Raw genomic sequence first — 56,115 nt, forward strand, 5'->3', positions numbered from 1 at the left:
CTGCCCTTGCCCGTTGCCTTCGGGGCTGTTGCGATGCAGTAATGCCGTGACCACGCCGAAGGCGCCGGTGATGCCGGCGACGCCGTCGGCCAGACCGAACGGGGGCAGCGTCGGCGGGCCGACCTCCTCACCGGTCTGGTGTGCGAATCCGCTCATCGCCTCCGCGAGGGTGCCGAAGGCGCGGCGTTTGGCGTAGGGTCCGTCCTGCCCGAAGCCCGTGACCCGCAACGTGATCAAGCCCGGATTGAGCACCATCAGCCGGTGGGGTCCGAGGTCCCACTTCTCCAGCACTCCGGGTCGGAAGTTCTCCACGAGCACATCGGCATCGACGACCAGATCCCGCAGGATCTGCTGACCCTCGGGGGTGCCGAGGTCGAGGGTGATGCACTTCTTGTTGCGCGAAATGACTTTCCACCACAGTCCGTGGCCGTCCTTGTTCGCCCCGTGGGATCGGGCGGGGTCACCCGACGGGTGCTCGATCTTGATCACGTCGGCGCCGAAGTCGCCGAGGAGCATCGCGGTGATCGGAGCGGCGTACACGGTACTGATGTCGAGAACTCGGATCCCATGCAGGGGACCGCGGTTCGCGTCCCCTGACGAACTCGAGGTCGGGGTGTCATCGTGTGAATTCACGCTCATGGGCAGTCCTCGGCATTGTCGAGAGGCGATGGAGACGGAAAGGTAGTGGCGCCGGTGTGAAAGCCGGGCGGCACCTTCCCGTGTGCGGACTCCAATCTGTCACCCGTCCGAGTGAAGTACAATCGCACATATCTTGACTCCCTTTAATTTCTCCTAAAGGCAGGTGGCCGACGTGCTCGATACGACACGGATGTTCACGCTGTGCGAGGTCGCGAAGCACGGCTCCATCACCGCGGCTGCCGCGGCGCTGGGATACACCACGTCGGCGGTATCACAACAGATCGCCAAGCTCGAGAAGGAGGCCGGGCAACCGCTGCTGGAACGGCACGCCCGCGGCATCATGCTCACCGACGCGGGCCGCTCGGTCGTCAAACACACCGAACGGATCCTCGTCGAACTCGAGGCGACAGACGCCGAGCTCGCGGAGATCCGCGGACTGCGCGCTGGAATGCTGGCAATAGGCACCTTCCCCACCGCAGGATCCACGCTGCTGCCGTTGGTGGTCAAGGAATTCAAGACCCACCACCCCGGCATCGACCTGCGCGTTCTCAGTGGACGATTCGCGCAGCTGGTCGAATCGCTTCGCCGCAGGGAGACGGAGCTGTCCCTGCTGTGGGACTACGAGTGGAACCGGGTCGACGATCCACTGCTGACGTACCACCACCTGATGAACGACCCGACCCTGCTGCTGGTGTCGGAAAAACACCGCCTCGCCGACCGGGAGTCGATCCGAATCACCGAACTCCGGGACGAGTCTTGGGTAGTGCGCGCCGACGATCACCCCGTTGCCCACACCCTCGAACGACTCTGCCAGCAAGGCGGATTCACGCCCCGGACAAGCTTCCTCGCCCACGACTACGGGGAGGTTCAGGCGATGGTGGGGGTCGAGCTGGGGGTGGCCATCGCGCCGCGGCTCGCGGTCCTCAATCCCCGCCCCGACGTCCGGTCCATCCCGCTCGCCACCCGTTCTCCGCAGCGCCGCATCCTGGTCGCGCACCTGACCGAGCGGCGGCTGAGTCCGGCCGCCCAGGAGGCCATCACGCAGTGCATGGCGGCAGCGCGGCGCCTCGAAGAAGGGTTCGCCGACGTGTAGGCGCACGGCGAGAGGGTGATCGTCGGCTATGCGGGGCAGATGGCGAAGGCGTCGGCGAGATGTGCGATCTTCTCGGCCCTGCCGAGCCGCGGCAGGTCGCTGCCGTCCCGGATGACCCGGCCGCGGGCGTCGAAGTCGGCGAGAAATTCGCGAGCCCAGATGACGTCGGACGGTGCCGGGCTGATGGCCTCGTTGATGACCGGCAGCTGCCCGGTGTCCAGGCACAGTTTTCCGGTCAGACCGAGGGATACCGCGACCGCGGACTGCTCGCGCAGAGCGGTGTGGCTGTTGCCGACGGTGGGTCCGTCGATCGGTCCCGGGAGGTGCCCGATCCGGCTCGCGACGACCAGCCGCGATCGCGGATAGGCCATCGCGAGATCGTCCGCGCTGGTGCCGGTGTCGCGGCGATAGTCGCCGCTTCCGAAGGCGAGCCGGAAGGCGCCGCGGGCGCGGGCGATGGCGGGTGCTTCCTCGATGCCCACGGCCGATTCGACGAGGGCGAGGACCGGGGCGGTGCCGCCCAGTCGATCGAAGGTGTCGGTGACGTGGTCGGCCGCTTCGGTCTTGGCGAGCATGATCCCGGCCAGGCCGGGTAGTCCCGCGAGGCGGTCGACGTCGTCCGACCAGTAGGGGTGGTGTGATCATTGATCCGGACCCATGCCGAATGGTCCTCCAGCCACGTCGCGACGCTCTCACGGGCGTGCGGTTTCCGTTTCGGGTCGACGGCGTCCTCGATGTCGAGGACGATCTGGTCCGCGGGAGATCGGTGGGCCTGCTCGAAGGTGTCGACGCGGGTTCCGTTCACCAGCAGCCACGAACGGGCGATCGCGGCGAGGTGCTGTGGCCGGGTCACCGTGCGGATCCCGCCAGCACGGCGGCCGGGGAGGCGACGAACAGTTCGGCGGCCGCGATGCGCCGTGCCGCGCGGTGTAGTGAGACCGCCTCGATCACTCCGTCGGGGGAGGTGGTGAGGTCGATGTCGAGGACGCCGGCGGCCGTTCCCAGTCGCAGCGATCCGGGCCACCGCACCCGGGCGTTGTCGGCCACCACTCCCCCTCGCACGGTGGCGGCCGCGGCGACGGCGACGGCGGATGTCAGGCCGATCGCCGGATGCGGGGCGAGCATGGAGAGCATGCGGACCGAGACGTCGTAGTCCTCGGCGGCGATGTCGATGCCCCCGCTGGTGCGATAGTCCCTCGGTGGGCCGATCACACCGACCTTCGGAATGGCGTGCGAGATCGGGTCACCGGGCTTGCTCAGTCCCATCCGCAGCGACGATTCGCGCCGCAACGCGACGAGATCGGAGAGGTGGTCGGCGATCACCGAATTGTCCTCCGCGCCGCTCAGGCCCAGATCGGCGGCGTCGAACAACGCGGCCGGCGCCCCGGCGGCCACCATCGTGCCCCGGTACCGGCGATCACCGAGCGTGATCGAATCGGACACCGACCCGGTGGGCAGCAGAGCGGTACCGGAGGCGAGGCCGGTGAAGGTCAGGGCGACCGGAACGCCGAGCGCACTGGTCCCCGGCACGGCGGCATCCCCCTCGGTGGGGATCACCCCGCCCGGGGTCGCGATCTCGGCGGTGAGGATCGCACCGGTGTTGGTGTTCCGCATCCGCACGATCGTCGTCGCACTGTCGACCGCGACGAGCCCGGACTGCAGTGCATACAGCCCTATTCCGGTGGCGCAGTTTCCGCAGTTGCTGCCCCACTCGACCCGGCGGTCACCGATCGCCACCTGCGCGAACAGGTACTCGACGTCGATGCCCGGCTCGGCGGATCGGCGCACGATCGCGGCCTTGGACGTCGTCGAGCTGCCGCCGCCCACGCCGTCGAGCTGACGGGGATCACCCGACCCGAAGGCCGAGGTGAGTATGGCGTCGAGCCCGCCCGCCTGCTCGACCAGCGGGTCGACATCAACCGCGTTGAAGAGCCAACACTTGCTGGTGCCGCCTCGCATCCAGGTTCCACGGAGTGTGAACACCGTCCGGCCGCCTTTCGTTGTGACGAAGTCTGAGGCACCGCCGAAGGCTCTGATCGGGGTAAGGGAACTGAATCTCCAGCGGTGACACCGTCAACCCTGTGCCACGCCAGGTTGGAGCACAATTTCGAATATGGGGACCACCCTTAAGTCTGACTTACATCGCGGGGCGATCGTCCCTCCGGGCGGCGCGCATAGCTACTGGTAACCGAGCGGGGCTAGCACCAGCACGGCGATCGACGGGTCGCGGATCTGTCGCACTGACTTAAGCAGAACTGAACCCCCGGATAGAAACGTGACATTGTTCTGAACATCTATCGTCTCTAGCGTGATGTAGGACATGATCGACGAGAGGATGTGACATGCGAACCACGAGCCCGCTACCCCAAAGCGCAGACGTTCCCGCCGACCGGGACCGGGCCTGGGAGCTGTCCACCGAACTGGTCGATTCCACCGCGCCCGTTCCGACCCCACACGGTGACCCCGTCACGAGTCGGGAGACGCCGCACACGCACACCACGGCACCGTCATTCAGTGTCCGCGGACGCGCCGAGGCCCCCCTTGTTCACGCAACCGGAACAGCCGACGACCGGGCAGGCGACCCTGCCGGACAGCAAGCGAAAGAACGACCATGACCTCCATCGAAATACTCCCCCTGATCGCCTTGGTCGCGATGTTCGTGATCGCCACCATCTTCCCCATCAACATCGGCATCCTGGGCTTCATCGGAGCCTTCCTCGTCGGCGCCTTCGCCCTCGGCTACGACGACAAGGAGATCCTCGCCGCGTTCCCGAGTTCGATCGTCCTGACGATCATCGGCGTCACCTACTTCTTCGGCATGGCCAAGAGGAACGGCACGATCGACCTCCTCGTCAACGCCTGCATCCGCGCAGTCGGCGGCCGGACGGTGATCGTCCCCTGGGTGTTCTTCTTCTCCGCCTCCGTACTGACGGCACTGGGCACCTTCAGCCCCGCAGCGGTCGCGCTGATCTCACCCGCGGCGATGTCCTTTGCCGCCCGCACCCGGATGAGCCCACTCGTGATGGGCATCATGACGATCAACGGCGCCCACGCCGGCGCGTTCTCGCCGATCTCGGTCTCCGGTGTCCTCGTCACCGACATCGTCAACTCCAGCGGCCTGACCATCGCACCCTGGACCCTGTTCTTCGCCAGCTACGGCATCAACCTCCTGCTGTCGGTGCTGACCGTCGTCGGCTACTCGGTCCTCGCCCGAGTCCGCGACCTCGAATACACCGCCACCGGCACGAGTGACGAAACCGGCAGCGGTACAACGCGACCCACCACCGATGACGCACCGGACCGCACACCGACCACCGGCGGTGCAGGCTCGTCGGGCGGGACACAGGTACTCACCCGCAAGCCCACGGCGACCAGCATCGTCCCCGACGCGCACCCCGTGACCCGGGTCCAGAAGCTCACCCTGTTCCTCATCGCCACCGTGCTCGTACTCGTACTGGTGCTGCATCTGCCGATCAGCTTCGTCGCCATCGCCGCAGGCGCGGTCCTCGCCTTCACCGACCTGTCGAAGCAGAACGAAGCCATCGCCGGCATCAGCTGGTCCACCGTCCTGCTCGTCGCCGGCATGGTCACGTACATCTCGATCATGGAGGAAATGGGCACCATCGACCACCTCGCCGAAATGGCCATCACCGTCGGCGCACCACTGCTGGTCGCGTTCGTCCTCTGCTACGTCATCGGCGTCACGTCCGCGTTCGCATCCTCGACCGCGCTGCTCACCGCGATCATCCCGCTCGCCCTGCCCCTGCTGCAGACCGGCGCACTCCCCGTCGTCGGTGTCGTCGCGGCCCTGGCCATCTCGGCGACCGTCGTCGACGTGTCCCCGTTCTCGACGAACGGCGCCCTCGTCCTCGCCAACGCCCAGAACATCGAGCGACCCGCGTTCTACCGCCAGCTTCTCCTCAACGCAGGCATCGTCGTCGCAGTCGCACCCGCACTGTGCTGGTTCACCCTGGTAGCCGTCCCCGCAATACTCTGAGCACCACGAACACCAGCCGCGACCGCCACCTCCCCCGAGGTGGCGGTCGCGTTCGTATCGCGCCGACCTAGGCTCCCCTGCACCCGGGTTGGGCTCAGGCGGTGCCGCGGAACTCGACACAGTCAACCAATTGCTTTGCGTATGCATCGAGATCGGCAAGCCGCCGTTCGCGTGGACGATCCGAATCGTCTGAATGCGCGTCAGCGTCACCCGAGAGGCCGTATCGAGAAGCAAATTCGCGGAATAGATTTGGGACGATTCGGGGTCGGCCAATGGGTGCCGTTCGCTTGACGACGCCTCGCTCGGAAGCTGAAGTTGAAGTCGAACTTCACGCCCCAGCGCCAATTCTCCCAACAGAAAGTCAAGCCCAGCAAAAATAGCGATTCAATGTCGGGCGCTGGGCGCGTAATCTACTACATGAGGCTTCCCGGCGCTTCTTAGCGCTTCTTGGTGCTACCTGTCGCCCGGTGCCGCGCCATACAAACCCGAAGATTGGAGCAGAGATGCGTATCTTGCGTGCGTTTGTAGGAGGGATCGCTGGGGCGATCATTCTGGTTCTGGGACTGTCTCTTCACGCGCCCGTGCCGACTGCTCAGGCCGAGTGTCTGCGAATGCCGTACTTCACGCCGTTTGGATATGCCAACTTCGATTTCCCCCCGCGAATCGTTGCGGTAATGAACGACAACGACATCGCGGTCGAAGGCATCACACCGTTTGAGGCCAAGCCCGCGAAGACCGGCCTCTATCTGCCAATCGGCTCGCACACCAACTATATCGACGCATGCCAGGGCGTGTACTACCCCGGCGGTCCGAGATTGGTCGGCAAGACCGGGAATTCTGTTGCAGTCGAGAACATCTGGCTGCGAATGGACGGCGCCTACGGAGCTGTGACGATCAACGGGGTCCCTCAGGGCGAGAGGATGGTCGCCACCTACAACGTGGGTGAAATGATGCCGACGCTCATGACGCCACACGGTGGCGGGATCGGCCCCACATATTGGCCGTTCCGCTTCTCCCCATATTTCGCGCAGGTCTTCAACGACACCGCCGGCGCCAACCTCGTCCAGCCTGGTGAGGTTTTCGCCAACCTCGACGCGGTCGGGAAGTTCGCGCCCTGAGATCTGGCACGTGGGCAGATGGTGCCCGGGATCGAGTTCGACAGCGCGATCCCGGCAGCACCGAGTTCGTCTCGGCCCCATGGTTCCCGAACGAGGATTGTCCGTTCGTCGATAGCTTGCATCGGATGATTCAATCCGTGATCGCGAGGCGATGACGGAGTGGTCGAATCCGTCGAAGGTGCCGATTTGCCGCCCGGTCAGGTGCCAGTGGACGAGGACGTCGCATTGGAGACCTCGTCGTTCGACAGAGGGATTGTTGTCGAGGTGGGGCTGCGATCAGAATTCTCTACTCCAAGGTTGACGCGAGGCACGCTGGCATGCAGCCTCGGCCCCCGCGGAACGAGACTCTGACATAACACGACCACGGCCGACTCCACGTGCCGGGACCGGTCGGCTTCCATTGTCCTCCGCGCCGCCGGCGATGTCACCGATGATTCGCTGAGGGAAAGAGGTGCTCCGGCCAACAGCGCATCGGAAACTCTCTCCGCGCTCAGGGTGCAGCAGACGTGCGAAGAGTTCGACGAGCATGCACCACTCACATTGGAGTAGCTGGCATGCGGCGTAACGCAATCAGACGGCGCGCGATAGTCGAGTGAAAGCATCGACTCGATCAGGGACTGCGTTCGTCCCGAATGCGAATGGAGTGCAAGTGAACCGGGCTATCGCGGCAACCGTCCTGTCCCTCATCCCCTTCGGCATCTGTGTGTCGACGGCATCCGCCGATCCGGTCGATCCCGACCCGTTCGGGTACAAGGATCGGACCTCCTACTTCGTCACGCCCCTGGACCCTGGAGCGTTCGGCGCGAACGCCGACAAGTCGATCATCCTGAGTCCGTACGGCACGAGCCGAACGATCGAGTGCGCGTCCTTTCACGGGCAGGGTTGGTGTCGCCAGTTCGACCACCTCGGAAACGAGCACAAACTCGATCAGGTGAAAATTCCGACCGGGTCGAGCGAATGGGACTACCGCGGGGTGTGGATCTACAACCCGTTCTGACACCGACCAAGTGCGGAACGAGGCGTGGGCCCTCGTCCCCCACTCCCCCCGACTACGCGTCCGGTGAGGCGCCGTGGAGTTCTCTCGCCTCCTCCACGACCTTGACGTGGAGGGCCGCCAGGTACTCCGAGTCGTCGACCAGGGTGTGCCAGCGGGGTGTGCCGTCGTTGGCCCGGATCACGTCAGGGATGTTGTCTCTGAAGAGCTTTCGATGAACCTCGATCGTGTTGTCGTTTCGCATCCGCCAATCGAACCGATCCGCGGGTGAGAGAACGGCGTCCGGCTCATTCGATAGGGAGCACCTGCAATCGGCTGCAACCCTCGCACAGCCATGGCCGGCGATGCTTGGCTCCGTGTGAGCACGATCACATCGGAGAGGAGCTAGGGATGAGCATCGAGGGCAAAGTCGCGTTGATCACCGGCGCAGGCCAGGGCATCGGACGTGCGATCGCGTTGCGACTGGCGTCGGACGGCGCCGACATCTCGCTCGTCGACGTCAACGCCGACCGGGTCGGCGCGGTGGCCGACGAGGTCCGGGCGGCGGGTTCGAAGGCGATCTCGTTGGTCGCCGACGTGACGGACCGCGACCAGGTCCGGTCTGCCGTCGGCCGGACGGAGCGCGAACTGGGCGGCTTCGACATCATCGTCAACAATGCGGGCATCGCCCAGGTCGACCCGATCGCCGACGCGACACCGGAGGACGTGTCACGGATCCTGGCCGTGAACGTCGAAGGTGTGCTGTGGGGAATCCAGGCCGCGGCCGACAAGTTCCGGGCGCGGGCGCACGGCGGGAAGATCATCAACGCGTCGTCGATCGCCGGCCACGAGGGATTCGCGATGCTCGGCGTGTACTCGGCGACGAAGTTCGCGGTCCGCGCACTCACTCAGGCCGCGGCGAAGGAGTACGCGTCCGACGGCATCACCGTCAACGCCTACTGCCCCGGCGTCGTCGGCACCGACATGTGGGTCACCATCGACGAGCGTTTTGCAGCCCTCACCGGGGCGCCAAAGGGTGCCACGTTCGAGAAGTTCGTCGGGGGTATCGCCCTCGGCCGCGCACAGACACCCGAGGACGTCGCCGCGTACGTGTCGTATCTCGCCGGACCGGACTCCGACTACATGACCGGGCAGGCCGGACTGATCGACGGCGGCCTCGTGTACCGGTAGGCCCGCCCTGAAGTGGTGGTTTCGCGGCCGCAACCGCGGGTAGACGAGGTGGTGACGCGTCAGTGAGTTCGGGATGAAAGGGGGGCAGCCATGGACGTCGGCGACCTCGTCGAACGCACCGCCCGGTTGCGGGCCGATCTGCAGGCACTCGAACACCGGATCAAGGAGTTGACCGACGCGTTCGACCTTCTCGACAGCGCAGCCGACGGCGCTTCGCGGGAAGGGGTGATCGACAGCCTCAGCGACGCCCGGCTGGACCTGAGCACCGCGGACAGGCACCTCGAGACCGCCGTACGAAACGCCGAGAAGCTGGCGATGGCCTGAACCCCCGGCACCCCGCGAGCAGATGCTCGCGGGGTGCCGGGTCAGGTGACGGTTGGCCGGCCCGGGGGCCGACCGACCACCGTGATCAGTCGAGGTCGAACCGGTCGAGGTTCATCACCTTGTTCCACGCGGAAACGAAGTCCTGCACGAACTTCTGCTGCGCGTCGTCGGTGGCGTATACCTCGGCGAGAGCACGCAGTTGCGAGTTGGAACCGAACACGAGATCGACGGCCGTGGCGGTCCACTTGGCGTCGCCCGTGACGCGGTCACTGCCCTCGTAGACGTTCTCGGCGGAGGCGGCCCCCTTCCACACCGTCCCCATGTCGAGGAGGTTGACGAAGAAGTCGTTGGTCAGCACCTCGGGCCGGTCGGTGAACACGCCGTGTGCCGTCTGCCCGAAGTTGGCGTTCAGCGCACGGAGGCCGCCGATGAGAACCGTCAACTCGGGGGCGGTCAGGTTCAGCATGTAGGCCCGCTCGACGAGCAGTGCCTCGGCAGGCAACTTCTCTCCCGGCCGGAGGTAGTTGCGGAACCCGTCTGCCCTCGGTTCGAGCACGGCGAACGACTCGACGTCGGTCTGCTCCTGCGAGGCGTCGGTGCGCCCCGGCGTGAACGGAACCGTGATGTCCTGGCCGGCGTTCTTCGCCGCCTTCTCGACAGCCGCGGCACCGGCCAGAACGATCAGATCCGCGAGCGAGACCTTCACACCGCCGGACTGCGACGAGTTGAAGTCCTGCTGAATCTGTTCGAGGGTCTGCAGAACCTTGGACAGCTCGGCCGGGCTGTTGATCTCCCAATCCTTCTGCGGCGCAAGCCGGATCCGCGCCCCGTTGGCACCGCCCCGCATGTCGGTGCTGCGGAACGTGGCAGCCGACGCCCAGGCGGTGGACACCAGCTGGGAGATGGACAGCCCCGAGTCGAGGATCTTGCTCTTCAGGGCGGCGATCTCGCTGTCACCGATCAACTGGTGATCGACGGCAGGGACCGGATCCTGCCACAGCTGCGCCTCCGGGACCCACGGGCCGAGGTAGCGCGTGACGGGTCCCATGTCGCGATGCAGCAGCTTGTACCACGCCTTCGCGAACGCGTCGGCGAACTCCTGCGGGTTGTCGAGCCAACGGCGGGTGATCTTCTCGTAGGCCGGGTCGATGCGCAGCGAGAGGTCCGTGGTCAGCATCGTGGGGGCGCGTCCCGCCGACGAATCGAACGGGTCGGGAATCGTGCCCGCGCCCGCGCCATCCTTCGCGGTCCACTGCCAGGCACCGGCGGGGCTCTTGGTCAGCTCCCACTCGTAGCCGTACAGAACCTCGAGGAAGCTGTTGTCCCACTTCGTCGGTGTGGGGGTCCACACGACCTCGAGACCGCTGGTGATCGCGTCCTTGCCGACGCCGGTGCCATAGGCACTCTTCCAGCCCAGACCCTGCTGCTCGATCGGGGCGCCTTCCGGTTCCGGACCGACCAGGTCGGCGTCGCCCGCACCGTGGGTCTTGCCGAACGTGTGGCCGCCGGCGATCAGCGCGGCGGTCTCCTCGTCGTTCATCGCCATGCGGGCGAACGTCTCCCGGATGTCGCGGGCGGCGGCGAGAGGATCCGGCTGGCCGTTGGGACCCTCCGGGTTCACGTAGATGAGACCCATCTGCACGGCCCCGAGCGGACCCGAGAGGTCACGATCACCGCTGTAGCGTTCGTCGCCCAGCCAGGTGTCCTCGGGGCCCCAGTAGATCTCCTCGGGCTCCCAGATGTCCTCGCGTCCGAATCCGAACCCGAAGGTCTTGAATCCCATCGACTCCAGTGCAACGTTGCCGGCGAAGACGAGGAGGTCGGACCACGAGATCTGCTTGCCGTACTTCTGTTTCACGGGCCAGAGCAGGCGACGCGCCTTGTCGAGGCTCGCGTTGTCGGGCCAGCTGTTGAGGGGCGCGAAACGCTGGGCGCCCTGACCGCCGCCGCCGCGGCCGTCGGCGATGCGGTAAGTGCCTGCGGCGTGCCAGCTCATCCGGATGAACAGACCGCCGTAGTGGCCGAAGTCGGCAGGCCACCAGTCCTGCGAATCCGTCATCAGATCGGTGAGGTCGCGCTTGAGTGCCTCTACGTCGAGCTTCGCGAACTCCGCTGCGTAGTCGAAGTTCTCGCCCATCGGGTTGGACTTGGACGAATGGGCGTGCAGGACCGACAGCTCGGGCTGGTTCGGCCACCAGTCACGGTTCGTCCTCGGGCGGTGCGCCGTCGGAGTGGGGGACGGGATTGCGGGGTTTTCACTTTCACTGGTGCTCTGAGTGTTTCCCTCGTGAGCGACCGGGCAGCTATCGGACACAACATTCCTTCCGGGAGAGACCAATTTGGGCTGTTGGTCAGGGTTTCGATCGAGAAGTCTGTGTTGTCGAGCAGTCGGGGCACAGACCCCAGTAGATGACCTCGGCCTCCTCTACGAGGAAACCGTTGTCGTCCGACGCGGTCAGGCAGGGCGCCTCGCCGACGGCGCAGTCGACGTCCGCAATTGCCCCACACGACCGGCAGATCACGTGGTGGTGATTGTCTCCGACCCGCGACTCGTAACGAGCCACGGAGCCGGCCGGCTGTATCCGGCGCACCAATCCCACCGCGGTCACTGCGTGCAGCACGTCGTACACGGCCTGCCTGGACACCCCGTCCAGAACCGTGCGCACCGCGCCGAAAATCGTCTCCGTATCGGCGTGTGGACGTGCGTGCACCGCCTCCAACACCGCGACCCGCGGGCGGGTCACGCGAAGCTCAGCCCCGCGCAGTAACGCTGCGTAATCCGGCATCGACGGCACCCACCCACTATGGACTACTTTTCTGGACTCAGTAAAGAGTTTGCGGAAACAATTTGCCGTGACTTTCACTTACATACAAATGGCGGTCGGCCGCCGGAGAGCGCTCCGACAACCCTTCAGCGAAGCTCGAAGGTGACTACGACCGACGGGACCGAATCCGGCGAGGACAATCCGACGGCACGAGGAACAGTCCACCGCCACCGCTGCCGTCGACCTGCGTCAGAACGTCCGACCCGCCGCCTGGGTCTTACCGACCCGGACGTACACGGTCGATCCCGGAACCAGCCACGTCGCCGCCCGCTACCGATCCCCGTCCGCCGGAAGCGACAGGGCTGCAACAGCTGTCACCACCACCATCCCCCGCGACCGATTCCCCGTGCGTCGACTGTAACCGCGCACGACGCTTCGATACGGAACGGCCACAACGTGACTGGCGAGGGCCAGCCCCCGTCAGTACCAGTACTTGCGTCCGCCTACCTTGCGGCCCATCAGCCCGAGGAGCAGGAGGAGAAGGCCGACTGCGCCGACTATGAGGCCTGCGATCCACAGTGACGAGATCTTGACGACCAAGCCGACGACGATGAGCACCACACCGATTGCGATCATGGCCAATTCCTCTGTGAGAGTGGCTCGGGCTTTTATGCGAATCCTAGGCGCAGGAAGCTGTCGGTGTCAGGGAACCGCGGCACCTGATCACACGGCCGAACCGGTGTCGCCCGGGGAGACGATGCCGTGATCGAACGCGTACACAATGGCGGCCGCGCGATCGCGGAGATCGAGTTTGAGGAAGATATGCCCGACGTGACTCTTCACGGTCACGCCCGAGATGCCCAGCTCCCGACCGATCTCGCTGTTGCTGTGCCCGCGCCCGATGAGCGCGAGCACGTCGAGTTCCCGCGCGGTCAGCTCGGTGAGGCGGTTGAGGTCCCCGCCGGACGACGGCGCGACGGTGCGGTACGTGGCGAGAACCCGTCCGGTCACCGCGGGGTCGAGGCAGGCGCCGCCCTCGGCTACGGTGCGGACGGCGCGAATCAGATCCTCGGCGGGCGAATCCTTGAGGATGAACCCCGCCGCACCTGCGCGGAGCGATCCGGACAGCAGATCGTCGTCGTCGAACGTGGTGAGCACCAGCACCGGCGGCGGCTGGGCGGCCGACCTCAGTTCACGGGTGGCCCGGATGCCGTCGACCTTCTTCATCCGCAGGTCCATGAGCACGACATCCGGGGTGTGCTCCGCGACCGCGCCCGGCACCTCCGAGCCGTCGGCGCATTCGCCGACGATCACGAAGCCGTCCTTGCGCCGCAGGATCCGGCGCAGCCCCGACCGCACCAGTTCCTGGTCGTCGACCAGCAACACCCTGATCTCCGGGCCCGTCACGACAGTCCCGGAATGTGACGGAGAATCGCCGGCCGGCACGAGTCCCGGGGCAGTGGGACCGCGGCGTGCACCGACCACCGCCTGCCCTCCGGGCCTGCGCGGAGCGTGCCACCGAGCAGCGCGGCGCGTTCGCGCATACCTCGCAGACCGGAACCGCGCGAGCTGTCCGGTGCCGGCACCCGGCCCCGGATCGGGTTACGGATTTCCAGGGACACGCGTTCCGGTTCGATCGTGAGCCGCACGTCGGCGCCGGCGCCGGGCGCATGTTTGGCGACGTTCGCCAGCGACTCCTGCGTGATGCGGTACAGACCGAGACCCACTGTCCCGGTCACCGCGGACAGGTCTCCGTGCAGGTCGAAGTCCACCGGGAGACCCGCGCGGCGGAAGTCTTCGACCAGATCGGGAAGGTCGGCGACCCCCGGTTCCGGGCGGGTACCTGCCGGGCCTGCGTCGAGCAACCCGACGGTGCGGCGGATGTCGGCCATCGCCTGCCGCCCGAGCCGCTCGGCGTCGGAGAGCGCATCCACGGCATCATCGACGTCGCGGTCCTGCTCGAGCGCCCGGCGGGCCGCGGTCAGATGCAGCAGCGTGATGCTCAGCGAGTGGGCGATGACGTCGTGCACCTCGCGGGCGATCCGCTGGCGCTCACGGGTGGCGGCCTGCTCCGACTGGATCGCCTTCGAGGCCCGCTCCTGATGCAGGAGACGCAACTGGGTGAGCATCAGATACCCGAACGCCCAGCCCAGTACGACTCCGGCGAGGGCGTAGGGCGCGCCGTCGAGTCGCCCCGCCACGGCGAACGCCGACAGGACCGCGATCGAGCTGACCAGGGTGGCGAGGCCGACTCCCAGCGACGCCGTAGCTGCGACCTCGCCGGTGAGGATCACCAGGATGAGCGGGGCGAAGTCGAAGGCGGTGTCGGGTTGCTGCAGGAGCAACAGTGCGGCCGCCGCGGTCACGACGACGGCCAGGAACGGCCGCGGAAGCACCACCCCCGGTCGGATCATGTCTCCCGCAACGGGGGTCACCGCGGCGACCAGGCCGCACAGCAGCACCCATCCCGGCGGCACGAAGCCGTCGCGTTGCGCGACAGCGGCACCGGCGATGGCGACGACGGCGATGTGCGCGAACACCGGCACGGCGAGCGGGTAGTCGTACTCGCTCTCCGCCACGCGTTGACGAAAGAAAGTCGTCACCTGCACACGACCAGCGTAGGCGAAGACCCACCGCGGCCGCGTCGTCTCCGGAGCGGAGACGACCTCCACCCACGGTAGGAGACGAGAACGCGACCGTGGCACGGCGAAACCGCCGCCGCGGATCCGTAGCGTAACGGGCATCAACGGAACTACGGAGGGTGGCCGAGATGTCGTGGAACGATTTCCGTGCACGCCGGGCGGTACTCGAAGAGGTCCTGGCGCGGGCGCACGTCGACCCCGCACTGGCGCTGCGCTTCGACGAAGTGCCCGGCGCGATCCAGCTTTTCGGTTCGGCCGACAACATCCTGCTCGCCCTGCAGCACCGGTGGAGCAACCATCTCGCCGCCCGTCTCGACCAGGCGGTCGAGTACGGCACGCCCGTGAACGCGGCGTGGCGCGAACTGGCGAGTGAGCAACCCGCGTTGCGCGCGCTGCTCGACACCGCGGCCGCCTCGTCCGTACCGCTGCGCGGCTCCCAGCGCGACGAGCAACGGATGATCGAGTCCCACACGACGGGACGTGTGTCCGGCAACCGAATCGACCGGCGGACGGCCGTGCTGAGCGGCGGGTCGTCACGGTGACGAGGTGGGCTGCTCCGACTCGGAGGACGAAGATGAGGGCAAGGCTGGGTCGTCGCGGTCCGGAGCCGGCTCGCTCGGCGCGTCCATGAGGGGCGGCTCGAGGGGCGACGTCGTCGGATCGGGTGCGTCGGTGGGCGCCGGCGTGGACTCGGTCGGCGCCGGCGTGGACTCGGTGGGATCCGGCGGAGTCGAGGTCACCACAGGAGCGCTTGAGGGCACGAACACCACCGGTGTCACCGCGGAGATGTGTGGCGCAGATGTGGATTCCGTTGGGAGAGGCTCGGCTTCGCCGGTGAATTCGACGCTCGGTTCGATCAGCGGAGAATGTGCGTGAATCGATGCCACGCGGGGAACCCACGATATCGACTCGGCCGGGGTCACTGCCTCAACCGGCAGGGCCTGGGGAACTGCCACCACAGTCAAGGCCGGGCTCGAGGGTGCGGTTCTGGCGGCCGGGATTCGCGGCGGCTCGGGCTGTTCGATCAACTCGAACGCGTGTGTGGTGACTGACGAACCCGCCCCGGGCTCCCGTATCGAGGTCATGTCGCGGGCAAGCCACGGGACGGCGATCATCGCCGCGGCGGCGGTCGCGGCGGCGGTAACGCGCAAAGCCCGTCGTCCAACCGACGCCGAGCGATCGGATGCTGTTGCTGCAGTGACGAACCTGGTTGCCGCCGCGAGAACGGCGGCCCCACAGGCCGATGCGTGGCCGGGCGCCGGCTCGCACACCACCGGCGTGCCCAACGCCGCGGACAGTATTTTCTCGACGGCGGGATCGGTCGCCGCGGCGCCGGTCACGATGACGACGTCGAGATCGGTGACGTTGACGCGAGCGACACGGAGACAGTCCGCGACGAGTTCGAGGGTCCCCGCGACGGGGTCGTCGATCGAGTCGTCTCCTACCCCGGTGAGGTGACGCCCGCCGAACTCCGTCGAACGCAGTGGCCGCCCGACTATCGGATCGGATCCGCTGCCGGCACCGAACGCGACGACGGTGAGGTCGAGGTTGTCGGCGCCGACCTCGCAGACGAGCGCGAGTCCCTCGCCCAGAAGGCCGTGTTCGGACTCGAGCCAGGCGACTGCGGCGACGGGAGAGGCGACCAGACCCACCCTGCCGAGGCCTGCACGATCGAGCGCGTCCCGTTGTGCGTTCACGACCCGGGCCGGGTGAACGGCCGGATGGGCGAGCACGATCGGCGTGTCGTCCGGCGGGGCGGCTTCCGCGATCAGGCAGTGCGCGGCGGCGGCGATGAGATCCTGTCCAGAGTAGCGGAGGCCGTCGCCCGCGACGACGGTCTCCCCGATCCGATCCGCGAAGCCCGCCACCACACCCGTGTCGCCCGGCGGGTCGCCCAACCGCACGGTCGACGACCGGCCGAACGTCAGCGTGGAACGGCGGGTCAGCACGGCGTCGACGCCGACCGCTGCGACGGCGCACTCGGTTCCGACGCTGAGCCCGAGTCCGTGGGTGTTGGTGTCGTCCACGTCAGTTGGCCGCGCGCAGGCGTCCGAAGACGCCGTCCGTCTCGTCGGCGGGACCGGCCGTGAAGTAGAGCGAGTTGCTGTCGCCGAGGCTTTCCCCGTTGCCGAACAACAGTCCCCACAGGCCCTCTTCGGCGAGGACGGCGCCGGACTCGTCACGTACGTAGTCGATGAACGCGCCCGTCTCGTCGTCGAATGCGGCGATCCGGCCCGCGCCCCCGAAGTTGCCGACGAGGATTGCGCCGGCGAGCGCACCGAAATCGGCGGGCGCGACCGCGACACCCCACGGGGCGTTGAGGCGGCCCTGGTCGTCGAGGACACGGACCAGATTGCCCGCGGCGTCGAACTCGGCGACCTTGCCGCGGTCGGGACGGTCGCCGCTCACGGTCTCCTGTTCGGCGTCGAGTGAGTCCTCCTCGCCCGCGTCGAATCCCGTGCCGCTCTCGGCGGCCTTGGTCGTCGCGTACGTGACGAAGACCCGGTCACCGGCGGTGACGATGTTGAACGGGGCCGGATCGCCGGGGCGGGCGTGCTTGCCACCGGTCGGGTCGGCGGGGTCGAGCGGGTCTCCGGTCGCGAACGGATTGGCGAAACCGTGTGTGGCGACGGGCTGCCAGGTCTTGTCGAACTGCCGGATCTGCGGTTCCGCACCGAAATCGGCGGCCCACAGTGTGTCGTCGCGGCCGGGTGCGAGTGCCAGCCCGAAGAAGCTCATTCCCGCTGATTCACCGTTGAACATCTCCTTCGCGGGGCCGTCGTGCCGGACGATGTGTCCGTCGGCCCCCTGCTCGGTCCAACCGGAGATGCGGCCGGAATCGGTGGCGAAGAGGAATCGGGACGACCCACCGAGCATTTCCTGCCGGCCGTCCACCATCACGGGTTGCCCGGTGACGGCGAAGCTGTCGGAGGTGAGGGGTGCGGGGTTGAACACGACGCCGGTGGTCTTTCCGAGGCCGGTGTCGGAGGTGTCCGCGTCCGCGCCGGGCACACTGACCTCGTGCAGCGGATCCTGGTGCAGTGTGCGCAGTGCGGGGTCGGGCGACGCCGCCACGTCGCCGACGAACTCGAAGGATTTTCCGCCCGCTCCGACCCAGAAGTGGCCGCCTTCGCCCTGCGGGCGGATGGCCACTCCCCATGCGTTCACCATCGAGGGAACGGTGGTCTCGGCGGCGGCGTCGGCACTGCTCGCGACGAGAGCGGTTCGAGCGTACCGATTGCCGGGAAGATCCTGCAGTGCGTCCGATGACGCGGCCGGTGCGCAAGCGGTCGCCGACGCCGCAGTGACGAGCAACGCGGCCCACGACAGCGTCGTGCGGGTGTTCTTCATCGATCTATGCCTCTCTCTGGGGTACGGGAAGATCAGTGCTCGGCGTTCCAGAAGCCGATCCACACGGCACCCCACCAGCACAGCTGGGAGATGAGTGCGGTCGCCGCGCCCCACAGCGTCAGCCGGGTCGGAAGATGCGTCGCATCGTTGTGCGCGATCCGCCTGCCCAGTATCAGCGCCTGTAGTCCGTTGACGGTCAGGAGTAGCACGAGGACCAGCTTGGTCCGGGTGAGTGTGGAGGCCAGATTGGGTTCGAGGAGTGCGCCGCTGGCCACGAGGCCGGCGAGGCCTGCCCAGATGGGCAGGTGTAGGCGTTCCGCGCCGCGGATGGCCTCGGCGAGGGTCGACCGGCCGGAGATCCACAGCAGCACCAGGTAGTCCGCGATGAGGACACCGCCGAAGCCGAGCACCAGCGCCGCGAGGTGCACGAAGAGGGCTGCGGTGTGCAGCAGGGGATCCACCCGGACGTGCACGGAGATCCACAAGACCCCGGCGAGCGCCAGTGCGGCCAGGAGCGCGGCGGCGAGCACGATGAACCAAGAGTCATGAAGTGCGAGCGGGCGTTCCGGTTCTCCCGGCGGAACCGGCAGCACACGCTTCCGAGCGTTGCGTGGCGGTCTGCCGGCGTGGACCGGACCCCACGACACGGCGTCGGCACGAACCTGTCGCGGCGCGAGCGGCGTGACCGGGGAGATCAGAGTGGGAGGCCCGCCCTCGGGTTCGGGGCGCGTCACGGGACGCTCCGGACGACGACGGGCGCGTGCTCGGTGGTACGGGTACGGCAGGGGTGCATGGGCGAACCGGTCCTGGATGGGATGTGCGCGAACGGAGTCCGCACGTATCGACGAGTGCGGTTGTTGGCGCGCGCTGCCCCGGACGCCAGTCTGTGGAGCTGTCAGCTCCTGAAGCCGGTGCTCTCCGAGGGGAGGCGGCAAGTGGGTGTGGTCACGAACGGTCCCCTCTCGAATCTGCTCACAGCTTACTCACAGGATGTAGCTAAGCCTGCCCTTTGTTTGCGGGCCGCTCAAGTAAAAATGTTTGGCGCCCCTAAGTCAATCTATGTGTCGACAATCACACACCGGCGAAATCCTCACGATCGGTGTAACCCAAGTCTGCGCACGGGGTTGCCGCCGTCGACTGGGTATCGAAAGCCGGCCCCCGATCGGCACAGCCTTCGCCCGCCCCGGAATGGTTGCCCGACTAATCGTTTCACGTGCGCGATAGCACGGTGCATGTACGGCCGCTAGGGGGCCGGCTCCTGCTCGAGGAGTGCAGGCCGCCCGTCGGCTCCGGAGGGGACCGGGAAGTAGCTGTGGTGAGTGCCCGGGTCGACCGTGACGACGTGCGCATTGTCGGCGAGGTGACCGGACCCGAGAGCGGTGAGGTGGCGGTCCTGTTGGTCGAACACGGTGAGGTTGCCGGATTCGGCCGCGACATAGAGACGGTGGGCGCCTTCGTCGTAGGCGAGCACGTCGGGCCCGGAGCCAACGGATGCCGCGCCGGCCGGCTGCCAGCTGTCCAGGTCGACGGTGATCAGGGTGGCGTTGTCCTCGCAGGCAACGAACGCGAGCCGGGCGACCGAGTCCAGGGCGAGGCCGTGAGCCCCGCGGCAGCCGGGCATCGGGAGGCGCCGGGTGATCGTCAGAGTCTGCGGGTCGATGGAGGCGAGGTCGTCGCGGCCCTGCACGGCGACCAGCATCTGATCGGCGACCCGGTCGTAGGCGACGTTGCCGACATCACCGCCGAGGTCGACTGTTCCCCGGACCGCGGCGGTCACGGCGTCGAGCACCGTTTCCGATCCGCCGGATTCGTTGGTGGTCCATACCGTCCCGCGTTTCGGGTCGTAGGCGATCCCGTCCGGATAGCTACCGGTGGGGCCGCGGGCGAGGACGGCGCCGGTGTCCTCGTCGAGAATGACCAGCTGATCGTCGCCGGTGGCGGTGGCGTAGACCCGCCGCAACTCCGGGACGACGAGGACACCGTGCACCTGGGCGATGTCCGGGATGGTCCGCACCACCCGCCGGGTGTGAATGTCGACCTCGATGACCTCGCTCGCGCCGAGGTGCGCGATGAACAGAAGCCCCCGCTCGGGGTCCAGGCTCTCGTAGTCGAACCGGGACCCGTTGCCGGGCAACGCGATCTCCCCTACCGGTTGCAGTGGCAGCGGTCCGGTGCCGGGCGGCGGGGACTGAGCGCACCCGGCGACCAGGGCGGCGACCGAAATAAGGGCGGGCAGCGCCCACCGCACCGCCAGGTTCCGGCGCCGGGTGCGATGTCGGGGCATCGCCTGCCTCCTGCCGCGTGTGCCGCTCGGCCGAGACGGCTATTTCACGGTAACCACGGTGTCAGCGGAGTGTCCAGACGCTAGCCGTGCGCGAAGGCCGCCTCGAACGCGTCGAGCGCGGCGTCCGGGTCGTTCTTCGCCCAGCCCTCGAGCCCGACGACGCCGGTGTAGCCGAGGTCCCTGAGGGCGGCGGCGATGGCCGGGTAATGGATTTCGCCGGTTCCGGGTTCGCAGCGTCCGGGGACGTCGGCGACCTGGATCTCACCGATGTAGGGCAACGCTTTCCGGACGAGTTCGATGAGGTTTCCCTCACCGATCTGGGCGTGGTACAGGTCAAGATTCATGCGCAGATGGGGACTGTCGACCGCCCGGACGAGAGCAAGGGTGTCGGCTGCGGTCGCGAACGGGGTGCCGGGATGGTCGACGGCGAGGTTGAGGTTCTCGAGCGTGAACACCCGGCCCGCCTGTTCGCCGAGTTCGGCGACCTTCCGCAGAGTGTCGGCGGCAGTGAGCCACATTGTGGGCGTGATCGTTTCGACCGGACGCACGGGCAGTCCCCGGTTGTCGAGTCCGGTTCCGTGCAAATTCAACCTCGGGCAGTCGAGCCGCTTCGCGACGTCGAGGGATTGGCGTGCGGTGGCGAGCAGCGCCTCGATGCCGTCGGGTTCGGTGAGATTGCCCTCCAGATAGCCCGTCATCGAGGAGAATTCGGCGCCGCTCGCGGCGAGGGCGTCGACGTCCTTGGTGGACCAGTCCCAGATCTCCACCTGGAGCCCGCGTTCGGCGATGCGCTGGACGCGGTCCGCGAACGGTAGGTCGAGGTAGAGCATTTCGGCGCTGGCGGCGAGCGAGTACGTCATCGGGGTCACCGGTCCAGTTCGACGGCGGCGCCGGTCTCGACGCTGTGGATCGCGGCGAGCGCGATCGACAGCGCGGTGCGGGCATCCTCGCCCGTGACCACGGCCGGTGTGTGGGCGCGGATCGCGCCGACGAACGCGGTCAGTTCGCCCACGTAGGCCGTGTGGAGGAGGTCGGTGTCGCGGCGCGCGGTGTCGGCGTGCTGCCCGTCGGGTCCGTAGTAGGTCATGTCGGTGCTGAGCCCACTGCCCGCGGTGACCATGCCGCCGGAGCCGAACACCTCGGCGCGGACGTCGTATCCGTACAGAGCGCTGAAACTCGCCTCAGCCGTGGCGATGGCACCGTTGTCGAATTGCACGGTGACGACCGCGGTGTCGAGGTGGCCCGTGCTCTTGGCGTCCGGTCGCACCAGGGCGTCGGCAAGCGCGTGCACCCGCACCGGTCGGGCACCCGGGTTGAGGAAGCACAGGGTGTCGAAGTCGTGAATGAGCGTTTCGAGGAAGATGGTCCACTGCGGGATGCGTGCCGGATCGGCGGTGAACGGGCCGGGGTCGCGGGTCAGGGAACGCAGCAGGTGCGGTGTGCCGACCTTCTGCGCGTCGATCGCCGCGCGGGCGGCGGCGAACCCGGGAGCGAACCGGCGATTGAACCCGACCTGCAGGACGATGCCCGCGTCGGTGGCCGCCGCGATGGCGCGGTCGGCGTCCTCGAGGGTGACCGCCATCGGCTTCTCGACGAACACGTGCTTGCCGGCCGCCGCGGCCGCGACCACCAGGTCCGTGTGGCTCCGCGCGGGGGCTGTGATCAACACCGCATCGACCTCGTCACTGGTGAGGACGTCGTCCACGGCGGTGGTGGCGAGCGGCGCGCCCAGCGTCGCGGCGAGACGCTGCGCGGACTCGCCGACCGGGTCGCTGACCGCGACGAGCGATGCCCCGGGGACCAGGCGGGCCACGATCTCCGCGTGATTCGAGCCGATGCGTCCGGCGCCGATCGTCGCGATGCGGACCGGATGGGAAGCGAACGTCGTCGAGCGGACGGGTGCGGCTTCGGTGAGTGACATGGATGCGCTCCAGTGCGGTGAAGGGTCGAGGTAGAGGCGAACTAGTACGTTCTAGTTCTAGACCGTAGGACTCGTGAGATCATTGGTCAAGAGCGGCCCCGAGCGCGGGCCCGGAAGACAGGAGTCGTGCACGTGGCCGAACCGGTGGCGGGATCGACCGGTGGCGCCCGTCCGACGATGGGCGACGTCGCGCGAGCGGCAGGTGTCTCCACGGCACTCGTCTCGATCGTGATGCGCGGGGTCCCCGGCGCCAGCGAGGCGACCCGTCAGCGGGTGCTCGAAATCGCCGACGGGATGGGCTACGTGCCGGACCGTCGCGCACAGAAACTGCGCCAGGCCAGTTCCCGGCTCCTCGGCGTCGTGTTCGAACTGCAGCAACCGTTCCACGGCGATCTCGTCGAACAGATCTACGCGGCGGCCACCCGCCGGGGTTACGACGTGATGCTCAGCGCGGTCGCCCCGAGTCGTGCCGAGCAGGTCGCGGTCCAGGCGCTGATGCGGGAACGCTGCGAGGCCGCGATCCTCCTCGGCTCCCGGTTCGACACCGACGCGCTCGGCGCACTGGCCGACCGCCTTCCCGCCCTCGTCGTGGCACGCGCCAGCGGACTGCCCGGCGTCGGCGCCGTGCGGGGCGACGACGTGGCAGGCATCACCCTGGCCGTCGACCACCTCGCCGAACTCGGGCACCGGAACATCGCCCACATCGACGGCGCCGACGCCCCCGGCGGCGCCGACCGGCGGGCCGGCTTCCTGGCCGCAATGGACCGGCACGGACTGTCGGATTCGGCCACAGTTGTGGCCGGCGGTCCGACGGAAACCGAAGGCGCACAGGGTATGCACGAACTTCTCGAGTTGCCCACTCCCCCGACCGCCGTCGTCGCGTTCAACGACCGGTGCGCCACCGGCGTACTCGACCTACTGGTCCGCCGCGGCCGGGACGTGCCCGCGGACATCTCCGTCGTCGGCTACGACGACTCCCGCCTGGCGAGGATTCCGCACGTGCAGATGACGACGATCTCGCAGGACGCCACGCACATGGCCGATGCCGCAGTCGACGCGGCACTGGCACAGATCGCCGGAGGCGAGGCCGTCGACCTCGTGCTCGCCCCGCACCTGGTCCGCCGCGCGACCACCGGCCCTGTCGCACAACAAAACTAGATTCGGCCGGCGAGGAGGGCCTGCACGAAACCGCGGGTGCTCGCCGTCTGCGGCCGGCCGGCGACCTGGACGAGGGAGATGGTGCGTTCGACTCTCGGCTCCAGGGGGATGTGGGCGAGACCGGCGAACGAGATCATGGGGAGCACGAGTTCGGGAACCGCGGTGACGCCGAGCCCGGCGGCCGCCAATCCCGCTACCGCGCCGATGTTCTGCGCCTGCATGACGGGTCCGAGTTCGATGCGAGCGTCCTCGACGGCCCGGCGCACGGGCGCCGCGATACTGCTCTCGGGACCGAACGCGATGAACGGCTGCCCCGCGAGATCCGACCATTGCAGCACCCGCCGTTCGGCGAACGGATGCGTCGGCGGGACCGCGCAATAGAAGGAGTCGCTCGTCAGGACGTCCTGATGCAGGCCGGGCAGAATCCCCGACGTGGTGACCAGTGCGAGGTCGACCGTCCCCGAGTACACGGCGTCGAGCACCTCCTGCCGCAGGCCGTCGCGGATCTGGAGCCGCACGTGCGGGTGCTGCTCGCGGAAGTTCACCACGTACGGGGGAAGGAACGTGGCCGCGAGCGAGGGCAGGCACGCCACCGTCACGATTCCGCGGTCACCGGTGACGAATCGTTCGATCTGGGTGAGCCCGTCGTCGAAGTCGTGGAGCATCCGCCGGGCGTGCTCGATGATCTCGTGCCCGTGCGTGGTCAGTTCGACGCGGCGGGTGGTGCGCTCGAACAGCGTGACGTCGAGTCTGCGCTCGGCCTCGGCGACCGAGCGGCTCAGCGAGGACTGGGACACGTCGAGTGCGTGAGCCGCCGAGGTGAAGCTCTCGTAGTCGGCGATCGCGACGATGCTCCGCAGGTGGGAAATCCCCAGATTGATGCTCATGTGGATCAGTATGGCCGCTATTCATGCGCCGAGCCGTCACGTTCACCGGCCGATCTGCGACAACCATTTAATGAGTCAAAATCATAAATTGATCATCCATTGATATTTGACGCGCAATTGTGAGGCGCGCGACACTGAGACTCCGATTCGAAGGAGGTCACATGGTTGCCGCACTCGGGTTCGCCACGATCGCGTGTTTCCTGGCGCTGGCATTCAGCCGCCGGGTCTCGGTGCTCGTCGCGCTGATCCTCGTCCCCATCGCGTTCGCGATCGTCGGCGGATGGGCACCCGACCTCGGGGAGATGGTGGGCGACGGCCTCCTGAAGGTCGCGCCCGTCGCCATCATGATCGCCTTCGCAGTCCTGTACTTCAGTCTGATGGTCGACGTGGGACTGTTCGACCCCGCGATCCGCCGGATCGTCCGGTGGGCCGGGGGCAACCCGACCAAGATCGCCGTCGGCACCGCGGTGCTGACGCTGCTCGTCGCGCTCGACGGCGACGGAACCTCGACGTTCCTGATCACCATCTCGGCGCTGCTGCCCATCTACAAAAGGCTCGGGATGCGCCCGGTCGTCCTGACCGGCATCGTCTGCCTGGCCGCCGGTCTGATGAACATGATTCCGTGGGGCGGCCCGACCGTCCGCGCCATGGCCGCACTCGACCTGACCAGCGCCGACATCTTCACTCCCGTCCTGCCCGCGATGGGCGCCGGCGTCCTGTGGGTCCTGTTCGCCGCGTACATGATCGGCCGCACGGAACGGAAGCGGCTCGGCGTCACCGAACTCGTGTCCCCCGGCGAAGGCGGTCCCGGCACCCCGCACGTCTCCGACCTGCCGGTGCGTACCCGTCGCCACCGGGCGGTGATGGCGTTCAACACGGTGCTCACCCTCGTCCTGATCGTGATCCTGCTGTTCCAACTGGTGCCGCTGGAGGTGGCGTTCGCCATCGCCTTCGCGCTCGCGCTCGCCGTCAATCGCCCGAAGTGGGACGATCAGCAGGCCCTGTTCGCGAAGCACGGCGGCAACGTCACCATGGTGGTGGTGATGATCCTCGCGGCGGGCGTGCTCACGGGAATCCTCAACGGCACCGGGATGATCACCGCGATGGCGCAGACGTTCGTCTCCTGGATTCCGCAGTCCGCCGGCTCCCTGATCCCCGTCATCACCGCGGTCACGTCGATGCCGCTCAGCCTGGTCTTCACCCCGGACGCCTACTACTTCGGCGTCGTACCGGTGCTCGCGGAGACCACCGCGTCGTTCGGCGGCGACCCCGCCGAGATCGGCCGCGCCGCCATCCTCGGCCAGATGACCACCGGATTCCCGCTCAGCCCGCTGACCGCCGCGACGTTCATCCTGATCGGACTGAGCAAGGTGGACCTCGGCAAGCACCAGCGGTTCATCTTCGGCTGGGCCTTCGGGACCACGATCGTGATGACCGTGGTGGCGCTGCTCACCGGTGCCGTCTCGCTGTGACAGTCCGCGACACCACCGCGCCCACCGAACCAGCAAAGGACTTCGCAACCGTGACACCATCGAGCCTCCGTCGTAGCGCCCCGCGGAGCGTGCGACTCGGTGCAGGATCCGGATTCTCCGGCGATCGCATCGACCCCGCCGAGAAACTCGCCCGGCACGCCGCTCTCGACTACCTGATCTTCGAATGCCTCGGCGAACGCACCGTCGCCGCCGGAAACGCTCGCCGGCTGGAGAACCCGGACCAGGGTTACGACCCGCTGCTCGCCGCACGCATGCGCGCGGTGCTTCCGCACACCCTCGCATCCGGGACCACAGTGATCACCAACGCCGGCGCCGCCAACCCGCTCGCCGCCACGGCACTGGTCTCCGGCATCGCGTCCCGATCCGCCGACCGCCCGGTGCGCATCGCCGCGGTCACGGGCGACGCGGTGCTCGAACAGGTGCTGCGCCACGACCCCGTCGTGTGGGAAACCGGGAAACGCCTGTCGGAGCACGAGGACGTGCTCGTCTCCGCGAACGCGTACATCGGCGCGGAGGCCGTGCTCCCCGCGCTCGCACTGGACGCCGACGTCGTCGTCACCGGCCGCCTGGCCGACCCGTCCCTCTACGTCGCCCCGCTCGCCCACCATTTCGGATGGGACCTGGCTGATCACGAAATCATCGGCGCCGCAACAGCGGTCGGGCATCTGCTCGAGTGCGCCGGGCAACTCACCGGCGGGTACTACGCCGATCCCGTCACCAAACCGGTGAAGGGCATGGCCGATCTCGGTTTTCCGTTCGCCGACGTCCTCGCCGACGGTTCGGCGACGTTCGGCAAGCTCGACGGATCGGGCGGCATCCTCACCGAACGAACCTGCACCGAGCAACTCCTGTACGAGGTGGGTGATCCCACGTCGTACCTGACGCCGGACGTCACCGCGGACTTCGGCAACGTGTCGTTCGGCAGCGTCGGACCCGACCGCGTCGCCATCACCGGCGCAACCGGTCGCCCGCGCCCACGGGAGCTGAAGGTGACTCTCGGCTTCCGCGGCGGCTGGCTAGGTGAGGGGCAGATCAGCTACGCGGGACCCCGCGCCTACCTCCGCGCCCGGCTCGCCGCCGAGATCGTCACCGAACGACTCGTCGACGTGCACGGTGTCACCGAGGACGCCGTCTCCGTCGAATATATCGGTGCCGGTGCGGCTTTCCGCGGACTCGACACGGACGAGGATGCCCGCGAAGTGCGCGTGCGGGTGACGGCCCGGACACGGACCCGCGAGGAAGCCGACCTCGTCGGCTGGGAGGTCGAAAGCCTGTACACCAACGGACCGGCAGGCGGCGGCGGTGCCCGGCGCTCGTCGACCGAGGTGCTCGCGATCCGCTCGTGCACCCTCCCCCGCGAACTCGTGCCCACCCGCGTGCATCTCACGGAGGTGTCGAAATGACCACGCCCGCAACCATTCAGCGCATCGACGCACTCGCGGACGTTCGCGCCGGCGACAAGGGTGACACGCTCATCGTCGCCGTGCTGGCCCGGGACCGCACCGCCTATGGCCTTCTCGAGCGGACACTGACCGCGGACGTTGCCGCCGCCCACTACGGTGAGCTGATTACCGGACCGGCCCGGCGCACCTGCCAGCCCAACCTGCTGGCGATGGTGTTCGAACTACCCGGCGTCCTCGGCGGCGGCGTCACGGGTTCACCCGCACTCGACGGGCACGGCAAGACGCTGGGTTACCACCTGCTCAGCCTCGAAATCCGAGGCGTCTAACCGGGATTCGGGTTCCGTGCGCCGGCCAGGGTGGCGGCGAGCGCGGGACGATCGAGCTTGCCGCGCGGCGTGCGCGGCAGGCCGTCCACCACGAGGACCTGAACCGGCATGCTCGGGCTGGGGAGGGTCGCGCGCAGATGCCGCCAGATCTCGGCGGTGCTCGGGGCGTCGCCGTGCACGACGATCGCGGCGGCGGGCGCCTCCCCCATCCGCGCGTCGGGAACCCCGATGCACGCGGCCTCCGAGACCCCGGGGAGCGAGGTCAGCGCCGCTTCGACGGCCGCGGGTTCGACATTGAGTCCCGCCCGGATCACCGTGTCGCTGTCGCGGCCGAACAACTGCAGGCTGCTGCCCACCACCCGGCCTCGATCGCCCACCGTCATCCATCCGTCGTCGGGGCCGTTCACCACACCGTCCTCGGTGAGGTACCCGTCGAACAGCATGTCGCTACGCACGTGCACCAGGCCCTCGCGGATCTCGGCGTCGACGCCGTCGAACAGTTCACCCGCCGAATGCTCGTCGGCGGCACCGAGACCCCGGTCGTAGGACACGAAACTCAGTTCGGAAGCTCCGTAGAAGTGCACGAGCGACGCATTCGGCAGGACGTCCTGCAAGGCCTCACGCCCCGTGCGCGGCCACCGGGCCGCCGAGGAGAGCACCTCGCGGACGCTGTCGACGGGGCCGATCCCCGACCGCACGACGTCCCAGGCGATGGTCGGGACCGAGTACAGGTGGGTGGCCGCGTCCTCCAGCGACTGCGTGACCGGCCGCAGATCCACCGTCGCGCCGCGGCTGAGACCGTGGATCGCGCCGTACAGGAAGTGCGTGTGGTCGAGGACCCCGGGCACCGACACGCGGTCGCCGCCACCGATGTCGAACGTCGTGTCGGAGCGGTCGAGGGTCGTGGCCCACGATCGCTGATTGCGCACGAACAGCTTCGGTTCGCCGGTGGTGCCGGAGGTGATGCCGACCAGCAGTTCGGCGCCGGGGTGTGCCCGGCCCGCGGTGCCGTCGGATTCCAGGGTGGCGGCAGTCTCGACGGTCCCGTCGAATCCCAGTCTCCGCAGCCGGCGGTGCTGGTGTTGCGCGGCGACGACGGCTCCGGGTTTCGCGAGTTCGAGCACCCGCGTCAGCTGCGCGGGCAGGAGGTGCCGGTGCAGCAGGACGACGCTGACGCCCGCGTGCATCGCCGCCGTCACGACGACCAGCGACCCGACATCCGACGTCGGCAGCACGGCGACCCGGTCCATGCCGTCGAGTCCGGCCGCGGTCCGGGCGACGCGCGACCAGAACCGGCCGTAGTCGACGGTCTCGCGGGCGGAGACGATCGCCACTGCCTCCGGGTTGCCGGCGGCGACTCCGGCGATGCGCTCGGCAGGTAGCTCAGTCATCGTCCACTCCCCGCGCGACGAGGGCGTCGCCCATCGCATCCGCGGTCCGGAGGGCACGCACCAGAACCGGTGTGGCCAGCGCCGTCATCGACCATTGCAGCCCTCGCGCTTTCCGCGCCTGCGCCACCTCCTGCACGATCCCGGTGAGCAGCGGGATACACCGGATCGCCAGCGCGAGAAGGAGCCCGATCCGGTCCGGGTCGACCCCGACCCTCCTCAGCGGCCCGAGCGCGCGCGACACCGTGTCGAGCATGTCGGTGACCCGGGTGGTGAGCGTGACCAACGCGGCGAGCGCCACCGAGATCAGCAGCACCCCGCACACGACGACCGCCCGCGACGGCGACGTGATCAGCACCTGGAACACCGCGATGATCAACAACATCCACACGACGGGGCGCAGTTGCGCCACGGCGACCCGCCACGGAATGGCGGCCACCACGTACAGCAGTCCCACCAGAACGACGACGATGCCGACCTCGAGCGGGGTGCGCACGAACACGGTGGCCGCGATGATCGACAGGATCAGCAGCAACAGTTTCAGCCCGGCGGGCATCCGGTGCAGCAGCGAGTCGCCCGGCCGGTACAGCCCGATCATTCGACCAGCTGCCGGTACGCGGGGACGGCGTCGTCCGGGCTGCCGTCGAACGCGACGAGACCGTCGTCGATGACGATGACCCGTTCGAAACTCTCCAGCAACGCCAGTTGATGGGTCACGACGATCACCTGCTGGTCCATCGAATCGAGCGCCTCGGAGACGACGCGCGCGTTCCGCAGATCCAGCAGCGTGGTCGGCTCGTCGGCGATGACCACCTCGGGCCTGCGGATGAGGACGGCGCCGATGGCGAGCAACTGCTTCTGGCCCCCGGACAGCAGGTGCGCGGGATGCTCGGCGTGCTTGTCGAGCCGGAACCGCACCAGGATCTCCTCGACGCGGGCCGCGATCTCCTCTTTGCTCAGGCCGGACCGGCGCAGCGAGAACGCCAGGTCCTCGGACACGGTGGGCATGACGATCTGGGTGTCGGGGTCGGTGAACACGAACCCGACCTTGCGCCGCACCTGCGCGCCCTTCCGGGCGGCGTCGACGCCGTCGACCGTGACGGTGCCCGACGTGGGTTTCAGCAACCCGTTGATCATTCGCGCCAGCGTCGACTTGCCGGAACCGTTGGATCCGATGATGCCGACGCGACGCTCGGCGAAGCGCAGGTCGACGCCGCGCAGCACCTGGCGGTCGCCGAACGCGTGACTCACCGAGTCGAAGACGATCTCACTCACGACACACGCTCCACGAGCACTGCGATGCCCTGTCCGCCGCCGATGGCGCAGGCGGCGAGTCCGAGTGCGGGTCCGCCCTCGCGCAGCATCTGACTTGCCAAGCGCACCAGCAGGATCGCGCCCGACGCCCCCCACGGGTGTCCCATGGCGATGGCGCCGCCCTGCGGGCAGATCACGGATTCGTCCAGTCCGAGTTCGTCCGACACCGCCAGCACCACCGACGCGAACGCCTCGGTGATCTCGACGACGCCCAGATCCGCGACGTCGTGTCCGGTTCGCTTCAGGAGTTTGCGGATCGCCGGAACCGGGCCGAGCCCGGGCAACGCGGGGTCCGATCCCGCGACCGCGGAGCCGAGCACCCGCAGCGCAGGCAGTCCGGCGGCCAGCGTCTCGGTGGTCACGGCGAGCACCGCCGCGCCGTCGGAGATGCCGCACGAGTTCCCGGCGGTCGCCGTTCCGCCGGCACCGAAACTGGGGCGCAGACGCGCGAGCCTGGCCTCCGTCATGCCTGCGCGAATGCGCTGGTCCTTCGCGATGTCGCCGATCGGCACGATCTCCGACGAGAAATCGGCGGCCGCCGCGAGGGTGTGCGACCGCGCCGCGTACGCGTCCTGCCGTTCACGGCTGATGCCGCGAACCCGGGCGAGATCGTCGGCGGCCACGCCCATGTCGGGGTCCGGAAAGCCGTGCGGCGCAAAGGGAGCGCGGGTGTAGCGCACCGGGTCGGCGCCGGCGACCGGCGGCCAGAACCGCCACGGTGCGGTGCTCGCCGATTCGACGCCACCCGCGAGGATCAGCTCGTCGGCGCCGCTGCGGACGCGCAGCGCGGCCTGCATCACCGCGTCGAGGCCGGAACCGCACTGACGGTCGACGGTGACCCCGGGAACCTCCACACCCATCCCCGCGCGCAGGGCGGCGACCCGCGCCGGATCTCCGCCCGGTCCGAGGCAGTTGCCGAGCACGACGTCGTCGACCTCGGCGTCGAGTCCCGACCTGCGCAGCGAGTCCAGGACGTCGCGCAGCACCGGGGCGGCCAGATCGGTGGTGGTCAGATCGGCGAACCCGTGCCCGGCATTGCCGATCGGCGTCCGGCGCGGCGCCAACAGTACAGGGACAGAGCTCATGCCAGCCAGTCTCTCACTCGGCCTCGGGCGACCTTGCCACTGGCGGTCCGCGGCAACGCCTCGATCGGCACCCAGCGGCGGGGCATGGCCTCCTTCGACAACACCCGGCGGGCGCGCGAACGGATGTCGGCGATCTCCGCGGTGCCGTCGAGCTCCACCACGGCGGTGACAGTCTCCCCGAGCACCGAGTGCGGCGATCCGACGACGGCGACCGCGTCGACGCCGTCGAGGGCCCCCAGGATGCGTTCGACGTCTTCGGCGACCACCGTGGTGCCGCCGACGTTGATCGCGGATTCGCCCCGGCCGCGGACGGTCAGCTCACCGTCGTCGCCGAGTTCTGCCAGGTCACCGACGCCGAACCAGTCCGGTGCCCCGATCACGCTATACGGCGAGCGGACGTACAGCAGTCCGTCGCGGATGTCGGCGTCGACCCCGTCCAGCAGCCGGAGCGGTTCGGGGACCCGCCGCGCCGCGACGAGGGAGAGTTCGGCGGCGCCGTAGTACTCGACGATCTCGATCCCGTCCGCCACCGCGCGGGCGCCGTCGTCGAGGGCGGTGCCTGCGACGATCGCGGTGCGCAGCTTCGGGGCCTTCCCCACCACGTCGCGGAGAACGGCGGGGACGGCGTGCACCACCGTCGCCCGCGACGGGTCGTCGGTGACGCACGCACCACGCCACAGCGCGTGCACCGCGCCGAACAGGTGCATCGTGGCGTGCAACGGCCCGGTGATCAGCACGTGGTCCGTGGCGTCGATCCCGGTGATCGCGGTGAAGGCGGGGAAGCTGTCGAACCAGGACGCCGCGGTACGCGCGAGCGGTCGGGGCCTGCCGGTGGAACCGGACGTGGCCACGAGCAGGAACGCCGACGGCGGAATCGCGGGCCGGTCGGGACGGGCGTCGGGGTTCTCGACGATCACCGCGGTCCCCTGCCGCGCGGCGGCGCAGACGCAGATCAACGCATCTGCAAGCGGCAACTCCGACGCGTCGTGGACAGACGCGTCGGAGGTGTGCTCGTCGATCGCCCGGTCGAGTTGGGCGTAGGTGTACGTGCGGCCGTCGACGTCGAGTGCAGGCTGATCGCCCGCGCCGCCGAGTACGGCAATCACGTACGGATGAGCCCGGGGTACGCGCGGTGCACACTCTTGGCGACGACGGTGGCGACGACGACCTTCAGCGCGTCGCCGGGGATGAACGCGAAGTTGGTGGTGATGGCGGCGCCGACACCGAGGTCGGTGCGCAGCAGCAGACCGAGGGTGCCGAACAGGTAGATGATCACGATCCCGCCGAGGGCGTTGATCAGCAGACCGAGCGCGATCGGGTACTTCGGCAGGATCCGCGCGGTGAGGAGGCCGATGACCAGCGTCGCGGGAAGCCAGCCGATGAGGTAACCGGCGCTGGGACCGGCGAGCGCCGTCAGACCGGTGCGTCCGCCGGACAGCAGTGGCAGTCCGATCAGGGTCAGTGCGAGGAAGACCGCGACGGCGGCGGTGCCCTTGCGCGCCCCGAGCACGGCGCCTGCGAGGATGACCCCGAGGGTCTGCAGCGTGATCGGCACGCCGCTGAAGCCGACCGTGATGGCGCCGGGCAGACCCAGCGCCGCGATCAGTGCGGCGAACACCGCGATCTGCGCCATGTCCCGCGCTGAGATACCGAGCCTCGACACTCGAGTACTCCCGACTTCTGTCATGACGACTCCTCTTGCTTCAAACTTGAACGACGTTCAAGGTAGCAGGTCGGCGCCGCCAACGGTGCGGCAGACTCCTGCACCCCGCGCACGTCGGGCGACGTGCGCGCCCCGGCCCGCGCTGCGCCGATCCCCGCCGCGACGACGAAACAGATCCCGGCAACCGCCGCGTGGTCCGGAACCTGATGCAACACGACCAACCCGATGATCAACGCGAACGCCGGTTCGAGACTCATCAGCGTCCCGAACGCCGCCGTGTTCAGCCGGCGCAAGGCGAGCATCTCCAGCGTGAACGGCACTACCGGCAGCAGTATCGCCAATCCCAGCCCGATGATCAACAGGTCCGGCGTCATCTTCGCCAGCATCGACGGCCCGCCCACGACGGTCGCGACCGCTCCGGCGACCGGCATGGACACCGCGAGACCGTTGATACCCGCCACCTCGTCCCCCACGCGCTGGGTGAGCACGATGTAGAGCGCCCAGCACGCGGCCGCGCCCAGAGCGAACAGGATGCCGACCGGGTCGACGCCGCCGACCCACGGTTGCGTCAGCAGCAGCACCCCCACGGCCGCCAGCGCCGGCCACCGGAGGCGGCCCCGCCCGTGCACGACCGCGACGCCGAGTGGTCCCAGAAACTCCAGTGCACTCGCGGTTCCCAGCGGGATCCGGTCCACCGCGGCCATGAACAGCAGGGTGACCGCCGCCGTGACCACGCCGAGCAGGATGCACGCGACGAGGGACGAGCGCGTGAACGCCTTCGGGCGGGGCCGGACGATCACGGCCAGCAAAACCCCGGCCCAGGCCAGGCGCAACCAGGCGGCACCCTCGGCGCCGACGCGTTCGGAGACGCCGACGGAGATCGCGAGTCCGGTCTGTACGCACAGCATCGAGGTCAGCGCCATCGTCGCGCCGACGCGGGTCGGGTTCCTGGTCATGCCTGAATTGAATGACACCTCGACCGTTCACGTCCACGTGACTTTCATGGACAAACCGTTCGGATATCGCGAACAATGCGTGGGTGGATACCCGACGCCTGCACCTCCTGCTGGAGCTCTCCCGCCTCGGCTCGATGCGTGAGGTCGCCGAGACGCACCGGCTGACCACCTCGACCGTCTCCCAGCAGATCGCCGCGCTGGCGAAGGAGACGGGTGCGCAGCTCGTCGAACCGATCGGCCGCCGGGTGCGCCTCACCCCGGCCGGTCGCCGGCTCGCCGATCACGCCGTCACCATCCTCGCGGCCGTCGACGCCGCCCGGCTCGACCTCGACCCCCACGCCGAACCGGTCGGCACCCTGCGCGTCGGGGGTTTCGCGACGGGCATCCGGGTGTCGCTGCTGCCCGTCGTCGCCGAACTGGCGCTCACCCACGCGCAGGTGGACGTGGTGATCAGCGAATACGAGCCGGTCGAGGCGTTCGCGCTGCTCGCCGACGACGAACTCGATCTCGCCCTGACCTACGACTACAACCTGGCGCCGGCGTCACCCGGCGCGGCGCTCGAGGCCGTCCCGCTGTGGTCGACGCCCTGGGGACTCGGCGTCCCCGCACCCGCCGCCGACGAACCCGCCGACGTCGCGTCGTACGCCGATTCGCCCTGGATCGTGAACTCCCGCAACACCGCCGACGAGGACGCCGTCCGCACGCTGGCCTCCCTCGCGGGTTTCACACCGCGGATCGCCCACCAGATCGACAGCCTCGACCTCGTCGAGGACCTCATCACCGCCGGCTACGGCGTGGGCCTGCTGCCCGCCGACCGTCCCACCCGCGACGAGGTCACCGTCCTGCCGCTCGCCGACCCGGAAGTAGTGCTGACGGCGTACGCCGTGACCCGCCGCGGCAGGTCCACCTGGCCGCCGCTGCGCTTGGTCCTCGACCGCCTGGCCGCACAGCGGACAAACTCCCCACCCGCTCAGCGGCGGGTGGGGAGTCCGGGGTCCTAGCGTGATGCGACGGCGGACGCGGCGTCCTTCAGAGTGCGGGCAGCGACCTGCAACCCTTCGAGCTGTCCGAGTTCGACATCCTCGTGCTCGATGTTGACGGCCATATCTGGGTCGACGCGCTGCAGCGCCGCGAGGAACCGCGACCAGAAGTCGACGTCGTGTCCGCGGCCGACCGCGACGAAGTCCCACGCCGAGTCCTCGGGCCACTTGTTGACCACGTGCTTGCCGCCGAGCCCGGTGGGGTTCTGGTCGGCGGGGATCCGGGTGAACCGGTCGTCGAGGACGCCGTAGATCTTGCAGTTCTCGTTGATCCGGGTGTCCTTCGCCGCCGCGTGGAAGACGAGGTCACCGAGCCAGTCGACTGCGGCGACCGGGTCGATGCCCTGCCAGAACAAGTGCGACGGGTCCATCTCGGCACCGACGTTCGTCGCACCGGTCTTCTCGACCAGACGCTTCAGCGTCGGCGGGTTGAACACCAGGTTCTGCGGATGCATCTCGATCGCGACCTTGACCCCGTTCTCCCGGGCGAGCGCGTCGATCTCCTTCCAGAACGGCACCGCGACCTGATCCCACTGGTAGTCGAGGGAGTCGAGATAGCCGCTGTCCCAAGTGTTCACGTGCCACGCCGGCCAGTGTCCGCCCGGGTGCGCGGCGGGCAGCCCGGACATGGTGACCACCCGGTCGACACCGAGCAGGCCGGCGACGCGGATGGCGTTGCGCAGGTCCTCGGCGTCCTCGACGCCGACCTCGGGGTCGGCGTGCAGCGGGTTGCCGTTGCAGTTCAGGCCGGCGATGGCGACGCCGGTCTCGTCGAACACCTTCAGGTACTCCTGCGACGACACCTCGCCGGAAAGGAGTTCCTCGACGGGCAGGTGCGGGGTGGGCAGGAATCCGCCCGCGTTGATCTCCGCGCCCTCGAGCCCGAGGGACGCGATGGTCTCCAGGGCCTCGCGCAGGCTGCGGTCGTGCAGGACGGCGGTGTAGACACCGAGCTTCATGAGTGGTCCTTACTGGTGAGAAGAGTGTGGGTCGGGCGAGGGGCCGGGTCAGCCGATCTTGACGGCTGCCCCGTGGGAGCGGGCGGACTCGGCGACGGCGGTGACGATCTGCATGCCGCGCAGGGCGTGGGCGAACGTCGGCAGCGGTCCGAGGTTGCCGATGCCGGCGATCTGGTCGAGGAAAGCGCGGGCCTGGTAGGCGAAGAACTCGGCCTTGCCGTGTCCGACGCCGCCCGCATCCATCGGCAGGCCGCCCTGGATGTACGGGTGCTGCGGTCCGACGATCACCCGTCGCTGCCCGTTGACGGTGGAGTCGATGCCCTCGCTGGACACCGTGAATTCCGCGGCGCGAGCCAGATCGAAGGCGGCGGAGCCGGACGTCCCGAACAACTCGAATCCGAGTCCGTCCGGAAGCTGGTGCGCGACACGGGAAGCGGAGAACGTGCCGACCGCGCCGTTCTGGAAGCGCGCGGTGAACGTCGCGAGGTCCTCGTTCTCGACGGGAGCCATCTCCCCGGTGGTCTCGGCCTTGGTGTGACCGTACGTGACTCCGGCAGGCACGGGACGCTCCGTGATCACCGTGGCGAAGGTCGCGCCGCTGATCTCGACGATGGGGCCGCACACGAACTCGGCCATGTCGAGCAGGTGGCTGCCGACGTCCGCGAGCGCGCCGGTGCCGGGGCCGCCGCGGTGCCGCCAGGTGATCGGCGAGGCGGGGTCGAGGCCGTAGTCGCACCAGTAGTGCCCGTTGAAGTGGATGATCTCGCCGAGACGCCCGGTCGCGAGTTCGTCCCGGATCGCCTGGATCGCGGGTGAGCGGCGGTAGGTGTAGCCGACGGTCGCGATCGTGTCGGCGTCCGCCGCCGCGGCGACCATCGACTCGGCGTCCGCGATCGACCCGGCCAGCGGCTTCTCGCACAGCACGTGCTTCCCGGCGGCGAGGAGGCCTTCGACGATCTCCCGGTGCAACTGGTTGGCGACGACGACACTCACCGCGTCGATGTCCGGGGATTCGGCGATCGCCTGCCAGCTGTACTCGGCCCGCTCGTAGCCGTACCGCTTGGCGGTGTCGTCGGCAACGGCCTCGTTGGTGTCGGCGACGGCGACCAACCGCACGTCGGGACGGTCGGTGCCGAACAGCGTCGACGCGGTCCGGTACCCGGCGGCGTGCGCTCGTCCGGCCATGCCGCCGCCGATGACGGCGACACCGATCGAGTTGGAGGTCATGAGTGAAGCCTTTCGAGAGGGTGATGAACGAGCGGGGTGTCCGGTTCGGGGGTGCCCGAGCGTGTGCGGAAAAACTCCGGCTAGTTCGGTCTATTTGACCGGTCTAGTTCGACTACTATGAGCTGAGTCACGCCGCGGTGTCAAGCCCTACGCGGAGCGACGCACGAATGCACACGTCGAGAGGCCGTCACGGCAGACCGCAGGCATGCAGCCGCGGGTCGGTGAACGACGAAAAGTCTTGCGTGAGTGAGCGGTCCGGATCAGGACACGCCGGACCGCGGCCCCGCCACCGACGCCGACACCGGACCGGTGGTCCGGCGCACGACCAGCTGGGGCCGCAGCACGATCGAGGCGGACTCGGTGCGCCCCTGGTCGAGGCGTTCGATGACCGCGTCGACCGCCTTCGCGGCCTGCTCCCGCGGTTGTTGATTGACCGACGTCAGGTCGAGGTGCGCGAGTTGCGCCAGGGTGCTGTCGTCGTAGCCCGACACCGAGACGTCCTCGGGAATCCGCAGACCCACCCGCCGCAGTTCGGTGATGAGCCCGATGGCGCTGCGGTCGTTGGCGGCGATCACCGCGGTCGGCAGTTGCGGCCGCGCCAGCAGGGCCCGCGCCGCCTCGGTACCTGCACCGTCGGTGAAGTCGCCGTCCACGACGTCGGCGTCGAGTCCGTGCCGCCGCATCGCGCGCGTGTACCCGGATCGCCGGTCGGCCGCGATCGTGCCGTCACCGCCGCTGAGGTGCGCGATCCGGCGATGCCCGAGCCCCACCACGTGGTCGACGACGGTCCCGATGCCCTTGCCGTCGGCGGTCCGCACCACGTCGACGTTGCCGCCGACCCGGCGCCCCACCACGACCACCGGAACCCGCTCGGCGAGTGCGTCGAGCACGCCGGTGCCGAGTTCGGTGCCGAGCAGGATCAGGGCCTCGCACCGGAAGTCGAGCAGCGTCTCGACGACCTTCCCTTCCCCGTGGGTCGGGGTGACCGCACCCAGCACCACCTCGTACCCGTGTTCGTCCGCGGCGGCGACGAGGTATTCGACCATCTCGGCGTGGAAACTGCTGCGGATGTCGGCCATCACGCCGACGAGATGCGTACGCCGCAGCGACATCAACGCGGCCGTGCGGTTGGGCCGGTAACCCAGCTCGTCCGCCACCTCGAGGACGCGTTTGCGGGTCTCGGCGCTCGGGCCGGCGACACGGCGGAAGACCATGGACACCAGGGCCTTCGACACACCCACGCGGTCGGCGATATCCTGCATCGTGACGGCGCGCTTCGCGGCCTGCACGGGGCCGTCACTCCGAGCGTCGTCGTCGCGTTGCATACTCAGCCCCTTCACCCTCGCCGGACCACGAGACACCACAGCGTATCCGACCCGAATGCGGAACCACGGTGGCGGTTCGGCTCGTGCGCGGAATGCGCGCGGCAACCCATGGTAGCCCGAACTAGACCGGTTCAATAGACCCGGCTGGACCGCGCCGGCTACGCGGTGACCAGGTCGATGGCGACGGCCGATCCGTGCGGGTCGACGACGGCGTCGAGGATGGTCTTCTGCGTCTGGGTGAGGTGCTCGGCGCACGCCGCAGCGGCGGCCGGTCCGTCGCCCGCGAGGATCGCACGGCACATCGCCAGGTGCTCCGCCAACGAGACGTCCAGGCGGTCGGGGCGGGAGTGGGCGATGTTGCGCAGTCGCTCGGTGTGCGGCCGGAGTTCGGCGATCGAGCGGGCGAGTTGTGCGTTCCGAGTGTGCGCGATGACCGCCTGGTCGTAGGTTTCCGTGAGGGCGTAGAAGCGATCATGCCGGGAGTCGGACGGCGCCTCCTCGGCGATGGCCCCGAGCGCTTCCGCCACCTCTTCGAACTGCTGCCGTGCCACACCGTCGCGTGAGACAGCCTCGGCGACCATCCGCGCCGCGGCCGCCTCGAGCAGGATGCGCAGTTCGAAGAGGTCGCGGACGCTCTTGATCGAGATGGGAGCGACCCGTGCGCCCTGCCGGTCGACGAGCGAGACCAGTCCTTCCGCCTCGAGCCGAAGGAAGGCCTGCCGGACGGGGGTACGGGAGGCCGAGTACCGCGAGCCGACGTCGAGAGCGCTCAGCGATTGCCCCGGAGACAGAACCCCGTTCAGGATGTCCGCCCTGAGCTGCCCGTATACCTGCTCACTCTTGCTCTCGCCCGCCATGCATACATCCTAACGTTCGCAACGGTGTGCGCTAAGGTATACATTGATGCACACCATTGAATCTCGACCGCACCCGAAGTAGGCGCCCACCCGTGAACGACGTGCAGACCCCCGAACTGACCGTGCCGACGCGCGCATCCGAACCGCGTCGTCGCGGACTCCGCTGGGTCGCACTGATCGCACTCTCGGCAGGAGGCTGGGCGCTCGGCGAGAGCATCGGACTCACCGCGGCCGGCCTCTTCGCGGCCCTGATAGTCGCGGCGGCCCTGGCCGTCACCGGATGGGGTCCGTCCCGCGTGCCGAGCCCGCTGGGCAAGCTTGCGCAGGGCGTGCTGGCCAGCGCGGTCGGGCTGATGGTGCACCGGGAGACGATCGCCGCCCTGGGCTCGCTGTGGGTGCCGGTGGTCTCGATCGCGGCCGCGACCCTGGTGATCAGCGTGGCCGCCGGCGCCCTCCTCGCGCTGCATCGTGACGTGGACGCGGTGACCGGATCCCTCTCCATGACAGCGGGCGGCGCCACCGGACTCGTCGCCATGGCCCGCGAACTCGGCGGCGACGACCGCGTCGTGGCGGTGGTGCAATACCTGAGGGTGGCGCTCGTCGTGGTGTCGATGCCGATGATCGTCACGTTCGGCTTCCGCGCGGACACCGGCGCGGGAACGGTGACGGCCACCGACGGCGGCGGCGCCGCCGAATGGTATGTGGCACTACCGTTCCTGGCACTGTTCATCGTGGGCGGCACCGCCGTGGCGTCATTTGTGCGACTGCCCGCACCCGCGACGCTGGGGCCGCTGGCGGTGAGCGCCGGATTCGAACTCGGGGGCTGGAGCGACGCGGTCTCGGTGCCGCCGATGCTGATGACCGCCGCGTTGATCCTCATCGGCTGGCAGGCCGGGCTCGCATTCGACCGGGCGAGCCTGCGGGCGATCGGGCGGATCCTGCCGTACGCCGCGCTGCTCACGCTCCTGGTCGGGGCGGCCTGCGCCGGCCTGGGCGTCCTCCTCTCCCACCTCACGGGTGCGAGCCTCCTCGAGGCCTACCTCGCCACTACCCCCGGCGGTCTGGCGGCGGTGCTGGCCGTGTCGGCCTCCACCTCCTCCAACGTCACGTTCGTCGCGGCCGCTCAGGTGCTGCGCCTGGTCATCATGCTCGTCACCACCCCGATCATGGCGAAAGCATTCGCCCACTTCAGTTCTCGGCGCCGGCGAGCGTAGCGGGATCCTCTCGGGACGACGCGGTCCGGTCACATCCGGGCCGCCTCGACCGGAGAGGACTCCCACACACCCCGGGTTCCGTTGCGGAGTCTCCGAACTCGGGGTGCGTCGGCGAGTGGATTCTCGAATGTCGGCGCATGGCATCTACCTCTCATTCTCGTCGGCAGCCACCGGGCTGCAGATTGGTGTGTCGGGGTTCGATCAGCCGTAGACGCGCGAGATGAAGGCGTCGAGGTTGTCGCGAACCCGCGCGATCCTCTCCTCCGGTTCGAGATCCTCGCGGTACTGCCTGCCCAGCGCAGGCGACTTCTTCCGGCGCGCGTACAGCGAGCACGCGAGATCGGCGCACATGTACGTGCCGATCGAGTTGCCCCGACGTCCGGACTCCCCCGACTTACGCGCGGTCATCAGCGAGACGCCGCCACTGGCATGGGTGGTCATGCAGACCGTGCACATCTGCGCGCGGCGGTACCCGCCCGTCTCGTAGCGCAGCGCGACGCCGACCAGACGACCCTCCCGCGGTACGACGACATAACAGCGACCGGGAAACGACAGGTCGCTCCAGCCGAGGAAGTCGAGATCCTCCCACGGCCGATCGTCCAGGTCACGAGGGACGGGCAGGCGCTTGGCGTCGCCCTTGGAGCAATTGATGAACGACGACCTGATGTCGTGTTCGGTGACGGGTTCCATGACGAAAAGAACTCCTTCAGTCGACGGGTGGACAAAGCCTCGTGACACTACGGACCGCGGCAGCGGCGGGCAACGGATTTTCGACGATCCACGCGTCCGACGCTGCGTGTATCGTGCTGTTTCCGGCTTCGAGGGGTTGCGCGCTCTGCGGTTTGATGTCGTCCAGCTTCAGGGTGCGGCGACGAGCGGGATGATGACGGTGTCGATGATGTCGACGAGGTCGCTTTCGGTGACCGGTTCACGCTGCAACAGGATGCGATGAGCCAGGAGGGCGGGGAGCACACCGGCGACGAGCGGGGTGACCGCCTCGGGGCGCACTTCGCCCCGATCGACGCCGCGGCGCAGCAGCGCGAGCAGCCCCGCACGCCCGGGCGCCTGAAAACGTTCCTCGATGGCGCAAGCGAGTTGGGGGTCTGTCACCGACTCGCATTTCACCGCACGCATCGCCTGGCCCGCCGGGCTGTCGAGGGTCCGAGCGATCGCCCGGGCCACCTGCCGCAGCGCATCACCGGTGGTCGTCGACTCATCGAGGACGGGATCGATCCCACTCTGCGCCGGCGTCGGCAGCAGCGCGCTCAGCGCGTCGAGCACGAGTTCCTGCTTGGTGCGCCAACGCCGGTAAATGCTGGCCTTGCCGGTGCCCGCGCGGGCGGCGACGGACTCGATCGAGAACGCGCGATACCCGACCTGGGACAACTCCGCGAATGCGCCCGCCAAGATCGCGTCGTGCAGTGCGGCACCGCGCTTTCGCTGCGGCGGCGCGGTGAGAGGTTCGCTGCTGCTCGTCGAGACGGCCATGTCGCATCCGATCCTTCCGACCCTCCTGTGACGGTGAGGGCATCGAGTGAACGCTTGCGTCCCCTACCGGGCGAAGACTAGCCTCTCAAAATAGAGAACGCGAGCGTCCGTCAGGTATTGCTCCGCCCGCCTTGCCATTTCGGGCGCCGACAGCCGTGCGCCGCCCGACTGCACCAATTGATGCGCCCCGACCTGCTTCCACCCGCTTCTACCGTGAGGTGAGCACATGACGAACACCGATCAGGAACCCGATCCGCGCCGCTGGAAGGCACTGATCTTCATCTGCCTGGCACAGCTGATGGTGGTGCTGGACGGCACTGTGGTCAACATCGCGCTCCCGCACGCGCAGGCCGACCTCGGCTTCTCCGACGCCAACCGGCAATGGGTGATCACCGCCTATGCCCTGGCCTTCGGTGGGCTCCTGCTACTCGGCGGCCGGATCTCCGACATGTGGGGCCGCCGACGCGCCTTCATCGTCGGGCTGATCGGGTTCGCCGCGGCATCGGCGCTCGGCGGCGCCGCCGTCAACACCGAGATGCTGATCGGCGCCCGCGCTCTGCAGGGCGCGTTCGGCGCATTGCTCGCCCCGGCAGCGCTATCGCTGCTGACGGTGACATTCACGCAGGGCAAGGAACGCGCCAAGGCATTCGGCATCTACGGCGCCATCTCCGGCGGCGGCGCCGCGATCGGGCTGATCCTCGGCGGCATCCTCACCGAATACCTGAACTGGCGGTGGACGCTGTTCATCAACATCTTCTTCGCCCTCGCCGCGGTCGCCGGCGCCGTGTGGGAGATCCGCGAACCCGCCGGCGGACGCAACCCGGCCCACCTCGACATCCCCGGCGCACTACTGGCGAGTTCGGGACTCGCGGCCGTGGTGTACGGGTTCAGCCACGCCGCCACCGACGGCTGGGGTGACAGCGTGACCATCGCGGTTCTGATCGCGGCCGTCGTACTGCTGACCGCATTCGTGGTGGTGCAAACCCGGGTAGCCGCGCCACTGCTGCCGCTGCGCGTGGTGCTCGACCGCAACCGGGGCGGGTCGTACTTGTCGTTGGCGCTCGCCGTGATCGGCATGTTCGGCACGTTCCTTTTTCTGACGTTCTACCTGCAGGTGGTGCTCGCCTACAGCCCCGTCGTCGCCGGTGTCGCGTTCCTGCCGATGGTGGTCGGGATGATGATCGGATCGACGCAGATCGGTGCCCGCCTCACCACCAGAGTCGCGCCGCGGCTGCTGATGACTCCCGGCTTTCTGGTCGCCGCCACCGGACTGGTCATCCTGACCCGAATGACAGTCGACAGCCCCTACGCAGCGGTAGTCCTGCCCGGCCTGTTCCTGATGGGCCTCGGCATGGGTACCGCGTTCATGCCCGCGATGAGCCTGGCCACCCACGGAGTGGCCCCGCGCGATGCCGGCGTCGCCTCCGCGATGGTCAACACCTCGCAGCAGGTCGGCGGCGCAATCGGCACCGCCCTGCTCAACACCATCGCCACCAGCGCCACCGCCGCATATATCACCGCCCACGCAGCCGAAGTCACCACCCCCGCGGCCGGTCAGCTCCTGAAACTGGAGAGCATGGTCCACGGCTTCTCGACCGGCCTCTGGTGGGCGTGCGGCATCCTCGTCCTCGCCGCCGCCGTGGCCTTCGTCCTCATCAACACCGGACATCCAGGCGGCGCCCACCCCGACGACCTCGACGACGACACGGCCACCACCGCCATCACATACTGATCCGCCGGGGTAACCCGGACACTCATGCAGAATGCACTCAACGACACTCGGCATGAACGGAACACGAATGGCGGCAGGTACACGGGTCGGCACGCAGTTCGGGCACTACCATCTCCGGGCTCTGCTCGGCCGAGGCGGAATGGGTGAGGTGTACGAGGCGTACGACACCACCAAGGATCGCACCGTCGCACTCAAGATCCTCGACGTCGACCTCGCGAAAGACCCCACGTACCAGCAGCGGTTCCGCCGCGAATCGCATGCCGCCGCCCGGCTGCAGGAGCCGCACGTCATCCCCATCCACGATTGGGGCGAGATCGACGGTGTGCTCTACATCGACATGCGACTGGTCGTCGGGCAGGATCTGCGGGCGCTGCTCCGGTCGCGCGGCCCGATGGGTCCCGCACACGCAGTCGCGGTCGTCGACCAGATCGCGGCGGCGCTCGACGCCGCGCACGCCGACGGACTCATCCACCGCGACGTCAAGCCGGAGAACATCCTCGTCACGGCCGGTGAATTTGCGTACCTCGTCGACTTCGGTATCGCGCACTCGAGTTCCGACCTCCGGCTGACGACCCTCGGCAGCGCCGTCGGCTCCTACGCGTACATGGCGCCCGAGCGGTTCGACAACGCGCCGGTCGATGCCCGCGCGGACGTCTACTCGCTGGCGTGCGTCCTCTACGAATGCCTCACGGGATCCATCCCGTTCCCGTCCAACAGCATCAGCAGCGCGATCCGCGCGCATCTCACCACACCCGTGCCCAGCCCCAGCTCGATCCGGACCGACGTGCCCGCCACGTTCGACGAGGTGATCGCCCGGGGTCTGGCCAAGGACCCCCGCGATCGGTACCGGACGGCAGGCGACTTCGCGGCGGCAGCCCGCTCCGCGCTGACCGCTCGGGAGCGGAAGACCGAAACCGACATCGCGACCCGCCCGGAACCGTCGCCGGTCCCGCGGTCCGAGCCGACGCGGGTCGACGACCGCGGGCGTCCACCCGTCTACCCGCCGACCGCGTTCCACAGCGGTCCGCCCGCCCCGCCTCCGCCCTACTACCCGCCCGCTCCCTACGCCACCCCGCCTGCGCGGCGCTCGGTGGCGCGGCGCTCGGTGGCCGTCCCGGTGACGGTGACCGTGCTGGTGATCGCGTTGCTGGCACTCGCCGGGGTGGTCGGATGGCTCGTGCTGGACCGGAACAACCCGGACACCCCCGCGGTCGCCGCGGCCGGAAACAGTCAGGTGCGCACTCCTGTCACGGAGGACGTCCCCGTCGCGACCACGAGGGCGGCGCCGGCGACGGTCCCGCCCGCCGTGACTCCGCCCAGAACGACGACGAGAACGACCACGGCTCCCCCGCCGCCGATCGTCGGCGAGGTGTCGGGCGCCGACCGGCAGGGCTTCCTGCCCCCGTCCGATGCACGATGCAACTACACCAACCCTGCCGTGTTCATCGGTCGCACCACGAAGTCTCTGGTCGTGGTCTGCGAAACGGGAGTGGGACGCTACTACTACCAGGGCGTGCGTATCAGCGACGGCGCCGCGATCTCCGTCGACGACCCGAGCCCCAGCGGTGACGGCTTCGTCGCCACCGGCGACGGCGGCACCGAATACCGGCTCACCCCGTCCGCCCTGACCATCGTCGGCGGCGACGGCCGGGTCCTCGCGACGGAACCGATGATCGAGTCCGCATACCGCTGAATCGCGCCTTTGAATCGCCGTCTGCGGCGACAACGGGACGGGCGGTCGGAATCGGTGAGAGTATAGGGCTGTGAGCGCAGAGGCAGATCATGAGGAGAGACGTCGCCCGATCCCGGAAACCCCATTGGGCTACCTCGAGCAGCTACCTGCCCTCGTCCTGCTCGAGCGCCTGCCGGTTCCCGTCCTGGCGGTCGAGGACGACGGCACGGTCGTCCACGTGAACAGTGCTTTCGAGAGGATGCTGGGGCACCCCGTCGCGTCACTGCGCGGACGTCCGGTGTCCGAACTCCTCGACTGGGACGAGGCGTCGACTGGCGCCGCGGCGGTCGAACACCTCCGCGAGTCGGCGACCACCCCTGTCGACCTCGCACATCAGGACGGGTCGCGGGTCCGCGCACTCGTCAGCAGGCCCATCCTCCGCCGGCAGGACGACCCGGTGACCCTGGTCTGCTTCCACGACGTCACCGAACAACTGTGGAACGGCGGCCGGGCCCCGGGCTTCTGACCCCGTGCCCACAGTTGCACACGGATTTGCCGGATTCCCGCGCAATTGCGCCCGCGTCTGGCAAATCGCTGTGCAAACAGAGTGACGAGGATGGCCGCGAAACCGCGCGGGCCCGATCAGCCGCGGGTTAGGTTGACTGCATGGCGACCGGTAAGGACAAGTCACCCGCTGTCGAACTGGAGGTCGGCGACCGGACCGTGCGGATCTCGCACCCGGAGCGCGTCTATTTCCCCGCCACGGGCGCCACGAAACTGGACCTCGCGAACTACTACCTGAGCGTCGGCGACGGCATCGTGCGCGCATTGCGCGAACGGCCGTGCATGATGCACCGCTTCCCGGACGGTCTGAGCGGCGAGAAGGTGCACCAGAAGCGGTTGCCGCACGGTGCGCCGGACTGGGTGCAGACGGTGCGCGTGACGTTTCCGCGGTACAACCGCCACGCCGACGAACTGTGCGTGACGCACCCGGCGGACGTGATCTGGGCGGTGCAGATGTCCACGGTCGAGTTCCATCCGTGGAACTCGCGCCGCGCGGACGTCGAACGTCCCGACGAGTGGCGGATCGATCTCGACCCGATGCCCGAATGCGGGTTCGACACGGTGCGGCGCGTCGCCGGGGTGGTGCACGAGGTGCTCGACGAACTGGGTGCGACGGGGTGGCCGAAGACGTCCGGCGGCAGCGGCATGCACGTCTACGTCCGGATCCGGCCCGACTGGGGATTCGGCGACGTCCGGCGGGCCGCGCTGGCCTTCGCGCGCGAGGTGGAGCGCAGGGCGCCGAAGGACGTGACCACCACATGGTGGCGGAAGGACCGGGATCCGCGCAAGTTGTTCGTCGACTACAACCAGAACGCCCGCGACCACACCATCGCCAGTGCGTATTCGGTGCGGGGTGTGCCCGACGCGACGGTGTCGACCCCGGTGACGTGGGACGAGATCGACGACGTGGACCCGCACGAGTTCACGATCGCCACCGTCCCAAAGCGGTTCGCGACACTCGGTGATCTGCACGCGGGAATCGACGACGCCGTGTTCTCACTCGAGCCGCTGCTGGAGTGGGCGGACCGCGACGAGGCCGAGGGCGAGCCGGATCCCGGTGGCGCGGAGGACTAGTCGGCGCTACAGGTCCAGAACCGCTAGAGGTCCAGAACTACGTCCTCTGACGGAGTGGTGCAGCAGATGAGGGTGTTCCCGTCCGCCGGCGGTTCGATGGGTTCCGGGTCGTAGTCGACGGCCCCGGACAGCAGCGCCGTTTCACAGGTGTGGCAGACGCCGGTGCGACAGGACCAGCGTGTCGGCACGTCACACGCCTCGGCGAAGTCGAGGAGAGTTCCGCGACCGGCGTCCCACGGCACGGTGAGCCCGCTGCGCGCGAACGAGACGGAGGGGCCTGCGCCCGGCGGTCCGGACGGCGGATGGGGCGCCCGCGAAGAAGCGTGAACCACACCGGGATTGAGAGCTCCTTCCGCACCGAACGTTTCGACGTGAATCCGCGCGGGGTCGAGTCCGTCGGCGGCGAGCGCGGACCCGAGATCGGCCATGAACGACGCGGGCCCGCACAGATAGGCCTCCGCGTCGGCGGGCAGACCGAGACTCGCAATCAACTCCCCCGTGAGCCGGCCCGCGGTGGTGTAGTCGGCGCCCCTGTTGTCGGTTTCGGCAGGCCTGCTGTAGGCGATGTGTGTACGACTGCCCGGCAACCGGTCCAGGAGATCACGGCTCTCCTCGGCGAAGGGATGCTCGGATCCGTCACGGGCACCGTGGACCCACCACACCTGCCGCGACGACCCCGCGTCCACGAGTGCGTACAACATCGACAACAGGGGTGTCACCCCCACACCCGCGGAGACGAGCACCACCGGTCGCGCCTCGCCGTCCAGGAAGAACGTCCCTCGCGGGGCCGCCACCTCGAGGGTGTCACCGAGGCGCACACGGGAATGGACGTATCGGCCTGCCACACCGTGCGGTTCCCGTTTGACACTGATCCGGTAGTCGGCGGCGCCGGGGCGATTGGACAGCGAGTAGCTGCGGATCACCGGGCCCTGCACGTCGTCGGGGTGCAGGCGCAGTGTGATCGACTGCCCCGCCTGCCAGGACGGCAACGCCGAGCCGTCGGGTGCGGCCAACGACAGCGACAGGACGCGGCGGCTCTCCTCGTGAATCCCGGTCACCGTGAGCGAGCGGAAGCCGGGCCACGCGGGCGGCGGGCTGCCTGCGGTCTTCGTCAGCCCGACGTTTCCGCCGGCACCCGAATCGGCTCGGTCCAGAATGTTCTGCAGCGACTCCTTCCAGCCGGGGCTCAGCGCCGGGATCCGCAACGCCCTCTCCAGTGCGTCGCGCGGGTGGCCGGGCAGATACAGGAGCGCGTCGATCTCCGCGACGGGCACCGCTTCCGGGCCTGCCGCGACCTTCACGATGTCCTGCCCGGCCTCGACCTCCCCTTCCTCGATCACCCGGAGGTAGAAGCCGGGCCTGCGGTGGGACACGAGCAGTGCCGCCATCTGCGGTTCGTTCATGCGCATGCCCACCCGGTAGCACGTCACGCGGGGCTGGGTGACCTCGAAGACCGCGGTTCCGATCCGGTAGCGATCACCGATGCAGACCTCGTCGTCGGGTAGACCGTCGACGGTGAAGTTCTCCCCGAAATGTCCGGGTTCGAGATCCCCGCGGCGGAGGTATTCGCGCCAGTGGCGGTAGGACTCGGTCTGATAGACGAGCACGGCGCGGATCTCACCACCGTGTCCGCCGAGGTCGCCCTGGCCGTCACCGTCGATGTTGAGTTTCCGGACCATCCGCGGCCCGTTGACGGGGCGCTTCCACACGCCGGTGTGGACCGTCCGGCCCCGCCAGGACACGTCCCGCGGCATCCCGACATTCAGTGAACTGAGCCTGGCCACGGCATTCGCCTCTTCTGGTCGGTACGACACGCGATCGGCCCCCGATCGATCATCTGTCATCCGACCCCGCGGAGCAACGACTCGCCGTGCGACGGCAACGCGACACGCGCCCCGACCGTGCGGGCGAGGCGCGTGTCCCGCAGGCCGAGCTCTTCCCCTACCGTGACGGCGGGGGTGGTGGCGGCGGAGGCGGTGGGGGGTTGGGATTGCAGAGTTGGCAGCCGTCGACCGGAGGTTTGGGAACGGGTGCGTGACAATCGTTCTGACAGGGTCTGGCGCCGGCGATCTCGGCGGTTCCCACCAACGAGATCGACAGGGCCGCGAGGATCGCCCCGATGGCCGCCACGATCCTGGCGGAAGTTCTGGTAGTCGACATTGTTCCTCCTGTGAGCTGAAGCACGGTGTGCAGCACCGTCGTTCGAGCATCCGGGACGGACGCCACGACTACCAGGCACCCTGGGGGTGGAGTCGGGCCACCCGGTCAGCCCAGCCGGCCGATCACGTCCAGCACGTCGCGCAGCGCGGACAGCGAGTGCGCGGGGAGGAAGGCGTCGCAGAACGGCAGCGCGGCCGCCATCGAACCGGCGAGCGGCCGGAAGCCGGGGTCACCGGCGCGGGGGTTGAGCCACACCAGACGATGGGCGCGACGACGCACCCGGGTGAGGGCGTGTGCCAGGCGTTCCGGGTCGTCACTGTCCCAGCCGTCGGACGCGATGACCACGAGTGCGCCGCGCAGGGCGTTGCCGTGCGGGGACGCGAGCAGTTCACTGACGCTGCCCGCGATGTGGGTGCCCCCGAATCTGTCGACCACCTTCTCGTTCGCCCTGCGGACCGCGGTCTCGGCGCTGCGGTGGGCGAGCACGGGGGTGAGCCTCGTCAGCGACGTGGAGAACGCGAACACCTCCGGCCTGCCGGCAGTCTGCCGTTGCACCGCCGCCCGCATCAGGTGGAGGTAGATCGCGGCGTACGGCTGCATCGACCGGCTCACGTCGCACAGCATGACGATGCGGCGCGGACGGTTCCGGGCGCGGCTCCGCGCGAGCACGACCGGCTCCCAGCCTGTGGCCCTCGACCGGTTCATGGTGGCCCGCAGGTCGATACGCCTGCCGCGGCGATGCACTTCGCGACGGCGGGTGCGGCGGGACGGCCACACCGCGGTGGCCTGTTCCAGCCAGGCTCCGAGGAGCCGGAGGTCGCCGGCGTCGAATCGGGCGAAGGGTTCGTCGGCGCGGGCGACGAGCCTGCTGGGCAGTGTGTCCGGCACGGCGGTGAGCGTGTCGTGCAGGCTGTCCTCGGCGTTGTCGATGCCGCCGGTCATCAGTGGTCGGGTCATCCACGGCACGCCCTCGACGTCCTGCGCGTCGCCGGGCCGGTCGCGGCCGTCGCGGACGGCGGCGAGGGCCGACTCCCGCCCGGCCGCGGTGCGCCGCGCATGCGGGTCGACCGACAGCAACGCGTCCTCGAAGACCGCGGAGAACACCGCGTCGAACGATGCGAGGTCGTCGACGCGGTTGACGAGCGTCAGACGCGCCGACCAGTACAGCCGCGAACGTGAACTCGGCGGCGACAGGTGAAGCGCCTGCACGAACACCGCGGGACCGCTCGCCGAGACGACGACGCCGCGGGCCCGCAACCGGGCGACGAGCGCCACGGCGAACGCCGCAAGATCGACACCCCGCAGGATGCCCGACGCGGTCATCGCCTGCGGCGGCCCACCACGAGAACGACCACGATTCCCGCGAGGACGGCAGCGAGGATCGGGGCGTAGCGTTTCCACGCACCCGCACCGGACAGCGCCAGCAGGTCCAGCGGCGCCGGTTCGGCGGCGGGCCGTGCCACGGACAGCGTCGTGGTGGCGGCGGAGTCGGTGGCGGTACCGGCTGTTTCGGGTTCTGCCGCGGGCTGATCGGCCGGCCCTCCGGAGAGTCTTGCTTCCAGCGATTCCGCGAACTGCCCCATGAGTTTCTCCGATACCTGCTGGATCATCCCGCTGCCGAACTGCGCCAGTTTGCCGACGATCTTCATGTCGGTGTCGACGGTGACGCGGGTGCCGTCGCCCGCCTCGTGCAACTGGGCGGTGATCGTCGCGGACGCGTTGCCCGAACCGCGCGAGTCCCGGCCGCGGGCGTCGATCACGGCGCGGTGCTCCTTCTCGTCGCGTTCGACGAAGGTGGCCTTACCCTTGAATTCACTCGTCACCGGGCCGACCTTGACCTTCACCTTCCCCAGGTAGTCGTCGCCCTCCCGCCCGGTCATCTGCGCGCCGGGCAGCAGCGGGGCAACCTCCTCGAGGTCGCTGAGCACCTCCCACGCCTGCTCGATCGGGGCGCTGACGGTGAACTCGTTGGCGATCTTCATGACGGAAACCTCTCATCCGGTGGCCAGGCCGCGCGCGTAATCGACGAATGCGTCCTGAACCATTGTGCGATCGTCCGGGGTCTTCGCGAGTGCACTCAGGCTCGAGATCGCGTCTTCGCGCACCAGATCGGCCACACCCAGCGCCGCGAGCGCGGACACCCAGTCGATCGTCTCCGCGATTCCCGGGGGCTTGTCGAGATCGAGGTCGCGGGCACGGCCGACGAATCGGGTGGCGTGCTCGATGAGGAGTTCGGACGCCACGGTCACCGTGCGACGCACGATCGCGGCCGCCCGCGCCGGCTCCGGGTAGTCGATCCAGTGGTACAGGCACCGGCGGCGCAGCGCGTCGTGGAGGTCGCGGCTCCGGTTGGACGTCAGCACGACGACGGGATGATGTTCGGCCGTGAACGTTCCCAGTTCCGGAACGGTCACCGACGCCTCCCCCAGGAATTCGAGGAGCAGAGCCTCGAATTCGTCGTCGGCTCGGTCGATTTCGTCGATCAGCAGCACGGGCGGGGTCGGTCCCCGATATCTCACACAGTGCAGGATCGGACGTTCCAGCAGGAATTCCTCGGTGAACAGGTCGTCCTCGGTCAGTCCGTCGCCCCGCGATTCGGCCAGCCGGATGGTGAGCAGCTGTCGCTGGTAGTTCCAGTCGTAGAGCGCCTCGTTCGCGGTGAGGCCTTCGTAGCACTGCAACCGGATCAGGGGCGCACCGAGAACGGTCGCCAGGGCCTTCGCCGCGGTGGTCTTGCCGACTCCGGGTTCGCCTTCGAGCAGCAGCGGACGGCGCAGGACCGCGCCGAGGTACAGGGCCGACGCGGTTCCGAGGTCCAGGAGATAGTCCTCGGCGTCGAACCGCCGGACCACGTCCGCCACATCCTCGAACCCCTGCGTCATACCGCTCCCGTCTCCGGCGCGAACGACGCGCGGCACCCCGGCCCGCAGAACCAGAAGTCGTGGCCGTCGCGCCGCAGGTGGACGGTGTCGGGTCCCACGACGACGCGCATCCCGCACACCGGATCGACCGCCTCCACCGCCGTCTGCCGGGCCGAACCGTCCTCCGGGGCCCGCAGTCCCGCTCTCCGCAACTGCTGCACCAACTCGGCCGCGATCGACACCGCGATCTCCGCCGACGTCCGCGCCCCGATGTCGAGGCCGACCGGGGTGTGCACCCGCGCCCGCTCGGACTCGGTGAGCCCCAGGGTGTCGAGGATGGCTCCCCCGCGAGTCCGGCTGGCGACGAGCCCGACGTACCCGACGCCGGCGTCGAGCGCCGCGCGGATGACCTCCGCCTCGGGGCCGCCGTGGCCGGCGAGCACCACGGCCGTGGTGCCGGAGAACTGTCCGGCGTCGTCGTGCTCGACGGTGAACCCCAACAGTTCCGCGATGCCCGCCAGACACTGCGCGATCGGGGTGGTGCCGCAGATCCTGACGAGCGGCGGCGGCACCTGCGGCTCCAGGAAGATCTCCATGGCGCCGCCGGACAGGCACGGATTCACCACGACGGACGCGCCCGGGGTCTCCGGGAACTGCACGGCCCCGTCGGGAAGGACCCGCAGCAGCACGCTCTCGTTGCGCTCCAACACGCCCAGCGCGGCCGTGCGCACCGAGTTCTGCGCGCACTGCCCGCCGACGAAACCCTCGATCGTCCCGTCCTGCAGGAGGATCGCCTCGTCGCCGGTGTGACTGGACGTCGGCGGCTGCGCCCGCACCACCGTCGCGTGGACGAACGGCCTGCGGTCGCGCACCAGTTGCGCCGCACGCTCTTTCAGATCCATCGGGCCTCCTCGCAGCCGACCGGGCGACACTCAGATCGGGGGTGTCGCGCGGCCCTGCATGGCCTCCCACACCCGGGACGGGGTGAGCGGCATGTCGGCGTGCCGCACCCCGAACGGGGCCAGCGCATCCACCACCGCGTTCACCACGGCCGCGGGCGATCCGACCGTCGCCGATTCGCCGATGCCCTTGGCGCCGATCGGGTGATGCGGCGACGGGGTGACGGTGAAGCCGGTCTCGAGTTTCGGGACCTCGAGCGCGGTGGGGATCAGGTAGTCCATCAGCGACCCGCCGAGGCAGTTGCCGTCCTCGTCGAATTCGATGATCTCCATCAGCGCCATCCCGATGCCGTCGACGATGCCGCCGTGGACCTGCCCCTCGATGATCATCGGGTTGATGCGGGTGCCGCAGTCGTCGACGGCGAGGAACCGCCGCACCTTCACCACGGCGGTGCCGGGATCGACGTCGACGACGCAGAAGTACGCGCCGTACGGGTACGTCAGATTCTCGGGGTTGTAGCAGATCTGCGCCTCGAGTCCGCCTTCGATGCCCTCCGGAAGGTCGCCTGCGCCGTGCGCCCGCATCGCGATGTCCTGGATGGTCACCTTCGCCGAGGGGTCGCCCTTCACATGGAATTCGCCCTTCTCCCACTCCAGATCGGCGACCGACGCCTCGAGCATCCCGGATGCGATGATCTTCGCCTTGTCCCGCACCTTGCGGGCGACCAGCGCGGCCGCCGCCCCGGACACCGGCGTCGACCTGCTGCCGTACGTGCCGAGCCCGAACGGTGTGTTGTCGGTGTCGCCGTGGACCACGTCGATGTCGTCCGGCGGGATGCCGAGTTCCTCCGCCACGATCTGCGCGAACGTCGTCTCGTGGCCCTGCCCCTGGGTCTGCACCGACAACCGGACGACGGCCTTCCCCGTGGGATGGACCCGCAGTTCACAACCGTCGGCCATGCCCAGACCCAGGATGTCCATGTCTTTCCGGGGTCCGGCACCGACGGCTTCGGTGAAGAACGCCATGCCGATACCCATCAGCTCACCACGCTCGCGGCGTTCCTTCTGCTCCTCCCGCAGGTGGTCGTAGCCGATCATGTCCATGGCCTTGCGCATGGTGGTCTCGTAGTCGCCCGAGTCGTACACCCACCCGGTCTTGCTGGTGTAGGGGAACTGCTCTGGCCTCAGCAGATTCTTCAGCCGCAGTTCCGCCGGATCCATCTTCAGGTCGAATGCCAGGCAGTCGACGAGCCGTTCGACGAGATACACGGCCTCGGTGATGCGGAACGAGCAGGCGTACGCCACCCCGCCGGGCGCCTTGTTCGTGTAGACCGCCGTCATCGCGCAGTGCGCCGCCTCGATGTCGTAGCTGCCGGTGAAGACGCCGAAGAAGCCCGCCGGATATTTCACCGGGGCCGCGGTGCCGTTGAACGCCCCGTGATCGGCCAGCACCTTCGTGCGGATCGCGAGCATCTTGCCCTCCGCAGTGGCCGCGATCTCTCCGACCATGATGTAGTCGCGGGCGAACCCGGTGCTCATCAGGTTCTCGCTGCGATCCTCCATCCACTTCACCGGTTTGCCCGTCACGAGCGACGCGACGATCGCGCACACGTATCCCGGGTAGATCGGCACCTTGTTGCCGAATCCGCCGCCGATGTCCGGGGACACCACCCGGATCTTGTGCTCCGGGATCCCGGAGACGAGGGCGTAGACCGTCCGGTGCGCGTGCGGGGCCTGGGAGGTGGTGTACAGGGTGAGCTTGCCGGACACCCGGTCGATGTCGGCGATCGCACCGCACGTCTCCATCGGCGCCGGATGCACGCGGGGGTAGACGATCTCCTGTTTCACCACCACGTCCGCCTTCGCGAACACGGCCTCGGTCGCGGCGGCATCGCCTGTCTCCCAGTCGAAACAGTGATTGTCCGTCTTGCCGTCGAGGTCGTCGCGGATCACCGGCGCATCGGGTGCCAGCGCCGCGCGCGCGTCGACGACGGGATCGAGCATGTCGTATTCGACATCGATCAGTTCCAGCGCGTCCCGGGCCGAATAGCGGTCCTCGGCGATGACGAACGCGACCTCCTGACCCTGGAAGCGCACCTTGTCGGTGGCCAGCACGGCCTGCACGTCGTTGGACAGTGTCGGCATCCACGCGAGGTTCTTCGCGGCGAGATCGGCACCCGTCACCACCGCCGTCACCTTCGGAAGTTCCTGCGCCGCAGTGGTGTCGATGCTCACGATCCGCGCGTGCGCAACCGGCGACCGCAGGATCGCCAGGTGCAGCATGCCGGGGAGGGTGATGTCGTCGACGTAATTTCCGAGCCCCCGGATGAAGCGAGGGTCCTCCTTGCGGAGCATGCGACCGTGGCCGCACGGTTTCTTGTCGTTGTCTACGACGTCGGCGTCGCCCGAGGGCGGACGCGATTCGACTGTGGTCATGACGCACTTCCCACATGCTCTTCGACTGTCTTCGGCGTGCCCTCGGCGCCCCGCGTCTTGTCTTCCTGGACGTCCGCGTCGAAGTCGCCCGCCGGTTCGGGCTCGGCGGCTTCGCCGGCCCGGTGGTCGGCCGCCCACTGGATCGAGCGCACGATCGTGGTGTACCCGGTGCAGCGGCAGATCTGCCCGGAGATCGCTTCCCGGATGGTGGCCTCGTCCGGGCTCTCCTCCCGGTCGAGCAGGGCCCGCGCCGTCATCATCATGCCGGGCGTGCAGAACCCGCACTGCAGTCCGTGGCACTGCATGAAGCCCTGCTGGACGGGATCGAGTTCGCCGTCGTGCTCGAGGCCCTCGACCGTGCGGACGTCGTGCCCGCCGGCCATCGCGGCGAGCATCGTGCACGACTTCACCGGATCGCCGTCGACGGTGACGACGCACGTGCCGCAGTTGCTGGTGTCGCAGCCCCAGTGGGTCCCGGTGAGGCCCAGTTGGTCGCGGAGGAAGTGGACGAGCAGCATGCGCGGTTCCACCTCGGCGGTCACTGCTTCACCGTTGACGGTCATGTTCACCTGCATGGCTATGCCTCTTCTCCGGTCGGCTCGTGCTCCACGTCGCTGCGGAGCACCCGGTCGACCG

The 56,115-nt window shown here is 68.7% G+C and carries 53 protein-coding genes and 2 pseudogenes (2 of these 55 cut by a window edge); 18 read left to right on the forward strand and 37 right to left on the reverse strand.

Annotated features, from left to right (window positions below; genetic code table 11):
• Window positions 1-639, reverse strand: a pseudogene (locus tag MLGJGCBP_RS04980) (CaiB/BaiF CoA transferase family protein); it reaches 603 nt to the left of the window's first position.
• A 172-nt stretch (window positions 640-811) separates the two neighbouring features.
• Between MLGJGCBP_RS04980 and MLGJGCBP_RS04985 the strand changes: the two are divergent.
• Window positions 812-1,732, forward strand: a complete 921-nt coding sequence (locus tag MLGJGCBP_RS04985; RefSeq protein WP_087555324.1) for a LysR family transcriptional regulator — start codon at window positions 812-814, stop codon at window positions 1,730-1,732.
• Between the two features lie 26 nt (window positions 1,733-1,758).
• Here MLGJGCBP_RS04985 and MLGJGCBP_RS53135 read toward each other — a convergent pair.
• Window positions 1,759-2,585, reverse strand: a pseudogene (locus tag MLGJGCBP_RS53135) (HpcH/HpaI aldolase/citrate lyase family protein).
• On the reverse strand, window positions 2,582-3,691 hold the full coding sequence (locus MLGJGCBP_RS04995; protein WP_179220081.1) for a PrpF domain-containing protein: 1,110 nt from the start codon (window positions 3,689-3,691) through the stop codon (window positions 2,582-2,584). The pseudogene MLGJGCBP_RS53135 and the gene MLGJGCBP_RS04995 overlap by 4 nt, the downstream one beginning before the upstream one ends.
• A gap of 383 nt (window positions 3,692-4,074) precedes the next feature.
• On the opposite strand from MLGJGCBP_RS04995, the gene MLGJGCBP_RS05000 reads away from it, so the two are divergent.
• The 4 genes from MLGJGCBP_RS05000 to MLGJGCBP_RS05015 all read left to right on the forward strand — a co-directional run bounded on the left by MLGJGCBP_RS05000 (window position 4,075) and on the right by MLGJGCBP_RS05015 (window position 7,844).
• Window positions 4,075-4,347 (forward strand): hypothetical protein, encoded by a 273-nt coding sequence (locus tag MLGJGCBP_RS05000; protein ID WP_160094285.1) that lies wholly within the window; start codon window positions 4,075-4,077, stop codon window positions 4,345-4,347.
• Entirely contained in the window at window positions 4,344-5,729 is a 1,386-nt protein-coding gene (locus MLGJGCBP_RS05005) for an SLC13 family permease (protein WP_160094286.1), read from the forward strand. The genes MLGJGCBP_RS05000 and MLGJGCBP_RS05005 overlap by 4 nt, the downstream gene beginning before the upstream one ends.
• Before the next feature lie 503 nt (window positions 5,730-6,232).
• Window positions 6,233-6,847, forward strand: a complete 615-nt coding sequence (locus MLGJGCBP_RS05010) for a hypothetical protein (protein WP_160094287.1) — start codon at window positions 6,233-6,235, stop codon at window positions 6,845-6,847.
• Between the two features lie 649 nt (window positions 6,848-7,496).
• Complete coding sequence (locus tag MLGJGCBP_RS05015; protein ID WP_236580928.1) at window positions 7,497-7,844, forward strand: hypothetical protein; 348 nt, start codon at window positions 7,497-7,499, stop codon at window positions 7,842-7,844.
• Between the two features lie 52 nt (window positions 7,845-7,896).
• Here MLGJGCBP_RS05015 and MLGJGCBP_RS05020 read toward each other — a convergent pair whose 3' ends face one another.
• A complete protein-coding gene (locus tag MLGJGCBP_RS05020; RefSeq protein WP_160094288.1) occupies window positions 7,897-8,085 on the reverse strand; it encodes a hypothetical protein in 189 nt (62 codons plus the stop codon).
• Window positions 8,086-8,231: 146 nt separating this feature from the next.
• Between MLGJGCBP_RS05020 and MLGJGCBP_RS05025 the strand changes: the two genes are divergently transcribed.
• Entirely contained in the window at window positions 8,232-9,011 is a 780-nt protein-coding gene (locus tag MLGJGCBP_RS05025; protein ID WP_160094289.1) for an acetoin reductase, read from the forward strand.
• Between the two features lie 90 nt (window positions 9,012-9,101).
• A complete protein-coding gene (locus MLGJGCBP_RS05030; protein WP_160094290.1) occupies window positions 9,102-9,335 on the forward strand; it encodes a hypothetical protein in 234 nt (77 codons plus the stop codon).
• A gap of 85 nt (window positions 9,336-9,420) precedes the next feature.
• On the opposite strand, the gene katG is transcribed toward MLGJGCBP_RS05030, so the two are convergent.
• From katG to MLGJGCBP_RS05050, 5 genes are all read right to left on the reverse strand, one after another.
• Window positions 9,421-11,649, reverse strand: a complete 2,229-nt coding sequence (gene katG / locus MLGJGCBP_RS05035; protein ID WP_160094291.1) for a catalase/peroxidase HPI — start codon at window positions 11,647-11,649, stop codon at window positions 9,421-9,423.
• A gap of 37 nt (window positions 11,650-11,686) precedes the next feature.
• Window positions 11,687-12,130, reverse strand: coding sequence for a Fur family transcriptional regulator (locus MLGJGCBP_RS05040; RefSeq protein WP_087555081.1), 444 nt, complete (start codon window positions 12,128-12,130; stop codon window positions 11,687-11,689).
• A 450-nt stretch (window positions 12,131-12,580) separates the two neighbouring features.
• A complete protein-coding gene (locus tag MLGJGCBP_RS50340) occupies window positions 12,581-12,736 on the reverse strand; it encodes a hypothetical protein (protein ID WP_179220070.1) in 156 nt (51 codons plus the stop codon).
• An 87-nt stretch (window positions 12,737-12,823) separates the two neighbouring features.
• The gene (locus tag MLGJGCBP_RS05045) at window positions 12,824-13,486 is read right to left on the reverse strand and encodes a response regulator (protein WP_160094292.1); all 663 of its coding nucleotides are present in this window, start codon (window positions 13,484-13,486) and stop codon (window positions 12,824-12,826) included.
• A 17-nt stretch (window positions 13,487-13,503) separates the two neighbouring features.
• Window positions 13,504-14,844 carry a sensor histidine kinase gene (locus MLGJGCBP_RS05050; RefSeq protein WP_160094293.1) on the reverse strand — a complete coding sequence of 447 codons (1,341 nt, stop codon included), beginning with the start codon at window positions 14,842-14,844 and terminating at the stop codon, window positions 13,504-13,506.
• Between the two features lie 17 nt (window positions 14,845-14,861).
• On the opposite strand from MLGJGCBP_RS05050, the gene MLGJGCBP_RS05055 reads away from it, so the two are divergent.
• A complete protein-coding gene (locus tag MLGJGCBP_RS05055) occupies window positions 14,862-15,284 on the forward strand; it encodes a hypothetical protein (protein ID WP_160094294.1) in 423 nt (140 codons plus the stop codon).
• On the opposite strand, the gene MLGJGCBP_RS05060 is transcribed toward MLGJGCBP_RS05055, so the two are convergent.
• The 6 genes from MLGJGCBP_RS05060 to MLGJGCBP_RS05085 form a co-directional block, all read right to left on the reverse strand.
• Window positions 15,276-16,769 (reverse strand): hypothetical protein, encoded by a 1,494-nt coding sequence (locus tag MLGJGCBP_RS05060; protein WP_160094295.1) that lies wholly within the window; start codon window positions 16,767-16,769, stop codon window positions 15,276-15,278. The genes MLGJGCBP_RS05055 and MLGJGCBP_RS05060 overlap by 9 nt on opposite strands.
• 1 nt (window position 16,770) lies before the next feature.
• A complete protein-coding gene (locus tag MLGJGCBP_RS05065) occupies window positions 16,771-18,093 on the reverse strand; it encodes a TIGR03118 family protein (RefSeq protein WP_160094296.1) in 1,323 nt (440 codons plus the stop codon).
• A gap of 32 nt (window positions 18,094-18,125) precedes the next feature.
• Complete coding sequence (locus tag MLGJGCBP_RS05070) at window positions 18,126-18,827, reverse strand: hypothetical protein (protein WP_160094297.1); 702 nt, start codon at window positions 18,825-18,827, stop codon at window positions 18,126-18,128.
• Between the two features lie 509 nt (window positions 18,828-19,336).
• On the reverse strand, window positions 19,337-20,377 hold the full coding sequence (locus MLGJGCBP_RS05075; RefSeq protein WP_160094298.1) for a YncE family protein: 1,041 nt from the start codon (window positions 20,375-20,377) through the stop codon (window positions 19,337-19,339).
• 80 nt (window positions 20,378-20,457) lie between these two features.
• On the reverse strand, window positions 20,458-21,237 hold the full coding sequence (locus MLGJGCBP_RS05080) for a TIM barrel protein (RefSeq protein ID WP_160094299.1): 780 nt from the start codon (window positions 21,235-21,237) through the stop codon (window positions 20,458-20,460).
• 5 nt (window positions 21,238-21,242) lie between these two features.
• Window positions 21,243-22,298, reverse strand: a complete 1,056-nt coding sequence (locus tag MLGJGCBP_RS05085) for a Gfo/Idh/MocA family oxidoreductase (protein WP_160094300.1) — start codon at window positions 22,296-22,298, stop codon at window positions 21,243-21,245.
• Between the two features lie 132 nt (window positions 22,299-22,430).
• Here MLGJGCBP_RS05085 and MLGJGCBP_RS05090 point away from each other — a divergent pair, with 132 nt between their 5' ends.
• Window positions 22,431-23,456, forward strand: a complete 1,026-nt coding sequence (locus MLGJGCBP_RS05090; RefSeq protein ID WP_160094301.1) for a LacI family DNA-binding transcriptional regulator — start codon at window positions 22,431-22,433, stop codon at window positions 23,454-23,456.
• Here MLGJGCBP_RS05090 and MLGJGCBP_RS05095 read toward each other — a convergent pair.
• A complete protein-coding gene (locus MLGJGCBP_RS05095) occupies window positions 23,453-24,349 on the reverse strand; it encodes a LysR family transcriptional regulator (protein ID WP_160094337.1) in 897 nt (298 codons plus the stop codon). The two genes, MLGJGCBP_RS05090 and MLGJGCBP_RS05095, sit on opposite strands and share 4 nt — an antisense overlap.
• A 155-nt stretch (window positions 24,350-24,504) precedes the next feature.
• On the opposite strand from MLGJGCBP_RS05095, the gene MLGJGCBP_RS05100 reads away from it, so the two are divergent.
• The 3 genes from MLGJGCBP_RS05100 to MLGJGCBP_RS05110 are packed head-to-tail and all read left to right on the forward strand — an operon-like array spanning window position 24,505 to window position 27,565.
• The gene (locus MLGJGCBP_RS05100) at window positions 24,505-25,815 is read left to right on the forward strand and encodes a CitMHS family transporter (protein ID WP_160094302.1); all 1,311 of its coding nucleotides are present in this window, start codon (window positions 24,505-24,507) and stop codon (window positions 25,813-25,815) included.
• Between the two features lie 50 nt (window positions 25,816-25,865).
• Window positions 25,866-27,239 (forward strand): acyclic terpene utilization AtuA family protein, encoded by a 1,374-nt coding sequence (locus MLGJGCBP_RS05105; protein ID WP_160094303.1) that lies wholly within the window; start codon window positions 25,866-25,868, stop codon window positions 27,237-27,239.
• On the forward strand, window positions 27,236-27,565 hold the full coding sequence (locus MLGJGCBP_RS05110; protein WP_160094304.1) for an AtuA-related protein: 330 nt from the start codon (window positions 27,236-27,238) through the stop codon (window positions 27,563-27,565). The genes MLGJGCBP_RS05105 and MLGJGCBP_RS05110 overlap by 4 nt, the downstream gene beginning before the upstream one ends.
• Here MLGJGCBP_RS05110 and MLGJGCBP_RS05115 read toward each other — a convergent pair.
• Genes MLGJGCBP_RS05115 through MLGJGCBP_RS05145 form a run of 7 tightly spaced genes read right to left on the reverse strand, consistent with a single transcriptional unit; the run spans window position 27,562 to window position 33,971 of the window.
• Window positions 27,562-28,956 carry an AMP-binding protein gene (locus MLGJGCBP_RS05115; protein ID WP_160094305.1) on the reverse strand — a complete coding sequence of 465 codons (1,395 nt, stop codon included), beginning with the start codon at window positions 28,954-28,956 and terminating at the stop codon, window positions 27,562-27,564. The genes MLGJGCBP_RS05110 and MLGJGCBP_RS05115 overlap by 4 nt on opposite strands.
• Window positions 28,949-29,551: an energy-coupling factor transporter transmembrane component T family protein gene (locus tag MLGJGCBP_RS05120; RefSeq protein ID WP_160094306.1), complete on the reverse strand. Its 603-nt coding sequence runs from the start codon at window positions 29,549-29,551 to the stop codon at window positions 28,949-28,951. Before MLGJGCBP_RS05120 ends, MLGJGCBP_RS05115 begins: the two co-directional genes overlap by 8 nt.
• Window positions 29,548-30,228: an energy-coupling factor ABC transporter ATP-binding protein gene (locus MLGJGCBP_RS05125; RefSeq protein WP_087555067.1), complete on the reverse strand. Its 681-nt coding sequence runs from the start codon at window positions 30,226-30,228 to the stop codon at window positions 29,548-29,550. Before MLGJGCBP_RS05125 ends, MLGJGCBP_RS05120 begins: the two co-directional genes overlap by 4 nt.
• The gene (locus MLGJGCBP_RS05130; protein WP_160094307.1) at window positions 30,225-31,352 is read right to left on the reverse strand and encodes a thiolase family protein; all 1,128 of its coding nucleotides are present in this window, start codon (window positions 31,350-31,352) and stop codon (window positions 30,225-30,227) included. The genes MLGJGCBP_RS05125 and MLGJGCBP_RS05130 overlap by 4 nt, the downstream gene beginning before the upstream one ends.
• A complete protein-coding gene (locus MLGJGCBP_RS05135) occupies window positions 31,349-32,458 on the reverse strand; it encodes an AMP-binding enzyme (protein WP_160094308.1) in 1,110 nt (369 codons plus the stop codon). Before MLGJGCBP_RS05135 ends, MLGJGCBP_RS05130 begins: the two co-directional genes overlap by 4 nt.
• Window positions 32,455-33,039 (reverse strand): biotin transporter BioY, encoded by a 585-nt coding sequence (locus MLGJGCBP_RS05140; protein WP_201452967.1) that lies wholly within the window; start codon window positions 33,037-33,039, stop codon window positions 32,455-32,457. The genes MLGJGCBP_RS05135 and MLGJGCBP_RS05140 overlap by 4 nt, the downstream gene beginning before the upstream one ends.
• Window positions 33,036-33,971: an EamA family transporter gene (locus tag MLGJGCBP_RS05145; protein WP_160094309.1), complete on the reverse strand. Its 936-nt coding sequence runs from the start codon at window positions 33,969-33,971 to the stop codon at window positions 33,036-33,038. Before MLGJGCBP_RS05145 ends, MLGJGCBP_RS05140 begins: the two co-directional genes overlap by 4 nt.
• A gap of 83 nt (window positions 33,972-34,054) precedes the next feature.
• Between MLGJGCBP_RS05145 and MLGJGCBP_RS05150 the strand changes: the two genes are divergently transcribed.
• Window positions 34,055-34,972 carry a LysR family transcriptional regulator gene (locus MLGJGCBP_RS05150; RefSeq protein WP_160094310.1) on the forward strand — a complete coding sequence of 306 codons (918 nt, stop codon included), beginning with the start codon at window positions 34,055-34,057 and terminating at the stop codon, window positions 34,970-34,972.
• Here the strand turns inward: MLGJGCBP_RS05150 and MLGJGCBP_RS05155 are convergent.
• From MLGJGCBP_RS05155 to MLGJGCBP_RS05170, 4 genes are all read right to left on the reverse strand, one after another.
• Window positions 34,969-35,970, reverse strand: a complete 1,002-nt coding sequence (locus MLGJGCBP_RS05155; RefSeq protein ID WP_160094311.1) for a sugar phosphate isomerase/epimerase family protein — start codon at window positions 35,968-35,970, stop codon at window positions 34,969-34,971. The two genes, MLGJGCBP_RS05150 and MLGJGCBP_RS05155, sit on opposite strands and share 4 nt — an antisense overlap.
• A 48-nt stretch (window positions 35,971-36,018) precedes the next feature.
• Window positions 36,019-37,197 carry a Gfo/Idh/MocA family protein gene (locus MLGJGCBP_RS05160; protein ID WP_160094312.1) on the reverse strand — a complete coding sequence of 393 codons (1,179 nt, stop codon included), beginning with the start codon at window positions 37,195-37,197 and terminating at the stop codon, window positions 36,019-36,021.
• 260 nt (window positions 37,198-37,457) lie between these two features.
• Window positions 37,458-38,522, reverse strand: coding sequence for a LacI family DNA-binding transcriptional regulator (locus MLGJGCBP_RS05165; RefSeq protein ID WP_160094313.1), 1,065 nt, complete (start codon window positions 38,520-38,522; stop codon window positions 37,458-37,460).
• Between the two features lie 158 nt (window positions 38,523-38,680).
• A complete protein-coding gene (locus MLGJGCBP_RS05170; protein ID WP_087555059.1) occupies window positions 38,681-39,379 on the reverse strand; it encodes a GntR family transcriptional regulator in 699 nt (232 codons plus the stop codon).
• A 92-nt stretch (window positions 39,380-39,471) separates the two neighbouring features.
• Between MLGJGCBP_RS05170 and MLGJGCBP_RS05175 the strand changes: the two genes are divergently transcribed.
• Window positions 39,472-40,593 carry an AbrB family transcriptional regulator gene (locus MLGJGCBP_RS05175; RefSeq protein WP_160094314.1) on the forward strand — a complete coding sequence of 374 codons (1,122 nt, stop codon included), beginning with the start codon at window positions 39,472-39,474 and terminating at the stop codon, window positions 40,591-40,593.
• Window positions 40,594-40,794: 201 nt separating this feature from the next.
• Here MLGJGCBP_RS05175 and MLGJGCBP_RS05180 read toward each other — a convergent pair whose 3' ends face one another.
• A complete protein-coding gene (locus MLGJGCBP_RS05180) occupies window positions 40,795-41,283 on the reverse strand; it encodes an FBP domain-containing protein (protein ID WP_160094315.1) in 489 nt (162 codons plus the stop codon).
• Window positions 41,284-41,451: 168 nt separating this feature from the next.
• On the reverse strand, window positions 41,452-42,081 hold the full coding sequence (locus MLGJGCBP_RS05185; RefSeq protein WP_087555056.1) for a TetR/AcrR family transcriptional regulator: 630 nt from the start codon (window positions 42,079-42,081) through the stop codon (window positions 41,452-41,454).
• Between the two features lie 226 nt (window positions 42,082-42,307).
• On the opposite strand from MLGJGCBP_RS05185, the gene MLGJGCBP_RS05190 reads away from it, so the two are divergent.
• From MLGJGCBP_RS05190 to ligD, 4 genes are all read left to right on the forward strand, one after another.
• A complete protein-coding gene (locus MLGJGCBP_RS05190; RefSeq protein WP_160094316.1) occupies window positions 42,308-43,813 on the forward strand; it encodes an MFS transporter in 1,506 nt (501 codons plus the stop codon).
• 52 nt (window positions 43,814-43,865) lie between these two features.
• Window positions 43,866-45,506: a serine/threonine-protein kinase gene (locus MLGJGCBP_RS05195; RefSeq protein ID WP_442972080.1), complete on the forward strand. Its 1,641-nt coding sequence runs from the start codon at window positions 43,866-43,868 to the stop codon at window positions 45,504-45,506.
• A 70-nt stretch (window positions 45,507-45,576) separates the two neighbouring features.
• Window positions 45,577-46,011 (forward strand): PAS domain-containing protein, encoded by a 435-nt coding sequence (locus MLGJGCBP_RS05200; protein ID WP_087555054.1) that lies wholly within the window; start codon window positions 45,577-45,579, stop codon window positions 46,009-46,011.
• A 140-nt stretch (window positions 46,012-46,151) separates the two neighbouring features.
• Window positions 46,152-47,123: a non-homologous end-joining DNA ligase gene (gene ligD, locus MLGJGCBP_RS05205; protein WP_087555053.1), complete on the forward strand. Its 972-nt coding sequence runs from the start codon at window positions 46,152-46,154 to the stop codon at window positions 47,121-47,123.
• Between the two features lie 23 nt (window positions 47,124-47,146).
• Here the strand turns inward: ligD and MLGJGCBP_RS05210 are convergent, their stop codons facing one another.
• The 8 genes from MLGJGCBP_RS05210 to MLGJGCBP_RS05245 all read right to left on the reverse strand — a co-directional run.
• A complete protein-coding gene (locus tag MLGJGCBP_RS05210) occupies window positions 47,147-48,907 on the reverse strand; it encodes an MOSC domain-containing protein (RefSeq protein WP_160094317.1) in 1,761 nt (586 codons plus the stop codon).
• Window positions 48,908-49,388: 481 nt separating this feature from the next.
• Complete coding sequence (locus tag MLGJGCBP_RS05215; RefSeq protein WP_160094318.1) at window positions 49,389-50,606, reverse strand: vWA domain-containing protein; 1,218 nt, start codon at window positions 50,604-50,606, stop codon at window positions 49,389-49,391.
• Window positions 50,603-51,265, reverse strand: coding sequence for an SRPBCC family protein (locus MLGJGCBP_RS05220; RefSeq protein WP_160094319.1), 663 nt, complete (start codon window positions 51,263-51,265; stop codon window positions 50,603-50,605). The genes MLGJGCBP_RS05215 and MLGJGCBP_RS05220 overlap by 4 nt, the downstream gene beginning before the upstream one ends.
• Before the next feature lie 12 nt (window positions 51,266-51,277).
• The gene (locus tag MLGJGCBP_RS05225; protein ID WP_160094320.1) at window positions 51,278-52,165 is read right to left on the reverse strand and encodes an AAA family ATPase; all 888 of its coding nucleotides are present in this window, start codon (window positions 52,163-52,165) and stop codon (window positions 51,278-51,280) included.
• Entirely contained in the window at window positions 52,162-53,046 is an 885-nt protein-coding gene (locus tag MLGJGCBP_RS05230; RefSeq protein ID WP_160094321.1) for an XdhC family protein, read from the reverse strand. The genes MLGJGCBP_RS05225 and MLGJGCBP_RS05230 overlap by 4 nt, the downstream gene beginning before the upstream one ends.
• Before the next feature lie 30 nt (window positions 53,047-53,076).
• Window positions 53,077-55,479, reverse strand: a complete 2,403-nt coding sequence (locus MLGJGCBP_RS05235; protein ID WP_160094322.1) for an aerobic carbon-monoxide dehydrogenase large subunit — start codon at window positions 55,477-55,479, stop codon at window positions 53,077-53,079.
• Window positions 55,476-56,054 (reverse strand): (2Fe-2S)-binding protein, encoded by a 579-nt coding sequence (locus MLGJGCBP_RS05240; protein WP_087555046.1) that lies wholly within the window; start codon window positions 56,052-56,054, stop codon window positions 55,476-55,478. The genes MLGJGCBP_RS05235 and MLGJGCBP_RS05240 overlap by 4 nt, the downstream gene beginning before the upstream one ends.
• Before the next feature lie 2 nt (window positions 56,055-56,056).
• Window positions 56,057-56,115: the 3' end of an FAD binding domain-containing protein gene (locus tag MLGJGCBP_RS05245; RefSeq protein ID WP_087555045.1), read on the reverse strand. The gene runs 847 nt beyond the window's last position; only the last 59 of its 906 coding nucleotides appear in the window; its start codon lies off the right edge, out of view; the stop codon is at window positions 56,057-56,059.

Origin of the sequence: Rhodococcus sp. T7 (genome assembly GCF_009872365.1) — a bacterium.
Taxonomy (GTDB): domain Bacteria; phylum Actinomycetota; class Actinomycetes; order Mycobacteriales; family Mycobacteriaceae; genus Rhodococcus_F.

Coding starts and splice junctions, on each gene's coding strand:
- ligD (WP_087555053.1), top strand. CDS start 46,152: ATGGCGACCGGTAAGGACAAGTCACCCGCTGTCGAACTGGAGGTCGGC.
- MLGJGCBP_RS05080 (WP_160094299.1), bottom strand. CDS start 21,237: ATGACGTACTCGCTCGCCGCCAGCGCCGAAATGCTCTACCTCGACCTA.
- MLGJGCBP_RS05115 (WP_160094305.1), bottom strand. CDS start 28,956: ATGACTGAGCTACCTGCCGAGCGCATCGCCGGAGTCGCCGCCGGCAAC.
- MLGJGCBP_RS05140 (WP_201452967.1), bottom strand. CDS start 33,039: ATGACAGAAGTCGGGAGTACTCGAGTGTCGAGGCTCGGTATCTCAGCG.
- MLGJGCBP_RS05075 (WP_160094298.1), bottom strand. CDS start 20,377: ATGCCCCGACATCGCACCCGGCGCCGGAACCTGGCGGTGCGGTGGGCG.
- MLGJGCBP_RS05005 (WP_160094286.1), top strand. CDS start 4,344: ATGACCTCCATCGAAATACTCCCCCTGATCGCCTTGGTCGCGATGTTC.
- MLGJGCBP_RS05240 (WP_087555046.1), bottom strand. CDS start 56,054: ATGCAGGTGAACATGACCGTCAACGGTGAAGCAGTGACCGCCGAGGTG.
- MLGJGCBP_RS05030 (WP_160094290.1), top strand. CDS start 9,102: ATGGACGTCGGCGACCTCGTCGAACGCACCGCCCGGTTGCGGGCCGAT.
- MLGJGCBP_RS05215 (WP_160094318.1), bottom strand. CDS start 50,606: ATGACCGCGTCGGGCATCCTGCGGGGTGTCGATCTTGCGGCGTTCGCC.
- MLGJGCBP_RS05225 (WP_160094320.1), bottom strand. CDS start 52,165: ATGACGCAGGGGTTCGAGGATGTGGCGGACGTGGTCCGGCGGTTCGAC.
- MLGJGCBP_RS05010 (WP_160094287.1), top strand. CDS start 6,233: ATGCGTATCTTGCGTGCGTTTGTAGGAGGGATCGCTGGGGCGATCATT.
- MLGJGCBP_RS05000 (WP_160094285.1), top strand. CDS start 4,075: ATGCGAACCACGAGCCCGCTACCCCAAAGCGCAGACGTTCCCGCCGAC.
- MLGJGCBP_RS50340 (WP_179220070.1), bottom strand. CDS start 12,736: ATGATCGCAATCGGTGTGGTGCTCATCGTCGTCGGCTTGGTCGTCAAG.
- MLGJGCBP_RS05220 (WP_160094319.1), bottom strand. CDS start 51,265: ATGAAGATCGCCAACGAGTTCACCGTCAGCGCCCCGATCGAGCAGGCG.
- MLGJGCBP_RS05100 (WP_160094302.1), top strand. CDS start 24,505: ATGGTTGCCGCACTCGGGTTCGCCACGATCGCGTGTTTCCTGGCGCTG.
- MLGJGCBP_RS05180 (WP_160094315.1), bottom strand. CDS start 41,283: ATGGAACCCGTCACCGAACACGACATCAGGTCGTCGTTCATCAATTGC.
- MLGJGCBP_RS04995 (WP_179220081.1), bottom strand. CDS start 3,691: ATGCGAGGCGGCACCAGCAAGTGTTGGCTCTTCAACGCGGTTGATGTC.
- MLGJGCBP_RS05110 (WP_160094304.1), top strand. CDS start 27,236: ATGACCACGCCCGCAACCATTCAGCGCATCGACGCACTCGCGGACGTT.
- MLGJGCBP_RS05235 (WP_160094322.1), bottom strand. CDS start 55,479: ATGACCACAGTCGAATCGCGTCCGCCCTCGGGCGACGCCGACGTCGTA.
- MLGJGCBP_RS05145 (WP_160094309.1), bottom strand. CDS start 33,971: ATGACCAGGAACCCGACCCGCGTCGGCGCGACGATGGCGCTGACCTCG.
- MLGJGCBP_RS05085 (WP_160094300.1), bottom strand. CDS start 22,298: ATGTCACTCACCGAAGCCGCACCCGTCCGCTCGACGACGTTCGCTTCC.
- MLGJGCBP_RS05165 (WP_160094313.1), bottom strand. CDS start 38,522: ATGCAACGCGACGACGACGCTCGGAGTGACGGCCCCGTGCAGGCCGCG.
- MLGJGCBP_RS05160 (WP_160094312.1), bottom strand. CDS start 37,197: ATGACCTCCAACTCGATCGGTGTCGCCGTCATCGGCGGCGGCATGGCC.
- MLGJGCBP_RS05170 (WP_087555059.1), bottom strand. CDS start 39,379: ATGGCGGGCGAGAGCAAGAGTGAGCAGGTATACGGGCAGCTCAGGGCG.
- MLGJGCBP_RS05020 (WP_160094288.1), bottom strand. CDS start 8,085: ATGCGAAACGACAACACGATCGAGGTTCATCGAAAGCTCTTCAGAGAC.
- MLGJGCBP_RS05195 (WP_442972080.1), top strand. CDS start 43,866: ATGAACGGAACACGAATGGCGGCAGGTACACGGGTCGGCACGCAGTTC.
- MLGJGCBP_RS05155 (WP_160094311.1), bottom strand. CDS start 35,970: ATGAAGCTCGGTGTCTACACCGCCGTCCTGCACGACCGCAGCCTGCGC.
- MLGJGCBP_RS05130 (WP_160094307.1), bottom strand. CDS start 31,352: ATGAGCTCTGTCCCTGTACTGTTGGCGCCGCGCCGGACGCCGATCGGC.
- MLGJGCBP_RS05190 (WP_160094316.1), top strand. CDS start 42,308: ATGACGAACACCGATCAGGAACCCGATCCGCGCCGCTGGAAGGCACTG.
- MLGJGCBP_RS05065 (WP_160094296.1), bottom strand. CDS start 18,093: ATGAAGAACACCCGCACGACGCTGTCGTGGGCCGCGTTGCTCGTCACT.
- MLGJGCBP_RS05120 (WP_160094306.1), bottom strand. CDS start 29,551: ATGATCGGGCTGTACCGGCCGGGCGACTCGCTGCTGCACCGGATGCCC.
- MLGJGCBP_RS05185 (WP_087555056.1), bottom strand. CDS start 42,081: ATGGCCGTCTCGACGAGCAGCAGCGAACCTCTCACCGCGCCGCCGCAG.
- MLGJGCBP_RS05050 (WP_160094293.1), bottom strand. CDS start 14,844: ATGCCCGTTACGCTACGGATCCGCGGCGGCGGTTTCGCCGTGCCACGG.
- MLGJGCBP_RS05230 (WP_160094321.1), bottom strand. CDS start 53,046: ATGGATCTGAAAGAGCGTGCGGCGCAACTGGTGCGCGACCGCAGGCCG.
- MLGJGCBP_RS05025 (WP_160094289.1), top strand. CDS start 8,232: ATGAGCATCGAGGGCAAAGTCGCGTTGATCACCGGCGCAGGCCAGGGC.